The organism is Citrobacter sp. Res13-Sevr-PEB04-36 (assembly GCF_015672735.1).
Classification (GTDB): Bacteria; Pseudomonadota; Gammaproteobacteria; order Enterobacterales; family Enterobacteriaceae; genus Citrobacter.
Genome location: NZ_JADABY010000066.1, coordinates 1 through 55,974 on the forward strand (window position 1 = coordinate 1; position 55,974 = coordinate 55,974).

61 protein-coding genes and 1 riboswitch (1 of these 62 only partly in view) are annotated in these 55,974 nt (G+C 52.5%); of the genes, 32 read left to right on the top strand and 29 right to left on the bottom strand.

All coding sequences use genetic code 11. The annotated features are described in order from the left end of the window. Positions 1 to 50: 50 nt before the first annotated feature. The 7 genes from phsA (at position 51) to IMQ48_RS19325 (ending at position 7,336) form a co-directional block, all read left to right on the top strand. Positions 51 to 2,324: a thiosulfate reductase PhsA gene (gene phsA / locus IMQ48_RS19295; protein WP_196210258.1), complete on the top strand. Its 2,274-nt coding sequence runs from the start codon at positions 51 to 53 to the stop codon at positions 2,322 to 2,324. A 14-nt stretch (positions 2,325 to 2,338) separates the two neighbouring features. Beyond that, positions 2,339 to 2,917 carry a thiosulfate reductase electron transport protein PhsB gene (phsB, locus tag IMQ48_RS19300; RefSeq protein ID WP_196210259.1) on the top strand — a complete coding sequence of 193 codons (579 nt, stop codon included), beginning with the start codon at positions 2,339 to 2,341 and terminating at the stop codon, positions 2,915 to 2,917. Then, a complete protein-coding gene (gene phsC / locus IMQ48_RS19305; RefSeq protein ID WP_196210260.1) occupies positions 2,914 to 3,681 on the top strand; it encodes a thiosulfate reductase cytochrome B subunit in 768 nt (255 codons plus the stop codon). The genes phsB and phsC overlap by 4 nt, the downstream gene beginning before the upstream one ends. Positions 3,682 to 3,831: 150 nt before the next feature. After that, positions 3,832 to 5,004, top strand: a complete 1,173-nt coding sequence (gene dacD, locus IMQ48_RS19310; RefSeq protein WP_196210261.1) for a serine-type D-Ala-D-Ala carboxypeptidase DacD — start codon at positions 3,832 to 3,834, stop codon at positions 5,002 to 5,004. Between the two features lie 124 nt (positions 5,005 to 5,128). Continuing rightward, positions 5,129 to 5,596, top strand: a complete 468-nt coding sequence (gene sbmC / locus IMQ48_RS19315) for a DNA gyrase inhibitor SbmC (RefSeq protein WP_196210262.1) — start codon at positions 5,129 to 5,131, stop codon at positions 5,594 to 5,596. 107 nt (positions 5,597 to 5,703) lie between these two features. Beyond that, positions 5,704 to 6,762 carry an FUSC family protein gene (locus IMQ48_RS19320; protein WP_196210263.1) on the top strand — a complete coding sequence of 353 codons (1,059 nt, stop codon included), beginning with the start codon at positions 5,704 to 5,706 and terminating at the stop codon, positions 6,760 to 6,762. Positions 6,763 to 7,000: 238 nt separating this feature from the next. Next, a complete protein-coding gene (locus IMQ48_RS19325) occupies positions 7,001 to 7,336 on the top strand; it encodes a DUF496 family protein (RefSeq protein WP_003834176.1) in 336 nt (111 codons plus the stop codon). A gap of 42 nt (positions 7,337 to 7,378) precedes the next feature. On the opposite strand, the gene IMQ48_RS19330 is transcribed toward IMQ48_RS19325, so the two are convergent. The 21 genes from IMQ48_RS19330 to pduA all read right to left on the bottom strand — a co-directional run bounded on the left by IMQ48_RS19330 (position 7,379) and on the right by pduA (position 24,138). Then, positions 7,379 to 8,245 (bottom strand): L-threonine kinase, encoded by an 867-nt coding sequence (locus tag IMQ48_RS19330; RefSeq protein ID WP_196210264.1) that lies wholly within the window; start codon positions 8,243 to 8,245, stop codon positions 7,379 to 7,381. Between the two features lie 92 nt (positions 8,246 to 8,337). Further along, the gene (locus tag IMQ48_RS19335) at positions 8,338 to 9,552 is read right to left on the bottom strand and encodes an acetate/propionate family kinase (RefSeq protein ID WP_196210265.1); all 1,215 of its coding nucleotides are present in this window, start codon (positions 9,550 to 9,552) and stop codon (positions 8,338 to 8,340) included. Beyond that, positions 9,537 to 9,989 (bottom strand): propanediol utilization protein PduV, encoded by a 453-nt coding sequence (pduV, locus tag IMQ48_RS19340; RefSeq protein WP_196210266.1) that lies wholly within the window; start codon positions 9,987 to 9,989, stop codon positions 9,537 to 9,539. Before pduV ends, IMQ48_RS19335 begins: the two co-directional genes overlap by 16 nt. Before the next feature lie 4 nt (positions 9,990 to 9,993). Continuing rightward, on the bottom strand, positions 9,994 to 10,344 hold the full coding sequence (gene pduU / locus IMQ48_RS19345; RefSeq protein WP_096756638.1) for a propanediol utilization microcompartment protein PduU: 351 nt from the start codon (positions 10,342 to 10,344) through the stop codon (positions 9,994 to 9,996). Continuing rightward, on the bottom strand, positions 10,344 to 10,898 hold the full coding sequence (gene pduT, locus IMQ48_RS19350; protein WP_196210267.1) for a propanediol utilization microcompartment protein PduT: 555 nt from the start codon (positions 10,896 to 10,898) through the stop codon (positions 10,344 to 10,346). The genes pduU and pduT overlap by 1 nt, the downstream gene beginning before the upstream one ends. Positions 10,899 to 10,900: 2 nt before the next feature. Beyond that, positions 10,901 to 12,256 carry a cobalamin reductase PduS gene (gene pduS, locus IMQ48_RS19355; protein ID WP_196210268.1) on the bottom strand — a complete coding sequence of 452 codons (1,356 nt, stop codon included), beginning with the start codon at positions 12,254 to 12,256 and terminating at the stop codon, positions 10,901 to 10,903. Next, positions 12,253 to 13,365 carry a 1-propanol dehydrogenase PduQ gene (locus IMQ48_RS19360; protein ID WP_196210269.1) on the bottom strand — a complete coding sequence of 371 codons (1,113 nt, stop codon included), beginning with the start codon at positions 13,363 to 13,365 and terminating at the stop codon, positions 12,253 to 12,255. The genes pduS and IMQ48_RS19360 overlap by 4 nt, the downstream gene beginning before the upstream one ends. A gap of 10 nt (positions 13,366 to 13,375) precedes the next feature. Beyond that, positions 13,376 to 14,761 carry a CoA-acylating propionaldehyde dehydrogenase PduP gene (pduP, locus tag IMQ48_RS19365; RefSeq protein ID WP_196210270.1) on the bottom strand — a complete coding sequence of 462 codons (1,386 nt, stop codon included), beginning with the start codon at positions 14,759 to 14,761 and terminating at the stop codon, positions 13,376 to 13,378. Then, positions 14,758 to 15,765 (bottom strand): two-domain cob(I)yrinic acid a,c-diamide adenosyltransferase PduO, encoded by a 1,008-nt coding sequence (gene pduO, locus IMQ48_RS19370; RefSeq protein ID WP_196210271.1) that lies wholly within the window; start codon positions 15,763 to 15,765, stop codon positions 14,758 to 14,760. Before pduO ends, pduP begins: the two co-directional genes overlap by 4 nt. Before the next feature lie 8 nt (positions 15,766 to 15,773). Continuing rightward, positions 15,774 to 16,049, bottom strand: coding sequence for a EutN/CcmL family microcompartment protein (locus IMQ48_RS19375; RefSeq protein ID WP_196210272.1), 276 nt, complete (start codon positions 16,047 to 16,049; stop codon positions 15,774 to 15,776). A 3-nt stretch (positions 16,050 to 16,052) separates the two neighbouring features. Next, complete coding sequence (gene pduM / locus IMQ48_RS19380) at positions 16,053 to 16,544, bottom strand: microcompartment protein PduM (protein ID WP_196210273.1); 492 nt, start codon at positions 16,542 to 16,544, stop codon at positions 16,053 to 16,055. Then, a complete protein-coding gene (locus tag IMQ48_RS19385; protein WP_196210274.1) occupies positions 16,541 to 17,173 on the bottom strand; it encodes a phosphate propanoyltransferase in 633 nt (210 codons plus the stop codon). The genes pduM and IMQ48_RS19385 overlap by 4 nt, the downstream gene beginning before the upstream one ends. Further along, complete coding sequence (locus IMQ48_RS19390) at positions 17,173 to 17,637, bottom strand: BMC domain-containing protein (protein ID WP_196210275.1); 465 nt, start codon at positions 17,635 to 17,637, stop codon at positions 17,173 to 17,175. The genes IMQ48_RS19385 and IMQ48_RS19390 overlap by 1 nt, the downstream gene beginning before the upstream one ends. 23 nt (positions 17,638 to 17,660) lie before the next feature. Beyond that, complete coding sequence (gene pduJ / locus IMQ48_RS19395; protein WP_001057752.1) at positions 17,661 to 17,936, bottom strand: propanediol utilization microcompartment protein PduJ; 276 nt, start codon at positions 17,934 to 17,936, stop codon at positions 17,661 to 17,663. A gap of 19 nt (positions 17,937 to 17,955) precedes the next feature. Further along, entirely contained in the window at positions 17,956 to 18,306 is a 351-nt protein-coding gene (locus tag IMQ48_RS19400) for a glycerol dehydratase reactivase beta/small subunit family protein (protein ID WP_196210276.1), read from the bottom strand. Next, a complete protein-coding gene (locus IMQ48_RS19405) occupies positions 18,296 to 20,128 on the bottom strand; it encodes a diol dehydratase reactivase subunit alpha (RefSeq protein WP_196210310.1) in 1,833 nt (610 codons plus the stop codon). The genes IMQ48_RS19400 and IMQ48_RS19405 overlap by 11 nt, the downstream gene beginning before the upstream one ends. Before the next feature lie 15 nt (positions 20,129 to 20,143). Then, positions 20,144 to 20,662 carry a propanediol dehydratase small subunit PduE gene (gene pduE / locus IMQ48_RS19410; protein WP_196210277.1) on the bottom strand — a complete coding sequence of 173 codons (519 nt, stop codon included), beginning with the start codon at positions 20,660 to 20,662 and terminating at the stop codon, positions 20,144 to 20,146. Positions 20,663 to 20,676: 14 nt separating this feature from the next. After that, positions 20,677 to 21,351 (bottom strand): propanediol dehydratase medium subunit PduD, encoded by a 675-nt coding sequence (pduD, locus tag IMQ48_RS19415; protein ID WP_196210278.1) that lies wholly within the window; start codon positions 21,349 to 21,351, stop codon positions 20,677 to 20,679. Positions 21,352 to 21,361: 10 nt separating this feature from the next. After that, positions 21,362 to 23,026, bottom strand: a complete 1,665-nt coding sequence (gene pduC / locus IMQ48_RS19420; protein WP_096756650.1) for a propanediol dehydratase large subunit PduC — start codon at positions 23,024 to 23,026, stop codon at positions 21,362 to 21,364. Positions 23,027 to 23,044: 18 nt separating this feature from the next. After that, positions 23,045 to 23,857 carry a propanediol utilization microcompartment protein PduB gene (pduB, locus tag IMQ48_RS19425; protein ID WP_196210279.1) on the bottom strand — a complete coding sequence of 271 codons (813 nt, stop codon included), beginning with the start codon at positions 23,855 to 23,857 and terminating at the stop codon, positions 23,045 to 23,047. Then, on the bottom strand, positions 23,857 to 24,138 hold the full coding sequence (gene pduA / locus IMQ48_RS19430) for a propanediol utilization microcompartment protein PduA (RefSeq protein ID WP_003030255.1): 282 nt from the start codon (positions 24,136 to 24,138) through the stop codon (positions 23,857 to 23,859). Before pduA ends, pduB begins: the two co-directional genes overlap by 1 nt. Positions 24,139 to 24,663: 525 nt before the next feature. Between pduA and pduF the strand changes: the two genes are divergently transcribed. The 23 genes from pduF (at position 24,664) to ldtA (ending at position 44,710) form a co-directional block, all read left to right on the top strand. Continuing rightward, entirely contained in the window at positions 24,664 to 25,473 is an 810-nt protein-coding gene (gene pduF, locus IMQ48_RS19435) for a propanediol diffusion facilitator PduF (protein ID WP_117343317.1), read from the top strand. Between the two features lie 204 nt (positions 25,474 to 25,677). Then, positions 25,678 to 26,589: a regulatory protein PocR gene (gene pocR / locus IMQ48_RS19440; RefSeq protein WP_196210280.1), complete on the top strand. Its 912-nt coding sequence runs from the start codon at positions 25,678 to 25,680 to the stop codon at positions 26,587 to 26,589. A 332-nt stretch (positions 26,590 to 26,921) separates the two neighbouring features. Then, positions 26,922 to 27,097, top strand: a riboswitch (cobalamin riboswitch). Positions 27,098 to 27,184: 87 nt separating this feature from the next. After that, positions 27,185 to 28,564, top strand: a complete 1,380-nt coding sequence (locus IMQ48_RS19445; RefSeq protein ID WP_196210281.1) for a cobyrinate a,c-diamide synthase — start codon at positions 27,185 to 27,187, stop codon at positions 28,562 to 28,564. After that, positions 28,561 to 29,520 (top strand): adenosylcobinamide-phosphate synthase CbiB, encoded by a 960-nt coding sequence (cbiB, locus tag IMQ48_RS19450; protein ID WP_196210282.1) that lies wholly within the window; start codon positions 28,561 to 28,563, stop codon positions 29,518 to 29,520. Before IMQ48_RS19445 ends, cbiB begins: the two co-directional genes overlap by 4 nt. Positions 29,521 to 29,530: 10 nt before the next feature. Further along, positions 29,531 to 30,163 carry a cobalt-precorrin-8 methylmutase gene (locus IMQ48_RS19455; protein WP_196210283.1) on the top strand — a complete coding sequence of 211 codons (633 nt, stop codon included), beginning with the start codon at positions 29,531 to 29,533 and terminating at the stop codon, positions 30,161 to 30,163. After that, positions 30,160 to 31,308, top strand: coding sequence for a cobalt-precorrin-5B (C(1))-methyltransferase CbiD (gene cbiD / locus IMQ48_RS19460; RefSeq protein ID WP_196210284.1), 1,149 nt, complete (start codon positions 30,160 to 30,162; stop codon positions 31,306 to 31,308). Before IMQ48_RS19455 ends, cbiD begins: the two co-directional genes overlap by 4 nt. After that, positions 31,293 to 31,898 (top strand): cobalt-precorrin-7 (C(5))-methyltransferase, encoded by a 606-nt coding sequence (locus IMQ48_RS19465; RefSeq protein WP_196210285.1) that lies wholly within the window; start codon positions 31,293 to 31,295, stop codon positions 31,896 to 31,898. Before cbiD ends, IMQ48_RS19465 begins: the two co-directional genes overlap by 16 nt. Further along, positions 31,888 to 32,457, top strand: coding sequence for a decarboxylating cobalt-precorrin-6B (C(15))-methyltransferase (locus IMQ48_RS19470; RefSeq protein WP_196210286.1), 570 nt, complete (start codon positions 31,888 to 31,890; stop codon positions 32,455 to 32,457). Before IMQ48_RS19465 ends, IMQ48_RS19470 begins: the two co-directional genes overlap by 11 nt. Then, positions 32,450 to 33,223: a cobalt-precorrin-4 methyltransferase gene (locus IMQ48_RS19475; protein WP_196210287.1), complete on the top strand. Its 774-nt coding sequence runs from the start codon at positions 32,450 to 32,452 to the stop codon at positions 33,221 to 33,223. The genes IMQ48_RS19470 and IMQ48_RS19475 overlap by 8 nt, the downstream gene beginning before the upstream one ends. Then, the gene (gene cbiG / locus IMQ48_RS19480) at positions 33,204 to 34,259 is read left to right on the top strand and encodes a cobalt-precorrin 5A hydrolase (protein ID WP_196210288.1); all 1,056 of its coding nucleotides are present in this window, start codon (positions 33,204 to 33,206) and stop codon (positions 34,257 to 34,259) included. The genes IMQ48_RS19475 and cbiG overlap by 20 nt, the downstream gene beginning before the upstream one ends. Then, a complete protein-coding gene (locus IMQ48_RS19485) occupies positions 34,259 to 34,984 on the top strand; it encodes a precorrin-3B C(17)-methyltransferase (protein ID WP_196210289.1) in 726 nt (241 codons plus the stop codon). The genes cbiG and IMQ48_RS19485 overlap by 1 nt, the downstream gene beginning before the upstream one ends. Continuing rightward, positions 34,981 to 35,766 (top strand): cobalt-precorrin-6A reductase, encoded by a 786-nt coding sequence (locus IMQ48_RS19490; RefSeq protein WP_196210290.1) that lies wholly within the window; start codon positions 34,981 to 34,983, stop codon positions 35,764 to 35,766. Before IMQ48_RS19485 ends, IMQ48_RS19490 begins: the two co-directional genes overlap by 4 nt. A gap of 10 nt (positions 35,767 to 35,776) precedes the next feature. Beyond that, positions 35,777 to 36,571 (top strand): sirohydrochlorin cobaltochelatase, encoded by a 795-nt coding sequence (locus IMQ48_RS19495; protein WP_196210291.1) that lies wholly within the window; start codon positions 35,777 to 35,779, stop codon positions 36,569 to 36,571. Further along, on the top strand, positions 36,568 to 37,281 hold the full coding sequence (locus IMQ48_RS19500) for a cobalt-factor II C(20)-methyltransferase (protein WP_196210292.1): 714 nt from the start codon (positions 36,568 to 36,570) through the stop codon (positions 37,279 to 37,281). The genes IMQ48_RS19495 and IMQ48_RS19500 overlap by 4 nt, the downstream gene beginning before the upstream one ends. After that, positions 37,278 to 38,015 (top strand): cobalt ECF transporter S component CbiM, encoded by a 738-nt coding sequence (cbiM, locus tag IMQ48_RS19505; RefSeq protein WP_196210293.1) that lies wholly within the window; start codon positions 37,278 to 37,280, stop codon positions 38,013 to 38,015. The genes IMQ48_RS19500 and cbiM overlap by 4 nt, the downstream gene beginning before the upstream one ends. Before the next feature lie 2 nt (positions 38,016 to 38,017). Beyond that, positions 38,018 to 38,299 carry an energy-coupling factor ABC transporter substrate-binding protein gene (locus IMQ48_RS19510; RefSeq protein WP_196210294.1) on the top strand — a complete coding sequence of 94 codons (282 nt, stop codon included), beginning with the start codon at positions 38,018 to 38,020 and terminating at the stop codon, positions 38,297 to 38,299. Continuing rightward, positions 38,286 to 38,963, top strand: coding sequence for an energy-coupling factor ABC transporter transmembrane protein (locus tag IMQ48_RS19515; protein WP_196210311.1), 678 nt, complete (start codon positions 38,286 to 38,288; stop codon positions 38,961 to 38,963). Before IMQ48_RS19510 ends, IMQ48_RS19515 begins: the two co-directional genes overlap by 14 nt. Positions 38,964 to 38,971: 8 nt before the next feature. Further along, a complete protein-coding gene (locus IMQ48_RS19520; protein WP_196210295.1) occupies positions 38,972 to 39,787 on the top strand; it encodes an energy-coupling factor ABC transporter ATP-binding protein in 816 nt (271 codons plus the stop codon). Then, positions 39,784 to 41,304, top strand: a complete 1,521-nt coding sequence (locus tag IMQ48_RS19525; protein WP_196210296.1) for a cobyric acid synthase — start codon at positions 39,784 to 39,786, stop codon at positions 41,302 to 41,304. The genes IMQ48_RS19520 and IMQ48_RS19525 overlap by 4 nt, the downstream gene beginning before the upstream one ends. Beyond that, complete coding sequence (gene cobU / locus IMQ48_RS19530; protein ID WP_196210297.1) at positions 41,301 to 41,846, top strand: bifunctional adenosylcobinamide kinase/adenosylcobinamide-phosphate guanylyltransferase; 546 nt, start codon at positions 41,301 to 41,303, stop codon at positions 41,844 to 41,846. The genes IMQ48_RS19525 and cobU overlap by 4 nt, the downstream gene beginning before the upstream one ends. Continuing rightward, a complete protein-coding gene (cobS, locus tag IMQ48_RS19535; protein WP_196210298.1) occupies positions 41,843 to 42,586 on the top strand; it encodes an adenosylcobinamide-GDP ribazoletransferase in 744 nt (247 codons plus the stop codon). The genes cobU and cobS overlap by 4 nt, the downstream gene beginning before the upstream one ends. Positions 42,587 to 42,611: 25 nt before the next feature. Continuing rightward, on the top strand, positions 42,612 to 43,676 hold the full coding sequence (gene cobT, locus IMQ48_RS19540) for a nicotinate-nucleotide--dimethylbenzimidazole phosphoribosyltransferase (RefSeq protein WP_196210299.1): 1,065 nt from the start codon (positions 42,612 to 42,614) through the stop codon (positions 43,674 to 43,676). Positions 43,677 to 43,783: 107 nt separating this feature from the next. Further along, entirely contained in the window at positions 43,784 to 44,710 is a 927-nt protein-coding gene (gene ldtA, locus IMQ48_RS19545; RefSeq protein ID WP_196210312.1) for a L,D-transpeptidase, read from the top strand. 30 nt (positions 44,711 to 44,740) lie between these two features. Here the strand turns inward: ldtA and IMQ48_RS19550 are convergent, their stop codons facing one another. The 5 genes from IMQ48_RS19550 to IMQ48_RS19570 form a co-directional block, all read right to left on the bottom strand. Continuing rightward, on the bottom strand, positions 44,741 to 45,415 hold the full coding sequence (locus IMQ48_RS19550) for an ABC transporter ATP-binding protein (protein ID WP_196210300.1): 675 nt from the start codon (positions 45,413 to 45,415) through the stop codon (positions 44,741 to 44,743). A gap of 10 nt (positions 45,416 to 45,425) precedes the next feature. Then, on the bottom strand, positions 45,426 to 47,114 hold the full coding sequence (locus IMQ48_RS19555) for an iron ABC transporter permease (RefSeq protein WP_196210301.1): 1,689 nt from the start codon (positions 47,112 to 47,114) through the stop codon (positions 45,426 to 45,428). Continuing rightward, positions 47,098 to 48,135, bottom strand: coding sequence for an extracellular solute-binding protein (locus IMQ48_RS19560; RefSeq protein WP_196210302.1), 1,038 nt, complete (start codon positions 48,133 to 48,135; stop codon positions 47,098 to 47,100). The genes IMQ48_RS19555 and IMQ48_RS19560 overlap by 17 nt, the downstream gene beginning before the upstream one ends. 237 nt (positions 48,136 to 48,372) lie before the next feature. Further along, a complete protein-coding gene (dctP, locus tag IMQ48_RS19565; RefSeq protein ID WP_230326481.1) occupies positions 48,373 to 49,434 on the bottom strand; it encodes a TRAP transporter substrate-binding protein DctP in 1,062 nt (353 codons plus the stop codon). Positions 49,435 to 49,486: 52 nt separating this feature from the next. Next, complete coding sequence (locus tag IMQ48_RS19570) at positions 49,487 to 50,077, bottom strand: nuclear transport factor 2 family protein (protein ID WP_196210303.1); 591 nt, start codon at positions 50,075 to 50,077, stop codon at positions 49,487 to 49,489. Between the two features lie 109 nt (positions 50,078 to 50,186). Here IMQ48_RS19570 and IMQ48_RS19575 point away from each other — a divergent pair, with 109 nt between their 5' ends. Further along, complete coding sequence (locus tag IMQ48_RS19575) at positions 50,187 to 51,074, top strand: LysR substrate-binding domain-containing protein (RefSeq protein WP_196210304.1); 888 nt, start codon at positions 50,187 to 50,189, stop codon at positions 51,072 to 51,074. A gap of 365 nt (positions 51,075 to 51,439) precedes the next feature. Beyond that, positions 51,440 to 52,210, top strand: coding sequence for a lipase family protein (locus IMQ48_RS19580; protein ID WP_196210305.1), 771 nt, complete (start codon positions 51,440 to 51,442; stop codon positions 52,208 to 52,210). 326 nt (positions 52,211 to 52,536) lie between these two features. Here IMQ48_RS19580 and IMQ48_RS19585 read toward each other — a convergent pair whose 3' ends face one another. The 3 genes from IMQ48_RS19585 to IMQ48_RS19595 form a co-directional block, all read right to left on the bottom strand. Then, positions 52,537 to 53,688 carry an SPASM domain-containing protein gene (locus tag IMQ48_RS19585; protein ID WP_230326482.1) on the bottom strand — a complete coding sequence of 384 codons (1,152 nt, stop codon included), beginning with the start codon at positions 53,686 to 53,688 and terminating at the stop codon, positions 52,537 to 52,539. Positions 53,689 to 53,891: 203 nt separating this feature from the next. Next, the gene (locus IMQ48_RS19590) at positions 53,892 to 55,502 is read right to left on the bottom strand and encodes a bifunctional UDP-sugar hydrolase/5'-nucleotidase (protein WP_196210306.1); all 1,611 of its coding nucleotides are present in this window, start codon (positions 55,500 to 55,502) and stop codon (positions 53,892 to 53,894) included. A 22-nt stretch (positions 55,503 to 55,524) separates the two neighbouring features. Then, positions 55,525 to 55,974: the 3' portion of a nucleoside-specific channel-forming protein Tsx gene (locus IMQ48_RS19595; RefSeq protein ID WP_196210307.1), read on the bottom strand. The gene runs 432 nt beyond the window's last position; only the last 450 of its 882 coding nucleotides appear in the window; the start codon falls outside the window, past its right edge; it ends in the stop codon at positions 55,525 to 55,527.

Genomic DNA, 55,974 nt, shown 5'->3' on the forward strand with positions numbered 1-55,974 from the left:
TAATATAAAATTAATATAATAATTGGATATATCTAATAACAGGAGGTTATATGAGCATTAGTCGGCGTAACTTTTTGCGCGGCGTGGGTATTGGCTGCTCCGCTTGCGCAATAGGAACTTTTCCACCGGGGGCTCTGGCGCGCAATGCGCCAGAAGGCATCAAGGGAAAAACTTCACTCACGCCAAGCCTGTGCGAAATGTGTTCTTTTCGCTGTCCCATTCAGGCCCAGGTTATTAATAATAAAACCGTTTTCATCCAGGGGAACCCAAATGCGCCACAGCAAGGTACCCGGGTTTGCGCCCGAGGGGGCAGCGGTGTGAGTCTGGTGAACGATCCGCACCGTATTGTTAAACCAATGAAGCGCACTGGTCCGCGTGGCAGTGGCGAATGGCAGGTCATTAGCTGGCAACAAGCCTATCAAGAAATTGCCGAAAAGATGGGTGCGATAAAGACGCAGTATGGCCCTCAGGGCGTTGTTTTTTCTTCTAAATCAGGCTCGCTTTCCGGCCATTTATTTCACCTAGCGACGGCCTTTGGTTCGCCGAATACTTTTACCCATGCCTCGACATGTCCCGCCGGGAAATCTATCGCCGCCAAAGTGATGATGGGCGGCGATCTGGCCATGGATATTGCCAATACCCGTTACATGGTCTCTTTTGGCCATAATCTCTATGAAGGTATTGAGGTTGCTGACACGCACGAACTAATGACCGCGCAGGAGAGAGGTGCGAAGATGGTGAGCTTCGATCCTCGCTTGTCCGTATTCTCCAGTAAAGCGGATGAATGGCATGCAATCAGACCTGGCGGAGACTTGCCGGTACTGATGGCGATGTGTCACATCATGATTAAAGAAAACCTGTATGACGCGCAGTTCGTTGAACGTTACACCACGGGATTTACACAACTGGCAGAGGCAGTCCAGGAGACAACGCCTGAATGGGCGCAAAAACTGGCTGACGTCCCTGCTGACGTTATTACCCGCGTAACCCGGGAAATGGCGGCCTGTGCGCCTCGTGCCATCGTCAGTCCAGGCCACCGTGCGACGTTTTCTCAGGAAGAGATCGACATGCGGCGGATGATCTTCACCCTCAATGTGCTGCTGGGCAATATTGAACGTGAAGGCGGCATGTACCAGAAAAAAGCGGCGGCAACCTACAACAAACTGGCCGGAGAAACGGTCGCGCCAGTGCTGGCGAAACCGGATGTAAAATTGCCGAAGCCAACCGCACAGCGTATTGATATGGTGGCACCGCAGTTTAAATACATCGCCGCAGGCGGTGGGGTCGTACAAAGCATCATCGATGCCGTGTTAAAGCAGACACCTTACCCGGTGAAGGGATGGATCATGTCCCGGCATAATCCTTTCCAGACCGTGACCTGCCGACCCGATCTGGTCAAAACAGTGGAACAGCTGGATCTGGTGGTCAGCTGCGACGTCTATTTAAGTGAAAGCGCGGCCTATGCCGACTATCTGTTACCGGAATGCACTTATCTTGAGCGTGACGAAGAAGTCTCTGATATGTCGGGGCTAAATCCGGCTTATGCATTGCGCCAACAGGTAGTTGAGCCAATTGGTGAGGCACGCCCAAGCTGGCAAATCTGGAAAGAGCTGGCGCAACAGCTGGGCCTCGGGCAGTTTTACCCGTGGCAAGATATGCAGACGCGCCAGCTGTACCAGCTTAATGGCGATCACGCCTTATCAGCAGAACTGCGTCAGAAGGGATATCGGGAGTGGGGGGTACCGCTGTTATATCGTGAACCTGAGGCCGTGCGCCAGTTTGTCGAGCGCTATCCCGGCGCGGTGGCGGCGGACAGCGACGGTACCTACGGCGAGCAACTGCGATTCAAATCCCCGTCAGGCAAAATCGAGCTTTATTCCGCAGAGCTGGAATCGTTACTCCCCGGCTACGGTATTCCACGCGCCCGCAATTTTGCTCTGAAGGGTGACAATGAACTCTATTTCATCCAGGGCAAGGTGGCGGTTCACACCAACGGTGCGACGCAATATGTACCTTTACTCAGTGAACTGATGTGGGACAACGCGGTGTGGATCCACCCGACAACCGCGCGCGAAAAAGGGATTAAAAGCGGCGACGACATCTGGCTGGAAAACGCCACCGGCAAAGAAAAAGGCAAGGCGCTGGTCACGGCCGGTATTCGACCCGATACGCTGTTTGTTTATATGGGATTTGGCGCCAAGGCTGGAGCTAAAACGGCGGCAACAACGCACGGTATTCACTGCGGTAATTTACTCCCGCACGTGACCAGTCCGGTTTCCGGAACGGTGGTGCACACCGCTGGCGTGACGCTGAGTCGGGCATGAACAAGGAGAACATCATGAATCAATCCACTAATCCCTATGTCATGCTACATGACGAAAAACGCTGCATTGGCTGTCAGGCGTGTACGGTTGCCTGCAAGGTTCTGAACGATGTGCCGGAAGGATACAGCCGCCTGCAAGTGCAGATCCGTACCCCGGAAAAAGAGTCAGACGTCCTGTCTCACTTTCAGTTTGTGCGTGTTTCTTGCCAGCACTGTGAAGATGCGCCCTGCGTGAGCGTTTGCCCGACCGGTGCCTCTTTTCGTGACGAAAATGGCATTGTGCAGGTGGACAAGTCGCGCTGTATTGGCTGCGACTATTGCGTTGCCGCTTGTCCGTTCCATGTGCGTTATCTGAATCCGCAAACGAGTATTGCTGATAAATGCAATTTTTGTGCGGATACCCGCCTCGATGCCGGGCAATCGCCCGCCTGCGTTTCCGTTTGTCCAACCGATGCGCTGAAGTTTGGCCGTCGTGATGACCCGGAGATCCAGCACTGGATAAGCCAAAAAGAGGTGTATCGCCAGCAGGATGCGCATAGTGGTGCGGTGAGTCTTTATCGGCGTAAAGAGTATCATCAGGAGGGGAACGTATGAATTCTATCTGGGGAGCAGAGCTTAACTATGCGCCGGATTACTGGCCGCTGTGGCTCATTTACGCAGGGGTGGTCATCCTGCTGATGATTGTTGGTCTGGTGGCGCACGCGCTGCTGCGCCGGATGCTGGCACCTAAAACGGCAACCGGTGAAGAACATCGTGACTACCTCTACTCGTTAGCGGTCCGCCGCTGGCATTGGGGAAATGCGCTGTTATTCGTTCTGCTGCTGGTGAGCGGCTTGTTTGGTCACTTTTCGATTGGGCCGGTGGCGCTTATGGTGCAGGTTCACACCTGGTGTGGTTTTGCATTACTGGCCTTCTGGGTTGGTTTTGTGCTGATAAACGCCACCACAGGCAACGGCTGCCACTATCGGGTGAAGTGTAGCGGACTGATTTCGCGCTGCCTGCAGCAGACACGTTTTTACCTGTATGGAATTATGAAAGGTGAAGCGCATCCTTTTGCTGCAACGGCAGAAAGTAAATTCAACCCGCTACAACAACTGGCCTATCTGGCCATCATGTATGCGCTGGTACCGCTGTTGATCATCACCGGTTTGCTCTGTCTTTACCCGCAGGTCATCGGCGCAGGTCCAATTATGCTGGTGTTGCATATGGCGTTGGCGATTATTGGCATTCTTTTTATCTGTGCCCATATCTACCTGTGCACGCTGGGCGACACGCCGGGGCAAATCTTTCGTAGCATGATCGACGGATATCACCGACATCGCAGCCATCACGCAGACGTATCACCCCGTAAAGGATAATGTAGCGCGTATTTTTCACTACCCGTTGGTCTGATACCTGCATTCCATTGCAAGAAAATGCGCTTTAAGTCACATTTTCTTGCAATTTATCCCTGTTTGTTCCTCAGAAATTCCGTAAAAAGAACGGCTATTTTTCCTTTTCCTGAGGACATGCTGTTGAAACGCCGTTTGTTTATTGCCGCTTCCCTTTTCGCGATGAGTTTTTCATCCGCCTTTGCTGCGGATGTCGCCAGTTTTGCTCCCCAACCTCCAGCCATAAATGCGGGCGCGTGGGTGCTGATGGATTACACCACGGGCCAAATTCTTACCGCAGGTAATGAGCACCAGCAGCGTAACCCCGCCAGTCTGACCAAACTGATGACCGGCTATGTTGTGGATCGCGCCATCGACAGCCATCGTATTAGCCCGACAGACATAGTCACCGTTGGACGCGACGCCTGGGCGAAAGATAATCCGGTCTTCGTTGGTTCATCGTTAATGTTTTTAAAACAAGGCGATCGCGTCTCGGTGCGTGATTTAAGTCGCGGCTTAATTGTTGATTCCGGTAACGATGCCTGCGTCGCGTTAGCTGATTACATTGCTGGTGGGCAGCCACAGTTTGTCGCCATGATGAACAGCTATGTGCAAAAGCTGAAGTTGCAGGATACCCATTTTGAAACAGTGCACGGACTGGATGCCCCTGGTCAGCACAGCTCGGCCTACGATCTGGCCGTGTTGTCGAGGGCTATCATTCACGGTGAGCCTGATTTTTATCATATGTATAGTGAGAAAAGTCTCACCTGGAACGGGATCACCCAGCAAAACCGTAACGGTTTGTTGTGGGATAAAACCCTGAACGTGGATGGGCTGAAGACGGGCCACACATCTGGCGCTGGATTTAACTTGATTGCATCTGCGGTTGACGGCCAGCGTCGGCTAATTGCCGTTGTTATGGGGGCCGAGAGTGCGAAGGGGCGTGAAGATCAGGCGCGAAAACTGTTGCAATGGGGACAGCAAAACTTCGACACGGTGCAGGTTCTACGCAGTGGTAAGCAGGTCGGCGTTGAGCGGATCTGGTATGGCGATAAAGAAAAAATCAGTCTCGGTACTGAGCAGGATTTCTGGATGGCGCTCCCTAAAGCTGAAGTGGCGAATATTAAAGCAAAGTATGTGCTTGATAAAAAGGAGCTGGTGGCACCCATTGCCGCACATCAGCGTGTGGGCGAAATTGAACTCTACGATCGGGATCAGCTGGTGGCGCATTGGCCGCTGATGACGCTGGAGTCAGTCGGTGAGGGCGGCGTGTTTTCGCGGCTAAGCGATTATTTTCACCATAAGGTGTAGATTTCTGTTTGTGGGCCAAACTGGCAAGACTGCGAATCTGCTCACATAATAATCACTGTTTCCTTGTGGCCACAAAACGCAGAAATTACACTGTATTTTTATACAGTGTAATGCGGGAGGGTATATGGAGTATGAGATAAAGCAGGCAGATAAACGCAGGATTGCCGGTTTTCACATGGTTGGACCGTGGAAACACACGGTAAAGCAGGGATTTGAGCAACTGGTAATGTGGGTCGACGATAAGCAGATTGTGCCGCTGGAATGGATAGCCGTCTATTACGACAATCCAGACGTGGTTCCGGCAGATAAACTGCGCTGCGATACCGTGGTTTCAGTGCCTGAAGATTTTGAGATCCCGGAAAACAGCGAAGGGGTGATCCTGTCGGAACTGGAGGGCGGCGACTATGCCATGGCCGTTGCTCGTGTTGAAAATCATGACTTTGCCGCACCCTGGTATCAATTTTTTGACCGTCTGTTGCAGGATTCATCCTGGCAGTTATCGGCCAAACCGTGTTTTGAAATTTACCGGAACAATGGCATGGAGGACGGATACTGGGACATCGAAATGTACGTGCCGGTGCAAGCGAAGTAACGGTTTTGGGCGTTAATCAGGATAAAAGTCCTGTTGATAACGGTGATGTTTTCACTGAAAAAACAGGTACAATTCTGTTCTTTGCTATTCCCTGACGGAGTGCATGAGTGCGTGCAGATAAGTCACTGAGTCCTTTTGAAATTCGGTTGTATCGTCATTATCGTGTGGTGCATGGTATTCGCATCTCGCTGGCGTTTCTTCTCACTTTTCTGCTGGTTCGCCTGCTGGACATCCCTGAAGGTACCTGGCCTCTGATCACGCTGGTGGTGATCATGGGGCCGATTTCCTTTTGGGGCAATGTCGTTCCCCGGGCTTTTGAGCGTATTGGTGGCACGATTCTGGGTTCGGTTCTTGGACTGGTGGCGCTCCGACTGGAGCTCTTTTCATTGCCGCTGATGCTGATATGGTGTGCGGTGGCGATGTTCCTGTGCGGTTGGCTGGCCTTAGGCAAAAAGCCGTATCAGGCGCTGCTGATCGGCATTACGCTGGCAGTCGTAGTTGGCGCACCTGCGGGCGATATGACCACGGCGCTCTGGCGTGGGGGAGATGTGATTCTCGGCTCGCTGCTGGCGATGCTGTTTACCTGGGTCTGGCCGCAACGCGCATTTATACACTGGCGTATTCAGCTGGCGCACTGCATCACCGGTTATAACCGGGTGTATCAGGCCGCGCTATCACCCAACTTACTTGAACAACCCCGGCTGGATAAGCACTTACAGCAGTTGTTGAGTGATGTCGTTAAAATGCGCGGATTAATCATCCCGGCCAGCAAAGAAACCCGCATTCAAAAGTCAGTTTTTGAGGCCATACAAACGATTAATCGAAATCTGGTGTGCATGCTTGAACTGCAAATTAACGCGCTGTGGGCAACGCGTACCAGCCATTTTGTGATGCTGAATGCGCATACGCTGCGTGAAACTCAGCTCAGAATGCAACAGGCATTGCTGACGATAACGCACGCCTTGTATGAAGGTAATCCGCAGCCGGTGCTTGCCAACACCGAAAAACTCAATGACACGGTGACCGAACTTCGTCAGCTGATTGACGAGCATCGGGGCGACAACGTTGCAGAAACGCCTATCCATGGCTATGTCTGGCTGAATATGGAGATGGCGCGACAGCTGGAACTGCTCTCACATTTAATCTGTCGTGCTTTGCGCAAATAAAGCGCAGATGAGGGGATTGGTTCCACTGCTGCTTCGATTCAGCAACGATTAAGGGTATGATACTGAAAAAGGCTAAAACCATTGGTAACGGCAATGGCTTTACCCTCGATAACTCAGGTTTCAACCGTGCATTGTCGATGCAGATGCAACTTGAAGTATGGCGGGCATGAAAGTAATGTTGACCCACTTTAGCCGTTGTTTAAACGAATCCGAATCTCACATTATCAGGGGTGTAAAAATGGAAACTACCAAGCCTTCTTTCCAGGACGTGCTGGAATTTGTTCGTCTGTTCCGTCGTAAGAACAAACTGCAACGTGAAATCCAGGACGTTGAGAAAAAGATCCGTGACAACCAGAAACGTGTCCTGCTGCTGGACAACCTGAGCGACTACATCAAACCCGGCATGAGCGTCGAAGCGATCCAGGGCATTATTGCCAGCATGAAAAGTGATTACGAAGATCGCGTGGATGATTACATCATCAAAAATGCCGAGATTTCTAAAGAGCGTCGCGACATTTCTAAAAAGCTCAAAGCCATGGGCGAAGTGAAAAACGGCGAAGCGAAAGCAGAGTAATAATGCATCACGGTAAGGGCCGCTATCAGGCCCTTACCGCTCTTATTGTAATACAACCCCACCTGTTACCATCCGCAGCAAATGCTGCTCCGGCCAATGCGTAGTCAGTTTTTTCTGCACCAGCATCCATTTGATGTAGTCAACGTCGTGACGCGTTCTGTCCAGCATCAGGCCAACCACGCTACCGCTGTGGGCAACATTCACACCGTATAAATCGCATTCTTCAACCAGCGACAATAACGAATCGAAATCCGGTTTTGGCAACAATGTCTGACTGGCGATGGCGCTTAATGTGGCCGCTTCGCCCATCCGGTACGGGTTTTGGCTCATGCAGGCTTCCTGTACTTTTTCCCACGCTCGTTTGAGGGCAGGTGCACCAGCCTGTAATCCGGCCTGGCGCGGTATCCGGTGATAATCTGCCGTGCGTAACGTTTCCGGGCTTTCAAGAACCAGCAGGTCGAGTTGGGGCTGTGCTTCACAGGCAATCTGAGTGGATGCGTCGTTATGATCAAAAAGGGTTAACTGGCGAAAAACGGTACTGTCGGTAGGTTCGAGCGAAACACAAAGTTGCGCTAGCGTGGTTTCGTCTAACGGATGCCCCAGATGGTGTGCGGTAGCGATAGCAGTGGCGGCAATATCTGCCGTGCTGCTGGCCATCCCTTTGGCAATGGGGATGGTGGAGTGGATATCTATGCGAATATCCTGACTGATCTGGGCCGGGTATTGCCAGTACTGCAACAACCGCTCAACCATCGCCCGTGAAAGAGGACGTTCATCTCCCCGTGGCGAACCGGAACTGACTTCAACGGTGCTGTACCATTCTACCGGGCAGGAGACCAATTTCTCGCTGCCCAGAATCCAGCCCTGGATAAGTTCTCCGCATGATGCGGGGCATTGCGCAACAGCCACGTCTTCACCTATGTGATTAGCAATCCTCGGCGCATAGTGTCATGGCGATCGCGCTATTACCATGATGTGCCGCAATTTGCGGTGCGGCAATACTATGCGGGAATGTCCAACGTCACAGTTTCCGCTATCGCTATACGCATCACGTCCTGTGCGATCATCAACTCTTCATTGGTATTAATCACAGCTACTTTGACCATCGCATTTTCTGTCTGAATGAAGGTCGCGTTACGCTGGTTTTTATCTTCATCTACGGCCAGCCCTAAGAAATTCAGGTTGCGGCAAATCGTCGACCGGGCGCGGGCAGAGTTTTCGCCGATACCTCCGGTAAACACCAGCGCATCCAGACCACCCATTTGCATAATGTAGCTGCCAATGGTGGCACGAATTCGTTCGGCAAACAGCGTCAGCGCCAGTGCTGCCTGCTGGTTTCCGCTATCTGCCGCCTGTTCCACGTCACGGTAGTCAGGTGAGATGCCGGAAACGCCAAGCAGCCCCGACTCATTGTTGAGTAACTGATTTAGCTGCTGGGGTGTTTTGCCTTCACGTTGGGCAATCCACGGCAAAATGGACGGGTCGATATCACCACTTCGGGTGCCCATCATCACGCCAGACTGTGGGGTAAAGCCCATTGAAGTATTAACGGATTGCCCCCCCTTGATGGCGCAGATGCTGCTGCCGTTGCCTAGATGGCAACACACCACCCGCAGTGCACTTAGCGGCACGCCCAGTTTTTCAGCCAGCGCATGGCTGACATATTTGTGGCTGGTACCGTGGAAACCATAGCGACGAATACCCAGTTCCGAATAATAACGCCAGGGCAGGGGATAGATAAAAGAGGGCTCGTCGAGCGTCTGATGAAAGGCCGTATCAAAAACCGCCACAGCAGGTGTGGCCGGTAACTGCTGGCGAAAAACAGCAATGCCTAATGCATTAACCGGGTTATGCAACGGTGCCAGTTCCGCCAGACGTTCTATTTCTGCCAATGATTCGTCGGTGACTAAGACGGAATCTTTAAAGGATTCGCCTCCGTGTGCCACGCGATGCCCAACGCCGTCGATGTCTTGTAAGCTATTGATGATGTGATGGCTGAGCAGTTTTTCCAGTAACAGCGTTACCGCTTCGCGGTGGTCGGCAACCGGTACGGTTTCTTGCCATTTTTGCGCAGGGGTTTTTATCGTGACCTGCGCGTCAGGCATTCCGATACGTTCGATTAGCCCCTGACAGAGCATCTTACCCTGCGGCATAGCTAATAACTGAAACTTCAGTGAAGAGCTGCCTGCGTTAATGGCCATTATTTTGTGAGACATGACGGTTCCTTTGCGTGCAGAAAATTGAACATCTCATCAACACCGGTATTGTTCACCGCGCTGGTAATAAAGACTTTTTGCGCTCCTGCCTGCACCAACCACCCCTCGACGAGGGCAATGCGCTGCGGGTCCGCTAAATCGGCTTTGGTCACCAGACCGATGACCGGCCGGTTCATGGGGCCGGTAAACCCGGGAGAAAAAGGTGACCATGGGGCGTCAGCGTTAAGCACCAGCGCGATCACGTCTGCTTCGCAGGCGCTGACCAGCAGCGCACTGTACAGGCAGCGGTTCTCAAGATATTCACCGGGTGTGTCTATTGTCGTGGGAGACCAGACAATGGCCTGGGTCTTCTGATAATGAAGCGCTTCACCACGCATACATTGGGTGAGCGATGTTTTCCCGCACTGGCTGGGACCAATGAGCATGATGCGTTTCATCGCGTCACGTCCGGGTAATCGGACAGGCGGTAAAACGCATCATTTCGCCCAGCGTGCGGGTAACCTGTTTTAGCGCGTACTCTACGGCTGAGACATCGCCGGTTAATACGACTGCGCCGGTGAAGCGATCAAGAAAGCCAATCTCCACCGCACCCGATTTAGTAGCGATATCACAGGCGATGATTGAGGCTTCGCTGGGCGTAATGGTTAAAATACCAATCGCCGAGACTGAATCCTGCAGGCCCAGTTTCTTGAACAAATCTTTACCAGGATTAGCAATAAGATGCGCCAGCGTAACCTGCTTGCCGGGCACATATTCCTGAATCATACGATCCGTTGTTGGTTGCATTTCCATCACCCCTCAATCATTTGTCGCCACATGCTTTCATGCGGGCGTGGGATCACAGAGCGATAGACCAGCAGACCTTTCTCACCTGCGCTTTCGCTGGCGACCGTCACGGCGTTGTTCACATCGGAAACATCGCCTGCGACTACCATGTAGCACTTACCGCCAATACCAAATGCCATATGTACCCTTACCAGCGTGACATTAGAGGCCTTAACCGCGCGATCGGCGGCACAAATACAGGCCGCAACGCTCCAGGTTTCGACAATCCCTACCGCCTGACGTTTATCCACGCTGTTAAGACCACTGATCGCCGGTAAAACGCTGGCATGAATGTTGGGTAGCACCAGGCTGTCGACGAGCATATCTCCCGCAAGGGAGGTCCCTGTGGCAATCGCCTGCTGTACAGCGCCAACGTCACCACCGAGCATCAGCAAAAATTTTCCCGGGCAGATGGTTTTACTGACCAGTAAATTCACATTGGCGCTTTTCAGCATTGCATCGCCGGCTTCCATCCCTTTGGCAATGCTGGTGAGTTCTAAAATCCCTATAGCCTGAGACATGGTTAACCTCTAATTACCGTGATGGACTGGTCAGTGATTTCACTGACAATGCCGTCAATACTGGCGTGAATCGGTGCACCTAATGCACCTGCGGGAACATCAGCAACACATTGACCGCGCGTAACGCGTTCACCTTTTTGTACACATGGGATGGTGCTGGCACCGATATGCTGGCGTAACAACAGCGTTGTGGTTTCAGTGGGATGATCGGTCTGGTCTAACGGCGCGTCGTGATACCAGTCACTGAGGCCCAGTTTAGTAATCAGCCGTTTCACCGGAATCAGCCGGTATTTCGCCATTTCATCTTGAGGGTTTAGCGGCCCTTCGTAACGATGGTTGAGCGCACGTAGCTCGCGTTTGAGCATGCGGTTAATACGCATTGGCGAGATCCCCACCGGACAGGCCACGCTTTCACAGACGTTGCATTCTGAGCAGGTCAAGGCGGTGAGCAGCAATTGCGGTGTGGCGGCCTGCTGATAGTTAACGGCGCGAACCAGCAAATGTGGTGATAGCTCATGACCAATCAAATGGCGTGGACACAGATCTGTGCACAAGCGGCACTGCTCGCAGACGGTTTTTGCAACCGAAAGCACGGTCCGTTCATCCTGCATCCGTCGTTGGATCAGCGCATGGGATTTCGGTAGTACCAGCAGACCCCCGGTCGTTTTACTGACTGGCGTATCCAGCGAGGTAATTAGACCGCCCATCATCGGACCGCCGTTAATAAATCCGGGGTCATCGACGGTAGCACCGCCAGCCAGCGCCAGCACTTCGCGTAACGACATACCGATAGGTACGGTCAGGGTAACCGGCCGGGCAACTGCGCCATTGACGGTTAATGTACGACGCGTAACGGGGAACTGCTGTTCAACGGCTCTGGCAATGTTAAGTACGGTCTGAACGTTATTGACCACCACGCCGACGCTAACCGGGAGCGCGGCAGGAGGCACCCGACGTCCGGTTGCCATCCAGATTGTCAGTACTTCATCGCCAGCCGGGTAGACATCAGGCAAAATGTGTAACCTGATGTCGGCGGGTAGGAGAGGTGTTAACGCACTGATGGCTTTCTGATATTTTTCCTTAAGAGCAATAATTCCGGCGATGGATCCTGTCGCCTTCATAGCATATTGTATGCCGCGTATCAGTCGGCCCGCCTGCACGGACATTAACTGCTGATCGACCTTCAGCATCGGCTCGCATTCTGCTGCATTGACCAGAAACGTATCGACCTGCGCTTGCAGTTTGACGTGTGCGGGAAAGCCAGCGCCACCGGCACCCACTACACCCGCAGCCCTCACGCGTTCGCGTATCGTTTGTGCATCATAAAGCGCTGTTTCCGCCGTCATGGCTGTATTCATAGTAATTCCTCAAGCAGTTCCTGAATGGCAGCGGCATCAGCAACGCGTGGATTCGTTTGCAGCGTGGCATCCGCCAGCGCCGCCTGAACCATCGAGGGGATACGCTGTGACCAGGTTTGCTTTCCGTCTTTGAGCGCGTCAGTAAAAGAGGGTAACGCACACTGTTTTTTGAGTTGCTCAATATGATGAATTAGCGCATTGAGTGCCGCCGTATCGTTTGCGGTATCAGGGCATAAATGGCAGGATTTCGCGAAGCGGGCATAGCGTTTCGCAGCCCTGGGATCGCAGGCATTAAAGTGAATCACAGAGGTCAGGAGTAGTGCGTTGGCAAGTCCGTGCGGTAGATGAAACTGGCCTCCAAGTTGATGCGCTATGGCATGGTTAATCCCAAGACCGGCCTGACTAAACGCCATTCCCGCGAGCGTCGAAGCGTTGTGCATTTTTCCCCGGGTAGCCAGACAATCGCCTTTGCTGACGGCGACGGGCAGATACTGGAAAACGATTTGCGCAGCCTTTTCAGCCAACGCATCGGTGAAGTCGCTGGCCTTTGTGGAAACGTATGCTTCAAGTGCATGCGTCAGTACGTCCATTCCGGTATTTGCGGTGATGGCAGGCGGTACGCTGACCACCAACATTGGGTCAAGGATTGCCATATCAGGGTAGAGGGCATTATTAAATAACGGATATTTAATGCCTTTCTCCGGATCGCCGATCACGCAGGCGCTGGTCACTTCAGAACCTGTGCCGCTGGTGGTAGGGATGGCCACGCAGGTTTCGATTTCGATGCCAAACTGACGGCTGAACCAGACAATCGCTTTCGCTGCATCAAGTGCAGATCCACCCCCAAAGCCAATCACCACATCTGGTCGCAGGGACTGCATTTGTGCAATCCCTTGTACTACCGTATTGATGGTGGGGTCGGGGGTGATGTCACTGAATACGCTAATGCGATTGTCGGCAGGCAGTGCATCACGCAACGTTGCAATCAACGGTGAGCTCGCAAGAAAACCGTCGCAAATAATCCAGATATGCTTATTTGTGAAGCGCTTGAGCACGCTCAAACTGCCCTGACCGCTGTACAATCGAGTTTGCAGTGAAAAGCTATTCATTACGGCCTCATTAGCGGATAGAAAAACCGTTGGTCAGCACGCAACGACGAGAACGTGCAAACGTTCGCGCAGACGTTGTCCCTTCACCGGTTGGGGTGGCGATAGTAAAGGTAGTGAAGCCTTCACCGCCGACGCCAATACCGGCGTAAGAGGGGCCATTTTTCACAAAAATCGACGTTTGCAGCGTGCGAGCAGCAAGATTCAAACGTGACACATTTTGCGAGTGCATAATGGCGGTATGGTGCAATCCCTCTTCAACCTTCAGCGCCAACGTTAGCGCACTGTCAAAATCGTTTACTGTCACGACAGGTAGCATGGGCATCAACTGTTCGCTGGTGACCCAAGCATCATCAGCCTTGACGATGCCCATCAACAAGCGGGGTTCTTTTGCCGGAACTGATATACCCGCAGCTTCCAGTAACGTTGCCGGGCTTTTTCCTACAAATTTCTTATTTGCCATTCCCTCTGGCAGACAGGTGGCGCGTAGTTTGTCTACTTCTTCGCTGTTTAGCAGTAACGCTCCAAAAGACTGCATTTGTTGAATCAGTCGTTCGGCAACTGCCTCGACAACAATCAGGCTTTTCTCGGCAATACAGGGCAGATTGTAATCAAACGAGGCGCCGTTGATGATGTCTTCTGCAGCCTTCACCAGATCGGCGGTTTCATCAACGATGCAGGGTGGGTTTCCGGCACCAGCGCCAATGACTTTTTTCCCGCTTTTCATACCCATAGCCACAATTCCCGGGCCACCGGTAATCGCCAGAACTGCGATTTTAGGGTGTGCCATCATCTGCTGGGTAGCTTCAAAAGTGGGTTCTGTGACTGTGACAACAAGATTTCGGATCCCGCAGCAACGGAAGGCAATATCTTCAATCATGGCAATCAGTTTGAGTGAAACAGCTTTAGCACCCGGGTGTGGGCTGAAGTAAACGCTATTCCCCGCAGCCAACATACTGATAGTGTTGTTAATAATAGTTTCCGTTGGGTTGGTACTAGGGGCAACGGAGCCAATTACGCCAAAGGGGGAGTATTCAAATAGCACCATGCCACCATCACCGGTGAGAGCGGTTGTGGTCAGATCTTCGATACCGGGGGTATTATCCAGTGCGGCTTTATTTTTGAGGAGTTTATCCTCTTTGTTGCCCATTCCTGTTTCGCTGGCGCTTTCTGCCGCCAGCGAGGCTAGATGAGGTGTCAGTTCTTCCCGCAGAGCGCTAATAATGGCGCTACGGGTTTTCAGTGGGCATTGCTGATAACGTAAAAAGGCCTGATGCGCGGCATCTATTGCTTCACCGACGGACGGAAAAATACCGCCACTCTTTATCTCTGCTTTTGCCGGTACGAGCTGTTCAGTCAAAATGGTGCGGATAAGGGTTTCAAGTTCTGATGTATTCATTGATGTGTTCTCACGTTAATCGCCGCAATGGCGGTTTCTGCAATATCCATATCCTGCTCAACGCTTCCTCCGCTGATGCCAAGACCCCCAAGGAGTAAACCCTCTCGCCATAGTGCGTACCCGCCGCCAAACGTGACGACTTTTCCCTGCATATGACTTTCCAGACCGTAAAGGGCGGCGCCCGGTTGCACCGCTGAGTTCAGTTCATGCGTGGCGGTTTTCATCGCCACGGCGGTCCACGCTTTTTTCGGCGCAAGCTCACTACTGACGAGCAGGGCATCGGGCATGCGCCAGGTCACCGTTTGTGTACCGTTTGCATCCACAATGCTGATGACGACAGGGACTTTGAGCGCTTCCGCTCGCGCCACCGCCGTACGAGTAAGTTGATGAAGTTCCTGAAAAGACAATGATATAGAAGAAACCTGAATGGCTGATGCTTGAGTAGCCTCCACGTAACGCTCAGCTACCTTCTGGATGATAGTGTTTTGGTGGGCGTCAAAGTCTTCAGCTCGCGCAAGCGCATATAAACAGTCGGACAGGCGATTGATATAACGCATCAGTACATGTCTGATGGAGACATCTGCTGAGAGTTCGACAAGCCGTCTTTCAGCGCGACGGGCAAGCGTGCGGGCAAAGTGCAGGCGGCTGGCAGTCTCACAGCGTCCGGGCAATATAAAGCTGCGAAGGGGAGGAATGCGCCCCATCGCGGTATCGATGGTGGCTTCGAGCGCCGCAATGTCTTCCGAGCTGATGTAGCGCTGAGCAGGCGTTGGTTGCTCACTTTCACTGGCAAGTTCAGCACTGAACCAAAACAGCTGTAACTGAATCTCTTCAAGTAAAGTGCGGTGTTGTGGGTTTTTTGTCGCGCAGACGCACAGACTCAGCGCCGCATTGAGCTCATCCAGCGTGCCGTAAGCCTCAACGCGTGGGTGCGTTTTACTGACGCGCTGTCCGGTAAAGAGTGCTGTTGTACCGGCATCGCCCGTTCGGGTATAAATCGCCATAGTTCCTCCTAGCGAGAAATCGTGTCGACAATGCCGACAATGGCCAGATCGATAGCCTCATTGGGGCCGCTAAAAACGTGTCTGGCGCTGGAGCCGCTGCTGAGTAAAACCAGCTCGCCAGTACCCGCACCTACTGAGTCAACCGCCACCTCGTCACCCGTGGTTGGCTGTTCAGGAAGTTCACCATCGGCGCTTATTCGACGGACCAGCAACAGTTTTTTCCCAACCAGTGACGGTGATTTTTGCGTGGATACCACGACGCCTGTAACGCGTGCCAGATGCATGGTTCACTCCTGCTTAATTAATTGGACATTTCGCATACTGACGGCTTCCTTTGCCAGCGCGGTCACGACACATCGACGGCGCAGCACCAGAAATCCCCCCTGTAATCGGGCTACATCGGCATAACTTAAAAGCGTTTCGGGATGCAGAATGACGATTTGCCCCCGTTCATCACTGAATTCCAGCGGCAGTCGCGCGAGTTTTCGTAAGGGAATTGCTGGCAGCAATTGATGTTGCAGCGATATCTTCACGCGAACGCCGCAGGCCAGGGCTTCGTGGAGCGTGATCGCTGATACATCGGATGAATCGTGATGCGCAATCTGCTCCAGCAGCGGCAGATTAGCCTGCAGGATGCAGAGAGAGGAGTACTGACAAACTAGTACCCGGGGATCGGCTTCCCGTAACTGCGCGACGCTCAGGGAGAGCGAGCTTTCCGCGCGTTTTTTTAATCGGGAGACGACCTCCTCGATGATGCGTTGCAGCAGTTCAGTGCTCATCGTGAGTTCACCAGCGTGGCGAATGCTTGTGGGTTATCCGCCCCAGCAGCATTGGCTTCGTCAGTATCAATATGCATTTCAAGACGCATATCCGGCGAGACGCGAACGGCAACGTTATCGAAGATTAGCCGGCGTTCATCACCATTGATAGCGACGGAAACTTTATCGCCATGCGATACGCGTAGGATCAACGCATCAAGCGGTGACATATGAATATGCCGCTGGGCGACAATCACCCCGGATGTAATGTCCAGTTCAGCAAAAGGACTTACAAGGCGAATGCCAGGCGTTCCCTGAATATTGCCTGACATACGCAACGGCGCAGCGATACCCAGCGTGCGGGCGTCGGTGCGGGAGATTTCTACCTGGCTTGTGCTACGCAGCGGTCCCAGCAAACGCACATTTTTTAGCTGGCCTTTTGGTCCCACCAGCGTAACGGTCTGGTCTGCCGCATATTGTCCGGGCTGCAGCAGACCTTTTTTCTCGCTGATGGGCTGATTTGGAAACAAACGGGCGTAATCTTCAGCACAAAGATGGATATGGCGATTAGAGATCCCTAGTGGAATAGGGCGCTCACGCATTTCATCCAGTACTTTACTGACCGTTGTCTCCAGTTGCTGTTTATCCATTACGCTTCACCTCGTTTGCCAGAATGCAGGCAGAGTGAGCGAGGCTCTCCCTTCTGGCGTGTACAGGCGGGATCGAGACATAAATTGCAGCTAATCAGCTCTGCATCTTGTGGTGCTTCGGGTAGTTCACTTTCCACAACTACCTGGACTTCCACCTCGACAGGTGCTGGTTCAGGGATGGGCTCAGGCATCGAAACAACGCTGTGCGAAAGGATGCCTTCCCCGGGTCTGGAAATGACCTTGTGTGCAACCAGACCTTGCCGCTGGTCTGCAAAGCTGGCCCCGGTGGAAATGGCCGCCTGAACGGAGGCCACATCACCGATGATTTTGATCACCGTCCAGCCTGAACCATTGGTTTTTTCGAGGCCCACCAGCGTGATGGAAGCGGCTTTCGCCATGACATCCGCGCAACTGATGGCTAATGCCAGACCACTAACTTCAAGTAATCCCAGTGATTGCTTCACGCTGTGCTCCTTGTTGCGACGGTTTAAGCGGATTTAGGTAAAATAGCTTCGACGTCGCTGTGCGGACGCGGGATAACGTGGCAAGATTTCACCTCGCCAACGGCGCTGGCAGCAGCGCTCCCCGCATCGACAGCAGCTTTAACTGCGCCGACATCACCACGAACCATGACGGTGATAAGGCCCGAGCCAATTTTTTCGTAGCCAACCAACTGCACGTTAGCGGATTTCACCATGGCATCAGCGGCTTCAATAGCGCCGACAAGCCCTTTTGTTTCAACCAGTCCCAGTGCGTTATTCATACTGCTTTTCTCCTGTGGATTATGAGTGGCCTTCCCGGAAGGGGATGCCTTTAACCAGCCGCGCAGCGTTATTGCCTATGCTCCGACGAACGTGGCTATCTTGTTGATACATCAGCGTAAAAAGTGGCGCTGAGGTTGGTAAGTTCTTGTAGTGCACAACCAGTTGCTCCTGGTTGCATCCGATTCCGACGAGCAGCGGTGACTGACATGCCGCCAGCCATGCGCTGTGGATGATGTCGGTCGAATGATTTTCCTGAACGACAAAGGGGATCCCTTCTTCTTCAATACCCAGCAGAACGTCATTCCAGAGCGACGTGCAGTCTCCCTGAGTGAAGATCACGATAGCCGGCGCGCTGAGGTTACTTTCCATGAGCAAATGCCTTGTACCAGGAGAGGATGAGTCCAGTTGCGACAGCATTTCGTGGGCCTTCGGTACCGCGAATATTGCCGCGACCTGCAACCAGCCGGTAGTGCGCAAGGGCATCGGTCACCAGCTGTGGCACTTCGAAGTCCAGTGAAGATCCGCCGACCAGAACTACAAACGGGATGTCGCGAATATTTCCGGTGGGGCTAACCTGACGAAGTGCTCTCAGCGCATTGGTAACAAAAACGCGCTCCTTGGCGCTGCGACGAATGGCGCGAACTTTCTCCAGCGCCAGGTCCCCAGGTAATGGCACCAGTTCATCGGGTTTCACCACACAGACCCGGGCGAATACCGTCGGTGGCAGGGGAGAAGGAAAGAACTGAACGCTGCCATCTTCGTGGCGAAGGTGGAACAAGCTTTCTACTTTCGCCAACGGGTATTTTTTGATCTCCTCGGCGAGGTAGCGGTCTTCCAGCCCCAGTTCACGGGCAATAATCATCGTGACCATATCGCCCGCACCCGCCAGGTGTGTGGCAATAATTTCGCCTTTTGGATTAATGATAGAGGCGTCAGTGGAGCCTGCGCCGAGATCCAAAATAGCCAGCGGACGTGTCGTGCCCGGCGTGGTGAGGGCACCCAGGATGGCCGCTTCGGCTTCAGCGCCGCCAACCTGCACATCGATGTTGAGCTTTTGCGTGATCTCATGGGCAATCATTGCCATTTGCAGGCGATCTGATTTCACCATTGAGGCAATGCCTACCGCCTGTTCCAGCGAGAACTCTCCGGCAAGTCCCCCCGTTACGCTGACGGGAACGGAAGTATCAACCGCCAACAAATCCTGAATGAAGATTTCATGGCTGGGCTTGTTGGTTAATTCTGCCATGGTCTGGCGAACGTGCTCCAACATACCGCCAATATTGGTTCCCGCTTCTCCAGTGACGTTATCAAGCCTTGGGCATTCGCCTACCGCCTTCATAATGGCTTCCGCGCCTGCGGCTACGTCGACGCGAACAGTACGGCCTTGCGACTGGAGTTCGAGGTTTCCGGCAGGAATCGCTCGCGCCTTCACATCACCCGACGGCGTTTTCACGACGACAGCAGAGCGGTTGCCTATCAGCGCACGCGCCATCGGGACAATATTTTTGGTCTCGTCCGCATTCAGGTTAAATACGGTCGCAATACCGTAAGGGTTCGAGAGCGTTTCAATCACCTTTCCGGGTATGGCGACCTCAATAGCAGCCAGCATCCCTAATGGGATCCGGTCGATATAAAGTACTTCGTCGACGATGGGCAGCGGCGTAGTAAGACGATTGCTGACCAATACGCCATCATCCTGCTGCAAAATGACGCCCGTTAGCTGATATCCGGCTCGAACAGAAGCGTTAATCATTGTGGCGACATCGGCAAAATCGAATGCCGATGACACGACAAGGATGTAAGGGATATCCGCCGGACGGGTTAACAATTCTTCCGGCGTAATTGTGACGCCAACACCTAACCCGACCCCACCTGGCGTTTTAGGGTTGTGGCCGATCATGGTCGATTCGGTGATGATGGTTTCGGTGATTGTCTCCATCGCCACATCACCAATGACCGGCGTGGCTTCGTTAATTCGTATGAGCGAAATATCGCTGACATTGATGCCTGCATTTTTTGCAGCAAGCGTAAGCGCCTCCTGAATACCAAACACATTACGTAATGTGCCCTTAATTCCAGTCGTTTCTGCCAGTGCGCTGGTTGTAATGCTCAGCGTGCCAGCGTCATCCAGGGTCGCGAGGGCGACTTCTGTTGATGAGTTGCCTATGTCAATGCCAGCTATATATCGCATCATTCTTCCCTAAAATTAATCGTCACCTTTGAGTTTCTTACGCTCGACGTACAGCACTGCCGCTTCACGCACGAAAGCTGCGCAAATTTTTGCCTGATAACGATTTTCGAGATCGTCGGCGATGGCCATCAGCTCTTCTTTGGTTGAGCGATACGGACGTAACGCGTTGTAGATCTCAAGGATGCGATCGTCAGGTACCGCGGTCAGTTCTGCGGCACGCTCAAAGTTCATCGCCAGCCTGTCACGTCCTGCATCTTTGGCGATTTCAGCCTGGAGGCGCAGCGTTTCAGGGGTGATGCGCATATCCTGTGCGGTCACTTTGTTGCTCAATACATTTTCGAGCGTGAAGTCATCCAGCGTTTTGTTCGTGGCGGTTTTAACCCACTCAGGATGTTTATTTGCGAGCGGGTAATCCGTCACTTTCGCGGTATGCGCTGATGAACCAGTCGCGGCAGGAGTGACGGTCTCTCCCTGCAGGCTGTTCATACGGCTGAGCACATCCCGAACCATCGATTCAATTGCGTCGGTATTCATGGAGTTATCCTTTATCAAAGCGCCACGCGCAGTTCCTGCGGGTTTTTGCCCGTCACGACGTATTTGGTCTCTTTAATGTGCAGAATGGCCGATTTTGCCTGGTACTTCGGACGCGCCATCTGATCATTCAACGTAGGGACCGGCTGCGGAGATTCACGCTTGGCGTAACGCGCGGCGTTCTTACCGATCTGACGGTAGGTTTCCAGCGTCAGAAGCGGAGCCTGAGGGAATAGCTCCAGGTTAGAAAGTGGCGGTAACCCCTGCTGGTGGATAACCGTGGTGCCTTTAGACTGAATGCCGATGGAAATACCCGAACCACTCAGACGGTTGCCTTCCACGGCAACAAATGCCACATCGGAGGATTTAAAGCAGCGGATTACGCGTGCTTTAATGCCTTCTTCTTCAATACCGGCGATCACTTCGCGCAAGATATTCTTGTGCGGAATACCGACGATATTGACGGTCTGCGAGAGTCCAAATGCCGGGCCAACGGCAATAATCACTTCATCCTGTTGCTGACCCTGTTTGGCTTCGCCAATTTCGGTCAGAAAACTGTCACTTTGCACAGTCGCCATCTGTGGGGCGGTTGCCGCACCAGACGAGCGGAAAGAAACTGGTTTATCGCTGGTCTGCATTTCAGACAGCACATCTTCAATTATCTGGCGCAGCAGCTTTTCATTGATTTCCATAGTTCACCCCTTAGCCAAGCTCGTTGGGATCAAGTGCGCCGGGGATGTTCTTAATTTCTTCCCAGCGTTCGCCTTGCAGGCGATAACCTGTTGCCGGACCGGCATAATCGTTAACGTCATTCACAGCGGAAAGCACTTGTCCGTCGCCGACGATAATGGCGGAGGTATGCAGATAGTCTCCGGTTAACTTGGCTTTCTGGATGTTGAGCATGTCCTGAGCAACATCGGTAAACCCGCCCTGGGCCAGGGCTTTCACCACTTCCAGTCCGTTGCGGTTTTTGCTGATGATCTCTTGCGCAAACTTGATGTCTTCAACGATGTTTCGCTCCGGCATATCTTTCGAACCGTGAGCGTAAGTCGCGGCTTCAACTTCTTCATCGGTGATAGGCGGCAATCCCATTCCGGCAAACACCGCCTGCAGTGCACGGGCAGCTTTGTTACGAATGGCGATAACGTCTTCTTCACGAACCGGACGTAAACCGCCGTCGACTTTCAGGTCTCGCTGGAGAACGTTGTAGTCGTCAAAGTCTTCGGCATCTTCGTTCGAGCCCGCAAACATGTTGTCGTAGTTCGGCACGGCGGAATAACCGGAAGAGATGAAGTCAGTTCCTGGCAGGAACTGCATCAGCAAACGCGCGGTACGGCGCATATCCGAGTGGGTAAAGGTTTGGTCGTTACTGGAGGCGCATTCCAGATCCAGCGACGAGCAGATCAGGTTTTCTGCCAGCACCGCGCGGATACCTGACGGTACGGCGGAAGGTACGCCGATACAGCTAACGGACCCGTTCTGCAAACCCTGCACGCCAGCGGCTTTGGTGATGTAAATGCAGCGGGCTTCCAGATACAACATGGATTTGCCTTCGGCATAACCCATCTGCACTTCTGAGCCTGAGCCGGAGGTAAAGCGCATTTTCAGACCGCGCGAGGCGTAAGAAGAGGCCAGGAAACCTTTTGACCATGGGGTGTCGTCGCCATCGGTAAAGACCGGCTCAGTACCGTACACGGAAATAGTTTCTGCATAGCAGGTGTGGCCTAGCATGCCGAGTTTGAGCTCGGTGGCTTCTTCCAGTGAACACTGGGTTAATACGCCGGGACGCCCAACCTGTGAACCGACCAGCAGAGCAATAGCGTTAAACGGGGCATAGCGTGCAACGGCAACAGTTGTTTCCTGCTCGTCAAACCCACGCCATGCGCCTTCTGCTGCATCGGCAGCAATCTGCACCGGGTTGTCTTTAACGTTGGTGACGTGCGCCTGTTGAGAAGGGGTGCGGCGAGCACGCATTTTCTGCATCGACATCATCATTTCGACGACGTTCATATGCGAAACCACTTCGACAATTTTTGCTGGCGTCATTGCGGTAGTTAGCGGAACGATGTCTTTGCGTTTCACATTAGGATCGCAAAGCATATTGGCCAGCTTGACCGAATCCATCGCCATCACTTCTTCTGCACGCGCCAGATTAATACCGTAGCGGGCAATAAAATGGTCAATCAAATCAAATTCACTGGCGGCTTTACCATCCAGTTCGGTGACCATACCGTTAACGATTTTTATAGACGGTTTTGGGTCGTTCGGGCTTTCCATCGCAATGAAGCCTTCTTCGATCCACTCCTTAACGAAGCCGTCCTGATTCACAGGGCGTTTCGCCAGTGCTTCAAATCTTTTCGATCTCATGAATCAGCCTCACTGATATCAGATGTAGGACGGACGATCGTTTTTCGGCTCTGAGCCGAGAGTCCCGAGTACGGTTTTACCGATTTCGCGGGCAGAGATAACGGCCTGACGAACAGCGCCGGAATCACCGGAAATGACCAGGATGGCTTCGTTACTGAAGCTGGTGCCATGGGCAGGGGAGCTGTAGGCAACAACTTCTACGTTGGCGGATTTCAGCGCGGTATCAGCCATCAGAACACCAACGGACGCTGGTGCGCCGACGATAACGCCACAGGCACGGCCAATCGGTGCGCCAAAGGCTTTTTCCAGCGCATAGCTGGCACGTGCGGTGTATTGCATCTCGATGTGACCGGCTTCGTTGGCATAAACATCGCCAAAAGTGCGATCCAGCTCTTTTAGTGCGACCTCAATTCCGCGTTTCACGTCGGAAACATCGTTACCGCCGAGAATAATCAGCGAGCCGTGACCTGCGCCGCCTTTGGTATCACGGGGAAGCTCAATACTGACGACTTCAGTATTGGTGGCTTTTACCGCTTCATCTGCGGCCATGATGTGTGGGCCTGCGCCAGTACGGGCACCAAGGATGCCAATGGAGCGATAGCGTTTTTCAAGTTTCATCGCGTCCAGTAAGGCGCTGTCGACGTTGGCGATCACCAGACCGACAGTGTCGCCAATTGCGGTACCGACAAATTCCGTTAAACTGCAGCTCTTCTCTGCCATAGCCGTCTCTCGTGTTGGATGATTATTTTCAGGGATAGCCTTGTGTTCCGGCGTTGCCACACGAGCAATCACCTGCGCCATGATCTGTTCAACCAGCTCATTGCTGCTCATCAGCTAATTCCCTTCGGTAAGATTTTTTCGACATCGGTATGAGGGCGTGGGATCACGTGTACGGCTTTCACTTCACCCACGTTACGTGCGGCAGCGGCACCAGCATCTGTTGCTGCTTTTACCGCGCCAACATCACCACGAACAATCACGGTGACCAGTCCTGAACCAATTTTTTCGTAGCCGACCAGCATCACATTGGCTGACTTCACCATTGCATCTGCGGCCTCTATGGCTGCTGTTAAGCCTTTGGTTTCTACCATTCCTAACGCTTCTTGTTGCATAAAGACCTCGCCTGGGTTGTCCCGATTTTCATGACTATAAAAAGAAGCGAGGAAAAAGAATGGCTGACTTGAAATGGAGAACGAAAAAATAGTGAGTGAGTAGTGATATAAAATTGCTTTGTTTTTGTTTATCTATTTGTTTTTGATGATATTTTGTATTTTGTGTGATGTGATTATTTGGCTATGTCAATAGCAGATTTACATTTTTTGTAGTGACAAAATAAATATCATTTGCTACGTGGTGAAAATGAATTTGTGATGTTTGTTTGAAAACAGGAATCTGTTGTTGGCAATATTTTAATATTTTAATTATGCGCATTTAATAGAGCTAAGGCCCGTTTTTGTTAGCTGTTTTAATAATTCCGATAGCAAAAATTTGCTATCACTACACGATTTAAAAAAGGCGGCGGTACTCAGGTTGCCAACAATTTGCCGACGGCGCTTTTTATAGTAAGCCTTGAAGTACTCTACTGCCAGCAGGGAGTCCGCTGGTACAGACACGAACTCTGCTTAGAAGGTGTCACAATGAACGATTCACTAAAAGCGCAATGTATTGCCGAGTTTTTAGGTACCGGGCTGTTTCTGTTTTTTGGCATTGGATGCCTGAGTGCCCTTAAAGTTGCCGGGGCGAGTTTGGGATTATGGGAAATATGCATTATCTGGGGTCTTGGGATCTCGCTGGCGGTCTATCTGACTGCCGGAATCTCTGGGGCACACCTCAATCCTGCCATTACCATCGCACTGTGGCTGTTTGCCTGCTTCCCTGGGCGCAAAGTTTTACCCTATACGGTCGCGCAAGTGGCGGGGGCTTTTGGTGGTGCGTTGTTAGCCTATTTGCTGTATGGCAGTTTATTTATTGAGTATGAGACGGCGCACCATATGGTACGCGGTAGCCTGGAAAGCCTGCAACTGGCCAGTATTTTTAGTACTTATCCGGCCTCAGCGCTGAGCGTATGGCAAGCCGCGCTGGTGGAAGTGGTCATCACGTCCATTCTGATGGGCATGATTATGGCGCTGACGGATGACGGCAATGGCGTGCCTAAAGGACCGCTTGCCCCCTTGCTGATTGGCATTCTGGTTGCCGTCATTGGTGCATCTACAGGCCCGCTCACAGGGTTTGCCATGAATCCAGCGCGTGATTTTGGTCCTAAACTGTTCGCCTGGTTTGCAGGGTGGGGTGATGTTGCGATGACAGGGGGACGCGATATTCCATACTTCATCGTCCCGATTGTGGCACCGATCATCGGTGCTTGCGCCGGGGCAGCAATTTATCGCTATTTTATTGGCAAAAATTTACCGTGTAATACCTGTAAGCTGGAGGAAAACGAGAGCTAGCTTCACGGAAAATGTTTATTTTTGAAATGCAAAAACTGATTTCGTGATCCGGTTTCCTGAACGACTTAAAAAGTCTCCCCACAATGGGAGACTTTTGTTATGGTCCATTCAGCCTTTTATCATTGCTCCAGATAGTGAGATGAAAGACGAATGTAAATAATATGTTTTTTGTTTATAACAATAAATTAACTGAGAGGTTTTATCATGATTTCTGCGAGTGCCCTGAACTCAGAACTCATTAATAAAATCGCACAGGATTTTGCGCAGGCCACCAGTCTGGCCGTTGTGGTGGTCAATATTCACGGTGATGAAATTTCTGAACTCTTTAATTTTACCCCTTTTTGTCAGTTGATGCGCCAACATCCACAGCACAGTACGCGATGCCGTATGAGCGATCGCTGTGGGGGACTGGAGGCATCAAAATCTGACCAGCCGTGTATTTATCGCTGTCATGCGGGTCTTACCGATTTTTCTATCCCTTTAGTGATTGCAGGGCATCTGGTTGGATTTGTCCTATGCGGTCAGGTGCGCTTAAGCAATGATGTAGGACTGGTTGATATTTTGAATGTCGACGACCGCTGGCAAGCCGATCCCGAACTGGTTAATGAGTTTCGCAATGTTCCGGAGATGGATTATTCTCGGGTTATCGCCTCTGCAGAGTTACTGAAGCTCATTGTGGAAAATTGCCTTAAAAAACAATTGAATTTTGTTGTTATTAAAGATAATCCACAACAGTCAGAGTCGGTGCGACCGGCCCGTAGTCCGACCCCTCATGACAGTAAAATGAAAAAAGCACTGCGCTATATCGATGCACATTTATCAGATGAGCTTCGTCTTGAAGATGTCGCTTCGCATGTTTATCTCAGCCCGTACTATTTCAGCAAGCTGTTCAAAAAATATCAGGGGATTGGTTTTAATGCCTGGGTAAACCAACAACGAATGGCGAGTGCTAAAGAGTTGCTCTGTCATAGCGACTGGAGCATTGCCAGCATTGCGCGAAATTTAGGCTTTTCGCAAACCAGCTATTTTTGCAAAGTTTTCCGCCAGACATACCAGGTGACACCGCAGGCTTTTCGCCAACAAATTAGTGTTGTTTCGTCTGAAGGCTCAGCATAAATAGCAATATTTTGCTATTGCCGATTTTTGATATCGTATTGTATGTCCGTCATTATAAAATGAAAAATAAGAATAGCAGACAATAAATTGTCATAGCGCAACAAAGTAATAGGATTGGAAGGATAAACTGCACCAGTTTTTATTTTTGTGATGAGATACAGTGTCTGTGTGAATGACTTTCTTTATTATTAATTGAAGCTTTCATTCGGAATACAGACATAAGAATAAGCTTAGTGACGCCATAACATTGGCTGAATGAACGTAAAAACATATTAAAATGAATTTTTGTCATGAGGTGTGTTAATTCATCTCATGCCTGGAGCTTAATTGAATTTGCTCCTGAGCTGACAGGTTTACCACGTTTGTGGTAGGGAAGGGGGTGAGAATCCCCCGCAGCCCCCGCTGCTGTGATGCTGACGACCCCGTATAGACCACTGATCGCAAGATTGGGAAGGGCGGGCGAGAATGACGCTAAGCCAGAAGACCTGCCTGTCAGTGACTACCAACAACTTCGGTGGGAAGTGGGTTGCTCAGATGCATACAGTCGAAAGACTGGGTATCTTTACACCCCTACCACCCTGAACAGGATCAGGGTATGGCGGCTAATTTTCGCGCGTTTGTTCTTGCAGGTACCGGAAGCGGCTGTGGCAAAACCACGGTGACGCTGGGCTTGTTGAGTCTGCTGCAAAAACGCGGTTTGCGCGTCCAGCCTTGCAAAGTCGGCCCTGATTATCTTGATACTGGCTGGCATACCGCCGTGTGCGGCACGGCCTCCCGCAATCTTGATAGTTTCATGCTCCCCGCTTCCACATTGAATGCCTTATTTTGCGAGCAGATGCAGCACGCAGATGTTGCTGTAATTGAAGGCGTTATGGGGCTGTATGACGGCTATGGTACGGATCCCAACTACTGCAGTTCTGCTGCGATGGCAAAACAGCTTGGCTGTCCGGTTATTTTGCTGGTGGATGGTAAAGCAGTCTCAACGTCAATTGCCGCCTCGGTGATGGGGTTTCAGCATTTTGACCCAACGTTGAATATTGCTGGCGTGATTGTTAACCGGGTAAACAGCGAAACACATTACCAGCTACTCAAAGTCGCGATCGAACGTTACTGTTCGATACCGGTATTGGGCTACGTACCTCGTGTGGATGGCGTGACGCTCCCTGAGCGTCATCTGGGACTGGTGACCGCGCGCGAATCAATCGTCAACCAGTTGCCGTGGCAGGAATTTGCTACAACGCTCGAGCAAACGTTGGATATCGATGCACTGCTGGCATTAAGCCAGTTGGACACACTCCCTGTGGGCGAATGGCCCGTACTTCCTGCCGCCGATGCAGGAGCAGGTCTGACGCTTGCCATTGCCGATGACGAAGCATTCAACTTTTACTATCCGGATAACATTACGCTACTGGCGCGCACGGGCCTCAATATTGTCCGTTTCAGCCCGCTACACGACAGCAGTCTCCCTGACTGCCAGATGATCTGGTTAGGTGGAGGATACCCTGAACTGCATGCAGCCATGCTTGCCAGTAATACCAGCATGCTGGCGCAGCTGCGCATGGCGCATCAGCGCGGCGTGGCGATTTACGCGGAGTGTGGCGGTCTGATGTACCTGGGGAGTACGCTGGAAGACAGCAACGGCGATAGCTGGCCGATGGCGGATATTATTCCCGGCCACAGTAAAATGGGCAAACGCCTCACCCGATTTGGCTACTGTGAAGCGCAGGCCGAACAGCAAACCTTGCTGGCCGCACCTGGCGAAGTGCTGCGCGGACATGAATTCCACTATTCCGATTTTACCCCTCAAACCCAGGCTGTGATGAGTTGTCGCAAAATCCGCGATGGCAAAACGTTACAAACGTGGTCCGGCGGCTGGCAGGTTGGCAATACGTTTGCCAGCTACCTGCACGTTCATTTTGCTCAGCACCCTGAAATGCTTAATCACTGGCTGGTCGCCGCGAGGAGTGTGAAATGACACTGCTCGCGTGGTGTGTCGCCTGGCTGCTTGATTTCATCATTGGCGATCCGCAGAACTGGCCGCATCCGGTGCGCTGGATTGGCAATCTCATTACCACCGTGCAGCGCCTGGTACGCCGCTACTGTCATAGTGACAGCATGCTGCGTTTCGGTGGCGCAGTGATGTGGGTAGTGGTGGTCGGGCTGACCTGGGCAGTGTCCTGGGGCGTGCTGGCGCTGGCGCAATCGCTTCATCCGTGGCTGGGTTGGGGCGTCGAGGTGTGGATGATCTTCACCGTGCTGGCGGGTCGCTGTCTGGCTAACGCCGCCCTTGATGTTGAACGTCCACTGCGCGCCAATAATCTCGCGGAGAGCCGGGAAAAACTATCCTGGATTGTAGGGCGTGATACCTCGCAATTGCAGCCTAAACAGATCAATCGTGCAGTGGTGGAAACCGTTGCTGAAAACACCGTTGACGGCATCATTGCGCCGTTGTTTTTCCTGTTCCTTGGCGGCGCTCCTCTGGCGATGGCCTACAAAGCAGTGAATACGCTGGATTCTATGGTGGGGTACAAACATGAAAAGTACCGCGCTATCGGTATGGTCAGCGCGCGTCTGGATGATGTCGCGAACTTTATTCCTGCCCGCCTGAGCTGGCTGCTGCTCAGCGTGGCTGCATTTTTGTGCCGTAAAGACGGAGCGCGTGCGTTACAGATTGGCTGGCGCGATCGCTACAACCACAGCAGCCCAAACTGTGCATGGTCGGAGGCATCCGTTGCCGGGGCATTAGGCATTCGACTGGGTGGTCCTAACGACTACTTTGGCGAACGCGTTGAGAAACCGTGGATCGGTGATGCACAACGAGATATTTCAGTAGACGACATTTCCCAAACGATACGATTGATGTGGGTAGCATCGACCCTGGCCCTGGCGCTATTTATCGCGCTGCGGTGGCTGTTGGTCGGTGTGGCCTGAGGACAAAACGATGCAATATATTCAGCAACCCCAGGCGATTGAAGCCAAAAGTTTCGACATCATTGGCGAAATTATTCGTAAAACCCGCCCGGACTATCAGTTTGCCAGCCCGTTGCATGAGGCCATTATCAAGCGGGTGATCCACACTACCGCAGATTTCGACTGGCTGGACATTTTGTGGTTTTCCGATGATGTACTGGCGCAGTTTTGCGCTGCGTTAGGCCGCTCAAGCGTGATTTACACCGATACCACGATGGCTCTTTCCGGGATCAACAAAACGTTGCTGGCAAAATTTGGCGGTGAATGCCGCTGCTACATCAGTGACCCGCGCGTGGTGCGTGCGGCAAAAGAACAGGGGATCACCCGTTCGATGGCGGCTGTCGACATTGCGGTGCAGGAAGAAGGTGAAAAGCTGTTTGTCTTTGGCAATGCGCCGACGGCGCTGTTCCGCCTGATGGAACATGATGTTTCCGTGAGCGGCGTGGTCGGGGTGCCGGTAGGGTTTGTTGGTGCGGAGGAGTCAAAAGATGCGCTGACGAAAAGCCATCTGCCTGCCATAGCTGCCCTGGGCCGCAAAGGCGGAAGCAACGTCGCCGCCGCTATCGTCAACGCGATGCTCTACCACATGCAGGGGGCGCGATGAGCGACCAACCCTTTGACGCACCGGTATGGCACAACGGTAAAGCGCTGCGCAAAGGGTACACCACCGGATCGTGTGCGACGGCAGCAGCCAAAGTGGCTGCGCTGATGGTATTGCGTCAGCATTTGATCCATCAGGTTTCCATTGTTACACCGTCCGGTGTCACGCTATGCCTGAACGTGGAGTCACCGCATATTGAAGGACAGCAGGCCATTGCTGCTATTCGCAAAGACGGCGGCGACGATGTGGACGCCACCCATGGGATGCTGATTTTTGCTCGCGTGACGTTAGACGATAGCGGAGAAATCGCATTACTGGGCGGAGAAGGTGTCGGCACAGTCACCCGTAAAGGAATTGGTCTGCCGGTGGGCAGTTCGGCGATCAATCGCACGCCACGTCAGACTATTGAGTCAGCGGTTCGTGAGGCGATCGGCCCGAACCGCGGGGCGCAGATTGAAATTTTTGCCCCGGAAGGCGAAGAGCGAGCGCAGAAAACGTACAACTCGCGTCTGGGTATTCTGGGCGGCATTTCCATTATTGGCACCACCGGCATTGTTACGCCCATGTCGGAAGAAAGCTGGAAGCGCTCACTGTCGCTGGAGCTGGAAATCAAACGTGCGGCGGGACTGGAGCACGTGGTGCTGGTGCCGGGTAACCACGGCGAACGTTTCGTCCGCGAACAGATGGGAATCGACACGCAAGTTGTTGTCACCATGAGCAACTTTGTTGGTTACATGATTGAAGAGGCGGTTCGCCTTGGATTCAAACAAATCGTCCTCGTCGGGCATCCGGGCAAGCTCATCAAAATTGCAGCGGGTATTTTCCATACCCATAGCCATATTGCCGACGCGCGTATGGAAACCCTGGTCGCCCACCTGGCGCTACTCGGTGCGCCACTGGAATTACTGACGCTGGTCAGCGACTGCGATACTACCGAAGCGGCGATGGAGCATATCGACGCCTACGGTTTTCAGCATATTTATAACCATCTGGCCAAACGTATCTGCATGCGTGTCCTGCAGACCTTGCGCTTTACCAAAAACCCGCCGACCTGCGACGCCATCATGTTCTCTTTTGATAACCAGATCCTCGGCAGCAACCGCCCGGTCGCAGAGATTGCACAGGAGATGACATGCTTACCGTTGTAGGAATGGGACCTGCGGGGTTGCATTTGATGACCCCAGCAGCGCGTGATGCGGTTGCCACGGCGGAAGTGCTGGTCGGTGGTAAAAGGCATCTGCAGCAGTTCCCGGATTTTACCGGTGAGCGGTTTGCCCTTGGCGCCAATATCCCTGAGTTATTAACCTGGATTGGCGAGCATCAGGGGAAGCGCGTGGTGGTACTGGCGTCTGGCGATCCGCTGTTCTACGGCATTGGTACCCGGATGGTGGCGCATTTTGGCATTGAGCATGTGCGCATTATTCCTGGCATCAGCGCGGTGCAATATCTGTGTGCGCAGTCCGGGATTGATATGAACGACATGTGGCTCACCAGCAGTCATGGTCGTAGCGTTTGTTTCGATGAACTGGCACGACATAACAAGGTAGCGATGGTCACGGACGGCCTGTGTGGCCCACGTGAAATCGCGCAGCAGCTTATAGCACGAGGCAAGGGACATCGCTGGATGGTGATTGGCGAAAACCTGGCAATGGAAAACGAACGCATCCGCTGCCTGCCGCTCAGTGAAGTAAATGCCGACTATGACATGAATGCAGTGGTGATCCTCGATGAAAGATGAGCTTTTTCTGCGTGGAGAGAAGGTGCCGATGACCAAAGAAGCGGTCCGTGCTCTTGCCCTCTCAAAACTTGAATTACACCGCGCCACGCACCTGATTGATATTGGCGCAGGAACCGGCAGCGTATCGATAGAGGCGGCGTTGCAATATCCGTCGCTGCGCGTGACGGCGATTGAGCGTAACCCGGCGGCACTCAGGCTGCTGGACGAGAATCGCCAGCATTTTGCCTGCGCCAACGTCGATATTTATCCTGGTATTGCGCCGATGACCGTTGCTGAAAAAGCCGATGCCATCTTTATGGGCGGCAGCGGCGGCCATCTGACCGACCTGATCGACTGGTCGATGCGCCAACTGCATCCCGCCGGACGGCTGGTAATGACGTTTATTCTTCAGGAAAACCTGAATACCGCGCTGGCGCATCTGGAACATCTTGGCGTGCAGGGTGTGGATTGCCTGCAAATGCAGGTTTCATCTCTGACCACGCTCGGCAGTGGTCACTATTTCAAACCGAATAATCCCGTTTTTGTTATCGCCTGTCAGAAGGAAGGAAACCATGTCTGAGATATTTGATCCCCGTAGTGTGTGGTTTGTTGGCGCTGGTCCTGGCGATCGCGAGCTGATTACCCTCAAAGGTTACCGGTTGCTGCAGCAGGCGCAGGTGGTTATCTATGCCGGATCGTTGATTAACACTGAGTTACTGGAATATTGCCCCGCCGATGCTGAATGTCACGACAGTGCCGAACTGCATCTGGAGCAAATTCTCGACCTGATGGAAGCCGGTGTGAAAGCGGGCAAAACGGTTGTACGTCTGCAAACTGGCGACGTCTCGTTGTACGGCTCGGTCCGCGAGCAGGGTGAAGAGCTGACCAAGCGCGGGATTGAATGGCAGGTGGTGCCTGGCGTCAGCGCGTTCCTGGGTGCTGCGGCAGAACTCGGCGTTGAGTATACGGTGCCTGAAGTGTCGCAGAGTCTAATCATTACTCGTCTGGAGGGGCGTACGCCGGTGCCGGAGCGTGAGCAGCTGGAGGCGTTTGCCAGCCATCAGACGTCGATGGCGATTTATCTTTCCGTCCAGCGTATTCATCGGGTGGCTGAACGTCTGATTGAGGGCGGCTATCCGGCAACCACGCCAGTGGCAGTCATCTATAAAGCGACCTGGCCTGAAAGCCAGACCGTGCGTGGGACCCTTGAAGATATCGGCGACAAAGTGCGCGATGCGGGGATCCGCAAAACGGCACTTATTCTGGTCGGTAATTTCCTGGGCTCGGAGTATCACTACTCCAAACTCTATGCGGCGGACTTTAGCCATGAATACCGTAAAGCCTGAGTCTATTGCGTTGTTCTGCCTGACGCCCGGCGGTGTATTGCTGGCTAAGCGTCTGGCGGCAATGCTACCGGTGACCTGTTTCACCAGCGAAAAATTGCTGGAGGAGGGGTTTATTCCCTTCGAAAACGGTTTTGCCAATGCGGCCCGCGATGCGTTTGCGAACTATTCGGCGCTGATTTTTATCGGTGCGACCGGTATTGCGGTACGCGTGCTGGCCCCACTGGTCAACGACAAATTTTGTGACCCAGCGGTGGTTGTGATCGATGAGCGTGCGCAGCATGTCATCAGTCTGCTGTCTGGCCACGCAGGTGGCGCTAACACGTTGGCGCGTTACCTGGCGGGCATGCTGGGTGCGGATCCAGTGATTACCACGGCGACGGATGTGAATGATATGGCGGCTCTCGATACGCTGGCATTTCAACTGAATGCGCGAATGACCGATTTTCGTTCGGTGGTAAAAATCGTCAATCAGATGCTGGTCAGCAACAAGCGGGTCGGCCTGTGGTGGGACGACGAATTGACGCAGGACGTCAGTCATTGCGATCGTCGTGGTTTTATCACGGTGACTGACCTGCATCACCTCCCTGAGCTGGATGCGCTGATTTGTATCACCTTGCGTACCGATCTCCCCGAGTTGCCTCTCCCGCACTGGAAACTGGTGCCGCAGCGGGTTGTTGCCGGAATTGGTTGTCGTCGCGATACGCCGTTTCCGTTGTTAGCCGAACTGCTTTCCCGCCAGCTTGAAGCCCAGCGGCTTGATCCGCTGGCGCTAAAAGCCATCGGAAGCATCACGCTTAAGAAAGATGAACAGGGGCTTATCCAACTGGCTTCCTGCTGTCGTGTTCCTTTCGAAACCTTTACTGCTGACGCACTGCGTGAGCATGAACATCGTTTTCCTGCTTCATCGTTTGTGCGTAAAACGGTCGGTACGGGAAGCGTCTCCGGTCCTGCAGCCTGGCTGCTGAGCCATGGTCAACTGTTAGGCGAGACCCTGCGCGAACAGGGCGTCACTATTACTTTGGGAGTTTCACACTGATGTTAACCGTAATTGGAATTGGTCCTGGCTCGCAGGCAATGATGACCATGGAAGCCGTTGAAGCATTGAAGGCGGCAGAGATTATTGTGGGTTACAAGACATATACCCACCTGGTAAAAGCCTTCACCGGCGATAAGCAAGTGATCAAAACCGGGATGTGCAAAGAGATCGAACGCTGCCAGGCGGCGATCGAACTGGCGCAGGCTGGTCATAATGTGGCGCTAATCAGCAGCGGTGACGCCGGGATTTACGGCATGGCCGGGCTGGTGCTTGAGCTGGTTAGCAAGCAAAAGCTGGAGGTTGAGGTCAAGCTGATCCCGGGGATGACCGCCAGTATTGCTGCCGCCTCTTTGCTCGGTGCTCCGCTGATGCACGACTTCTGCCATATCAGCTTAAGCGACCTGTTAACACCGTGGCCGGTGATTGAAAAACGCATTGTGGCCGCAGGCGAAGCTGACTTCGTAATCTGTTTCTATAACCCGCGTAGTCGTGGCCGTGAAGGGCATCTGGCGCGTGCTTTTGAGCTGCTTTCTGCCAGCAAGAGCGCACAAACCCCGGTGGGCATCGTGAAGTCAGCGGGACGTAAAAAACAGGAAAAATGGCTGACTACGCTCGGTGAGATGGACTTTGAACCGGTGGATATGACCAGCCTGGTGATTGTCGGCAACAAAACGACCTATGTTCAGGATGGCCTGATGATCACCCCACGCGGTTACGTACTGTGAATTACGGTGATGTGCTGGTCATGGGCGGTACCAGCGATGCGCGCATGCTGTGCCAGCAACTGGATGCGGCAAACGTGGCCTATACCCTGTCGGTGGCGACCCCAACGGGGAAACAGCTGGCGGGCGATATTAAAGGTCAGGTGCGCTGCGGACGTCTGGAGCGGGAGCACATGATTGCCTGGCTGCAGGAAAACCATACGCGCTGGGTGATTGATGCCTCACACCCGTATGCCGAAGTGGTAAGCCGTAACATCATGAGCGCCTGTGAAACGGCGGGCGTGCTACTAAGCCGCTATCAGCGCCCTGAGCAGCTGAGCGGTCTGACACATCCGCATCTTTATGCCGTGCAGAGTATTCAGCAAGCCTGCGATATGGCGCGCCGCTTCGGGGAGCGCGTGTTGCTGACCACGGGTAGCAAAGATTTGGCTACCTGGCGCGCGGGACTACCGGAAAAAACGCTGCTGGCCCGCGTATTGCCGGTGCCTGACGTTATACAGCAATGCGCCGATTTAGGATTTGGTGTTGGTGAAGTATTCGCCATGTGCGGGCCGTTTAGCGCGGAGTTTAACGCCGCCTTTTACCGTCAGTGTCAGGCTGATGTGGTGATCACCAAAGCGTCAGGTGCGGAAGGTGGTTATCAGGAAAAAGTACAACCCTGTCTGGATGCCGGGATCCCCTGCATCGTGATTACACGTCCGGCACCGTTGGTGGCGGGAGAAGAATTACTGGAAAGTCAGGCCGCATTCGCGGCGCGTTTAACGCGCTGGCTGGCCGCGGCTTAAGGAGTTAGAGATGAAAAAGGCGCTTCTGGTGGTCAGCTTTGGCACCAGCTATCACGACACCTGTGAGAAAAATATTGTGGCCTGCGAACGCGATCTTGCGGCCAGTTGCCCCGATCGTGATCTGTTCCGGGCGTTTACCTCCGGGATGATCATCCGCAAACTCAAACAGCGTGACGGCATTGATATTGACACGCCGCTGCAGGCCCTGCAAAAGCTGGCTGAGCAGGGGTATCAGGATGTGGCCATTCAGTCGCTGCACATCATTAACGGTGACGAGTACGAAAAAATTGTCCGTGAAGTACAAAGCATGCGCCCGCTGTTTGCCCGCCTGACGTTGGGCGTTCCTCTATTGAGCAGTCATGATGATTACGCGCAGTTGATGCAGGCGCTGCAACAGCAGATGCCGTCACTTGGTGAGCGTGAAAAAGTGGTGTTTATGGGACACGGGGCCAGTCATCACGCTTTTGCTGCTTATGCTTGCCTCGATCACATGATGACCGTGCAGGGCTTCCCGGCGCGGGTCGGCGCGGTGGAGAGCTACCCGGAAGTGGATATTCTAATCGACAGTTTAGGTCGCGAAGGGATAACGGCGGTACATCTCATGCCGTTAATGCTGGTTGCGGGTGACCATGCCATCAACGACATGGCCTCCGACGAAGATGATTCGTGGAAAACGTTATTCAACGCCGCGGGCATTCCTGCCACGCCGTGGCTGAGCGGTCTGGGTGAGAACCCGGCGGTACGCGCCATGTTCGTGGCACATTTACAGCAGGCGCTGAGCATGGCGCTGGAGGAAGCAGCATGAGCGGCAAACTGTACGCATTGAGCACTGGGCCAGGTGCCTCCGATCTGATAACCGTGCGTGCGGCGCGTACGCTCGGTTCGCTGGATATTCTCTATGCACCCGCGGGGCGTAAAGGTGGCGACAGCCTGGCGCTGTCCATCGTCCGGGAGTATGTCGGCGAGCAGACCGAAATCCGCTGCTGTCATTTCCCGATGAGTGCCGATAGCACCGAAAAAGAAGCCGTCTGGGACGAGGTTGCCGCCGCGCTGGTTGCGGAAGTGGAGGCCGGCAAGCAGGTCGGTTTCATCACCCTCGGTGATGCCATGCTGTTCAGTACCTGGGTCTTTTTGCTCCAGCGAATTGGTAATCCTGACTGGTTAGAAATCGTCCCCGGTGTGACCTCATTTGCTGCTATTGCCGCACGCTCAAAAACGCCGCTCGCCATGGAACAGCAGTCGCTGGCGGTCGTCTCGTGCACTGCGTCGGAGGCGGAAATCCGGCAGGCGTTAAAGCAGCATGAGAGCCTGGTGTTGATGAAAGTATACGGTCGTTTTGCGCGCATCAAGGCGCTGCTGCAAGAAGAAGGCATTCTGGACTGTGCGTTAATGATGTCCGAAGCCACGCTACCGGGTGAGCAATGCTGGCGCCAGCTCAGTGACGTGAGTGACGATCAGCCGCTACCGTATTTCTCGACCATTCTGGTCAATAAACAGTGGGAGTATGAAAGATGAAGCTTGAACACCAGCTAAAACAGCTGTCTTTCAGCGGGTTGGCTGCGGCACTATTACTGATGATTGTGCCTGAACAGGCGTTTGCCATGCACATTATGGAGGGTTTTTTACCGCCGATGTGGGCACTGGCCTGGTGGCTGCTGTTTTTACCTTGCCTGTGGTATGGGCTGGTGCGCCTGCGCCAAATTGTGCAGGAAGATAACCACCAGAAAGTGTTACTGGCCCTGTGCGGCGCGTTTATTTTCGTGCTGTCTGCGCTAAAAATTCCCTCAGTCACCGGGAGTTGCTCGCATCCGACCGGGGTGGGTCTGGCTGTGATTCTGTTCGGGCCTGGCGTTGTTGCCATTCTCGGGGCCATCGTTTTGTTATTCCAGGCATTATTGCTGGCACATGGCGGTTTAACCACGCTGGGCGCTAACGGTATGTCAATGGCGGTCATTGGTCCGGTTGTCGGCTATATGGTGTGGAAGATGGCTTGTCGCGCGGGGTTCCGTCGTGATGTCTGCGTCTTCTTGTGCGCGATGCTGGCGGATCTCGTAACCTATTTTGTCACGTCGGTACAACTGGGTGTTGCTTTCCCGGACCCGTCCACAGGTGCTACGGGCTCCATCATCAAGTTCATGGGGATTTTCTGCCTGACGCAGATCCCAATCGCTATCGCAGAAGGTTTGCTCACGGTGATGATTTATGACCAGCTCACCAAACGGCAGCTCATCACCGCACAAGGACATTAACCATGAAAAAGACGCTGATTCTGTTAGCAATGGTGGTGGCGCTGGTGATCCTACCTTTCTTCATCAACCACGGTGGAGAATACGGGGGGTCAGATGGCGAAGCGGAAAGCCAGATTCAGGCTATTGCCCCGCATTATGAACCGTGGTTCCAGCCGTTGTATGAGCCTGCCAGCGGCGAGATTGAAAGCCTGCTGTTTACGCTTCAGGGATCGCTGGGTGCAGCGGTGATTTTTTACATTCTGGGTTACACCAAGGGCAGACAACGCCGTGATGACCGGTCTTGACAGGCTGAGCTACCAGAGCCGCTGGTTTCATGTCTCACCGCAGCGCAAGTTTCTGCTGTGGTTAGTGATGATGATTCTGGCGTTTACCCTGCCCCCGTTGGGGCAGGGTATTGAGCTGTTACTTATTGCCGCACTGAGCTGCTGGCTGTTGCGCATCTCTTTCTGGCGCTGGTGTCGCTGGATGGCGTTGCCGTTTGGCTTTTTGCTGGTCGGTGTGGTGACGATCCTATTCAGTGTGAGTCGCGATCCTCATAGCTTACTGGTTAGTCTGCCGGTGGGTAGCTACTGGTTAGGCGTCACCGAGGCGGGGGTACATACCGCCAATGAAACATTCTGGCGAAGCCTGGCGGCGTTGGCATCCACCTTTTGGTTGGTACTTAATCTGCCGTTTCCACAGTTAATTATTCTGCTGAAACGGGCGCATGTCCCGCGCCTGCTGACTGAACAGATCCTGCTGACCTGGCGATTTATTTTTATTCTTTTAGACGAAGCGCTCGCCATTCATCGCGCACAAACGCTGCGTTTTGGTTATCGTAGCTTGCCGCTGGGCTATCGCTCGCTGGCAATGCTGGTGGGACTGTTGTTTACGCGTGTGTTAATCCGCTATCAGCAAATGACCACCACACTGGATATCAAACTGTATCAGGGTGATTTTCACCTGTAAGGAAAAGTATGCTTGCCACCTCAGCGCTTTGGTTTCGCTATCAGGATGACCCGATCCTCAAAGGGCTAACGCTGGATTTTTCTGCACATGCCGTCACCGGGCTGGTGGGGGCCAATGGGTGCGGAAAATCCACGCTGTTTATGAACCTGAGTGGGTTACTTCGTCCACAGCAGGGGGCGGTGATGTGGCAAGGAAAACCGCTGGATTACAGCAAGCGTGGCCTACTGGCATTGCGTCAGCAGGTGGCAACTGTATTTCAGGACCCCGATCAGCAAATCTTTTATACCGACATCGACAGCGACATCGCCTTTAGCCTGCGCAATATCGGCGTGGATGAAACAGAAATTGCTCGCCGGGTAGAAGATGCCCTGACGCTGGTGGATGCACAACATTTTCGTCATCAACCTATTCAATGCCTAAGCCACGGACAAAAAAAACGCGTGGCAATAGCAGGCGCACTGGTGCTGCAGGCGCAGTATCTTCTGCTGGATGAACCGACTGCGGGCCTTGACCCCTCGGGCCGTACGCAGATGATTGAGATTATTAAACGGATTGTGGCGCAGGGAAACCATGTGGTTATTTCCAGCCATGATATCGATCTTATCTATGAAGTGAGCGACGCGGTTTATGTTTTGCGCCGGGGAGAAGTGCTGACGCACGGCACACCCGGCGAGGTATTCGCGCGCACGGATCTCATTGAACAAGCAGGATTAACTCAGCCCTGGCTGGTGAAGTTGCATACGGAGTTAGGCTTCCCACTGTGTAAAACAGAGGCTGAATTTTATCGTTGTATGCGAGAGAACGCACTGAAGGAGGCGTCATGACGCAGGCAATAATGTTGCAGGGAACGGCATCTGATGTAGGCAAAAGCGTATTAGTCGCCGGGCTGTGTCGTATTTTTTATCAGGATGGACGACGTACCGCGCCGTTCAAATCGCAGAACATGGCGCTGAACTCGGGAATTACACCTGAGGGAAAAGAGATGGGGCGCGCGCAAATTTTCCAGGCTGAAGCAGCAGGCATCATCCCGGATGTGCGTATGAATCCGGTGCTATTGAAACCGACCAGCGACCGCAAAGCGCAGGTAGTGCTGATGGGTAAGGTGGCGACCGATATGGATGCGGTAAGCTACCACGAGTACAAACCGCGTCTGCGTGAGCAGATTATTTCGGTTTATAACAGCCTGGCGCAGGAATTTGACGTCATTGTGCTGGAAGGGGCGGGAAGCCCGGCTGAAATTAACCTGCGCGATCGCGATATCGTCAACATGGGGATGGCGGAGATGGCGCAGTGCCCGGTTGTGCTGGTGGCAGATATCGATCGCGGTGGCGTGTTTGCCTCGATTTACGGCACGCTGGCGCTGCTGCATGACCATGAACGCGCGCGCGTAAAAGGCGTGATTATCAATAAATTTCGTGGTGATGTGGCGCTGCTCTATTCCGGAATTGAACAAATTGAAGCGCTGACCGGCGTTCCCGTACTCGGCGTGATGCCGTGGCTGGATGTCGATCTCGAAGATGAAGACGGCGTCGCGCTGCAAAAAGGGAAGTATTTACGCACTGACAAACGCGATATCGACATTGCTGTGGTGCAACTGCCGCATATTTCCAACTTTACGGATTTCAATGCGCTGGCCGCACAGCCGGATGTTCGGGTGCGCTATGTTCGCCATCCGGAAGAGCTGGCGGGCGTCGACCTGGTGATTCTGCCGGGCAGCAAAAATACGCTCGGTGATTTGGTCTGGCTTCGCGAAAGCGGCATGGCGCACAGCGTGTTGCAGTTACACCGTCAGAACGTGCCGGTAGTAGGAATTTGCGGTGGCTATCAGATGCTCGGCGAGACCATTATTGATGACGTGGAGTCGGGGCTGGGTACGCTGCCAGGTCTGGGCCTGCTTGATACCGTGACCCATTTTGCCCAGCACAAAACCACGACCCAGGTTGAAGGGCAAATGTCGGCCACGCTGCCGGACTGGCTGGCCGACGCTGCCGGGTTATCCGTTCGTGGTTATGAAATTCACATGGGCGAAACGGCGTTATCCGGCGAGTGTCGGTCGGTGATGACACTGCAAAAAGACGGCGGTAACGTCGCGGACGGCGCGGTGACTCACGACGGTTTGGTGTTCGGCACTTATCTCCACGGTCTGTTTGATAGCGATGATTTCACCCGTGCGCTGGTGAATGGCCTGCGGGTACGTAAAGGGTTGGCACCACTGGATTCAACCTTCCATTACGCGCAATATAAATCACAGCAGTTTGATCTGCTGGCGGATGCGATGCGGCAACACATCGATATTGAGAAAATTTATACCATCATGCAGCAACACCGGGAGCCAGTATGATGATTCTGGTTACCGGCGGCGCCCGTAGCGGCAAGAGCCGTCACGCTGAGGCGCTGATCGCGGATTCCCCGAACGTGCTGTATATCGCGACGTCGCAAATTTTCGATGAGGAGATGGCGGCGCGAATTCAGCACCATCGCGATGGGCGTCCCGCGCACTGGCGTACAGCCGAGCGCTGGCAACATCTTGATGAGCTGATTACAGCCGAGAACGATCCGCACGAGGCGATTTTACTGGAATGCATCACCACGATGGTGACCAACCAGCTGTTTGCGCTAGGCGGCGACAGCTCACCGGATGGCTGGGACTACGCCGCAATGGAGCAATCCATTGAGGATGAGATCCGAGTGCTGATTGACGCTTGTCAGCGTTGCCCGGCAACAGTCGTGCTGGTCACTAACGAAGTGGGGATGGGGATTGTTCCGGAAAATCGTCTGGCGCGGCATTTTCGCGATATTGCCGGACGGGTAAACCAGCGTCTGGCGGCTGTGGCAGATGAGGTCTGGCTGGTGGTATCTGGAATTGGAGTCAAAATTAAATGAGTAAGTTGTTTTGGGCAATGCTCTCTTTTATCAGCCGCTTGCCCGTTCCGGCGCGCTGGTCGCAAGGACTGGATTTCGAACAGTTTTCCCGCGGCATTGTCATGTTCCCGCTGATTGGCGTGGTGTTAGGAGGGCTGACAGGACTGGTCTTCATGGCCTTGCAAGCCTGGTGTGGTATTCCACTGGCGGCACTCTTTAGCGTGTTGGCATTGGCACTGTTAACCGGTGGTTTTCATCTTGACGGTCTGGCGGATACCTGTGACGGCGTGTTTTCTGCACGTCGGCGCGAACGGATGCTGGAAATAATGCGCGACAGCCGCCTGGGGACCCACGGCGGACTGGCACTGATCTTTGTTCTGTTGGCTAAAGTGCTGGTGGTGAGTGAACTGGCTCTACGCGGAACGCCAATGCTGGCTGCGCTGGCAGCAGCCTGCGTGGCGGGGCGTGGAACTGCGGTTTTGCTGATGTACCGGCATCGTTATGCCCGCGAAGAAGGGCTGGGAAATGTCTTTATAGGCAAAGTAACCGGACGACAAACCTGCGTCACGTTGGGGTTCGCGGCAATACTCGCCGCCGTGCTGCTTCCCGGCATGCGTGGAGTGGCGGCTCTGGTCGTCACGATAGTGGCAATTTTCATTCTTGGGCAATTACTAAAACGCACATTGGGCGGACAAACCGGCGATACGCTTGGGGCGGCCATCGAACTTGGCGAGTTGATCTTCTTACTGGCTCTGCTTTGATCCAGTCAACACATTGAGAACCCTTATGCAGACTTTATCCGCTTTACTCCACGCGATCCCTACACCCGATAGTGCTGCGATGTTGCGTGCACAGCAGCATATTGATGGCTTACTTAAACCACCGGGCAGCCTTGGACGTCTTGAGTCCCTGGCCGTGCAACTCGCCGGTATGCCAGGCCTGAAGGGCGTGCCGCGCGTGGGGAGAAAAGCGATGCTGGTGATGTGCGCCGATCACGGCGTCTGGGATGAAGGTGTGGCCGTTTCGCCGAAAGTGGTTACGGCGATTCAGGCGGCAAATATGACGCGTGGCACGACCGGTGTCTGCGTGCTGGCGGCCCAGGCTGGCGCGAAGGTTCATGTGATTGATGTGGGGATTGATGCTGATCTAATCCCCGGCGTGGTGAATATGCGCGTTGCGCGCGGCTGCGGCAATATTGCTGAAGGCCCTGCAATGAGTCGTTCTCAGGCCGAGGAGTTGCTTCTGGAAGTGATGCGCTACACCCGAGAGCTGGCGGAAGAGGGCGTCACGCTGTTTGGCGTGGGTGAACTGGGGATGGCTAATACCACGCCTGCGGCGGCGATTGTCAGCGTACTGACCGGCAGTGATGCTGAAGATGTGGTGGGTATTGGCGCTAACCTGCCACTTTCTCGTGTGGCTAACAAGGTAGACGTTGTTCGTCGGGCAATTGCCGTCAATCAGCCGGATCGTAATGACGGTATTGATGTGCTGGCTAAGGTAGGCGGGTTTGATCTTGTCGGTATGGCAGGTGTGATGTTAGGTGCGGCCTCCTGCGGTCTACCAGTGTTGCTGGATGGGTTCCTCTCGTACTCCGCTGCGCTGGCAGCCTGCCAGATTGCACCGCAGATTAAGCCGTATCTGATCCCATCGCACTTCTCCGCTGAGAAGGGTGCCTGCACCGCGCTGGCGCATCTGGAACTGGACCCGTATCTCAATATGGGCATGCGCTTAGGTGAGGGCAGCGGCGCTGCACTGGCGATGCCGATTGTCGAGGCCGCCTGCGCTATGTACAACAATATGGGACATTTAGCCGCCAGCAATATTGTACTTCCGGACGGTAAGGAAGCCTAGTCAAGCCGTACCCCGCTCAACGGCGGGGCTCTCGTCGTAACCCCCCGTTAAACAGATAAAAAAGCTATAATTAACGGATAGCTGCTGCGGCGAAGGAAAGGACAATGATGCGTCGTGTAAAACTGTTGTGTTCACTTATCATGTTGCTGGCCTGTCAGGGAGCGCAGGCGGTGAGTTATCCGTTGCCGCCAGAGGGCAGTCGTCTGGTCGGTAGTCCGCTGACTATTACGGTTCCGCCAGCTAATACGCAACCGCTGGAGGCATTTGCTGCGCAGTATGGGCAAGGGCTGAGCAATATGCTGGAAGCTAATCCGGGCGTGGATGTCTATTTGCCGAAATCGGGTTCTACGCTGGTGGTGCCACAGCAGGTTATTTTGCCGGATACCGTGCGTGAGGGCATCGTTATTAACGTTGCAGAAATGCGACTTTACTATTACCCCAAAGACAGCAGTACGGTTGAAATTTTACCTATTGGGATTGGTCAGGCGGGGAGAGAAACGCCGCGCAACTGGGTGACGACGGTAGAGCGCAAGCAGGAGGCACCCAGCTGGACGCCAACTGCGAATACTCGCCGGGAATACGCCGCACGTGGGGAGAGCTTGCCTGCGTTTGTTCCGGCCGGGCCGGAAAATCCGATGGGGTTGTACGCCATTTATATCGGTAAGCTGTACGCTATTCACGGCACTAATGCCAATTTCGGAATTGGGCTGCGGGTAAGTCAGGGCTGTATTCGCCTGCGCAATGACGATATTAAATACCTGTTTGATACCGTGCCGGTGGGAACTCGGGTTCAACTTATCGACCGACCGGTGAAATACAGTACCGAGCCAGACGGTAGTCGCTGGGTTGAAGTTCATGAACCGCTGTCACGCAACCGCAGCGAATATGAGTCGGATAAAAAAATCCCGCTGCCGGTCACGCCAGCGTTACGCAGTTTTGTGACCGGAGAGGGGGTGGACGTCAGTCGCGCCAATGCGACGCTGGAACGCCGCTCCGGGATGCCGGTGAATATCAGCCAGGTGCAGAAATTCTAATCATCACCTCACGCGGCCTTTACGTTATCGTCAGGCCGCGTGCTTCGTTTGAAACTGCCCCTTTTTCACAAAGCCAATATGGTCTGCCATCAACTGCGCTTCATGTTCACTGTGGGTGACCAGCAGTGCCGTTTGTCCGGCTGCGCGCAAAATATCGCGCACCTCGCTACCCAGGCGCTCGCGGGTGCTCTTATCCAGGCTGGAAAACGGTTCATCCAGCAGTAAGATGTCTGGATGCGGAGCCAGGGCGCGGGCCAGGGCGATACGCTGCTGCTGCCCGCCGGAAAGCTCATGAGGGTAATGGCTGGCGTGGCTGTGCAATTCCACCATTTTTAACAGCTCGGCGACTCTGGCCTGTTGTGCGTCTCGCGGCAGGCGGCGCAAACCAAAGGCCACGTTTTGTTGGGCCGTCAGATGTGGGAATAACGCATATTCCTGAAACACCATGCCGACATGACGTTTTTCCGGCGGCAGATGCACGCCAGGGCCAGCAACCCGCCGCTGTGAAACATAAATCTCTCCGCGCTGCAGCCGTTCAAATCCGGCGACTGCGCGCAGAACTGTGGTCTTGCCACAGCCGGACGCTCCCAGCAGGCAGGCGATTTCGCCTTTGCGCACCGACATTGAAAAGCCAGTCAGCACCGATTGCTGACTGTTGCCGTAGGCAACATGTACATCCTGGAGTCGTAACGCGATTTCTGACATTGTTGCTCTCTTAACCACGGCGCGTCATCTGCTGACGTACCAACAAAATAACCGGTAATGTGCCCGCCAAAACAATCATTAGCGCGGCAATGGCCCCTTCTTCGTAGGTTCCTCGCGCCGCTTCGGCATACAGCAGCGTGGCCAGCGTTTCAAAGTCTACCGGGCGTAGCAGCAGGGTGGTGGGCAACTCTTTCATCGCATCGGCAAACACCAGCAATGCACTGCTTACTAACGCCGGGCGCAGCAGAGGGAAATGCACGCGGGCAAAGGTCCCGGCACCATTCTCTCCCAGCAAACGTGAGGCTTGTTCAAGGGACGGGGGAATGCGGCCCAGGCCGGAATCCAGCGCGCCGATGGCGATGGCCTGAAAACGCATCGCACAGCAAATAATCAGCAAGATACCGGCAGACATCAGCGGTAAGCTGCGCATATCGAGCAGATCGGCCAGCCAGCGGTCAACTGCCATCGCCGGGGGAAGAAAACCAATTGCCAGAATAGTGCCAGGCACCGCGTAACCTAACGACGCCAGACGCATTACGCCGCGACGAAAGCCGGGCATAGCGTTGTCTGCCGCGCTGTGGCGTGCGCTCCACGCCACCAGCATGCTGACGCATATCACCACCAGCGTGGTGCCGGCTGCCAGCGATAGTGTGTTTTGCAACGCAGAAAGTAACGACGCAGACAGCGGGTTCTCATCACCTAACCGTTTGGCGCTCTCCCACATTAAAAACAATACCGGGGCCAGGAATCCCAGTACGACCGGGAGCGAAATGATGGCGCCGAGCAGCCAACCGCGCCAGCCATGCACGCGCGTGGGCTGAATTTCTCGCAGGCTACGGCTGCTGAATCCTTGTTTTCTGCGACCGTAAAATTCCAGCGTCAGAATAAAGAAGATAAACATCAGCATCATGCAGGCGATTTGTGCCGCAGCGGATAGATCAGAGCGCGAGATCCACGTGGTATATACGGTAACGGTTAAGGTCTGTACCCCAAGGAATTCCGACGCGCCAATATCATTTAGCGTTTCCAGCAGCGCCAGGCTGATCCCAACCGCCAGCGCCGGGCGGGCCATTGGCAGGGCGACGCGAAAAAAGGTTCCGCTGGCGCTGCAACCCAGCGTACGTGCGGCTTCCAGCAGATGCGCCGGCTGGCTGATAAACATCGCGCGGGTGGTCAGATAAACATATGGATACAGCACTAAACCGAGCAGCAGGATCGCGCCGGAAAGGGAGCGTAAATCCGGCAAGCGGAACTGTCGTGGGCTGTCAAAACCGAGTAAAAAACGGATGAAGGTTTGCAGTGGGCCAATGGGGTGCAGTAAATCGAGCCAGGCAAAGGCCACGATATAGGTCGGCATCGCCAGTGGCAACAGTAGTGCCCAGCTTAGTATTTTGCGCCCGGGGAAGTCCCATGCAGTGACCGCCCACGCGCTGCCAACGCCAATCACGCCAACCATGACCGCGACGCCCGCCAGCAACAGTACGGTGTTTTTTAACGCGGAGGGCAGCACCCAGGTGATGAGATTATCCCAGTGGGATAAATCAGCCTGCGTGGCCTGCCAGATGAGCGCCACAATCGGGGTCAGGACGCCGAGTGCAACACACAGGGCGCCAAGATGTAATGGCGTTAATAATGACTGCGGCCCGGAAACCAGGCCGCGTAACATCGGAAGCAACAGCGGTTTATTGATCGAATCCAACTTTATCTACCAGCAGACTAGCTTGTTTACGGTACTTCACGATTTCGGTTAACGGGATCTTGTCGACGTCGATTTCACCGATAGTAGCGCTGATAACCGGGTCGAGCGTTACCCCCTTCAGTACCGGGTATTCAAAGTTCGCTTTCGCGTACTGCTGCTGGGCAGGTGCGGAAACCAGATATTCCATCAGCTTAACGGCATCAGCTTTATTGGGCGCATAACGAGCCACGGCAGCCCCGCTGATATTGACGTGGGTACCGCCTTTCTCAAAGGTCGGTTTCACTACTTTAATAGCATCGCCCCACTGACGCGCATCGCTGCCTTCTTTGGCATTTTTCATATGACCGACGTAATAGGAGTTGGCGAGGCCAATATCACAAATTCCGCCGAGGATATCACGGGCAACATCACGGTCGCCGCCGGTCGCTTTACGCGCCAGGTTTGCCTTCACGCCGCGCAGCCACTCTTCCGTTTTGGCTTCTCCGTGGTGGGCAATCATGGCGGCAATTAGTGCAGTATTATACGGATGCTGTCCGGAACGAATACAGACTTTGCCTTTGTATTCCGGGCTTGCGAGCTGCTCATAATGCCAGTTGTCAATAGGCATTGATTTCTTGGCGTAGAGCACGCGTGCGCGCATGGAAAGCGCAAACCACTGGTTATCTGCACCGCGAAGATTAGCTGGAATGGCGGCTTTCAACGCATCAGATTCTACCGGTTGCGTTACGCCCGCTTCGACTAAATCGATGAGGTTACCGGCATCAACGGTCATTAGCAGGTCGGCAGGGGAGTTTTTCCCTTCCGCTTTGACGCGTTCAAGCATGCCATCCTTGATATACACCGTGCTCACTTTTATGCCGCTGGTTTTTGTCCAGCTATCGAGCAGGGGTTGGATCAGGCCCGGTTCTCGGGTGGTGTACAGCGTTAACGTATCCTGCGCGAAAGCCGGCAGGCTGACGGAGAGGACCAGGGCAGATGCAAGCGTAATACGGCGCAGTCCGGTGCGAGGCAGAGCATTCATCGTTTATATCCCAGAGTAATTGGAACGGACAGTGACCCGAGCTGGCGCTCGTTCTTTTAGCTTGCGTACAATAAATGATAATCACTAGCACTTACAACAATGGCAAAGTTTAAACGATTTACATTTACATAACTTTAAGCAATGGTGTGATGTGGTGATTAACAGGGGAGATTGGGTAAGCGGAGAGGTGGTGAAACTCCCCGCTTCTGGGATAGTAACTGTAAAAGGAGCGAATATTTATCGGTGCGATTTTTGTGACAGGGTTTCATCCATAATCGCATTAACCTGCGCCATTACTGCACCTGCATTTTTGACACCCCTCTCTTCCTGCTCTTTGACCCACCTTTCTTGCGCCGCCCGGTAACGGGTAGAGTCTTCCCATTGCGTGACCTCTTGGGGTTGCATAACACGCACTGTGGCTCCGGCCTGGCGTAAATCATCTATCTGGATGTTAAAGCTGTTGTTCATCACCGAGCCCAGGGCGTGATACGCCGTTTCAGCCGCACGTTGAATGGCGGCCCGATCCTCATCAGAAAGCGCGTCCCAGGTCTGTTTATTCATTGCCAGAATGTAAAGATGTCCCAGCCATAGCTCTTTGGCGAGAAGCACATTGGGTGCAAACTGATACGCCTTCAGATCGTAGCCGCTGTCCACGTTCAGCATCATGCCATCGATTGCACCGGTTTTTAGCGCGTTATAGGTCTCTTCTCCCCAGGGCATAGTCACCGGTTTAGCCCCGGCGTTTTGCAGAAAATCACGGTGCCAGAAGCTGGCGGAGCGCCATGTCCCACCCTTGATATTACTCAGGGTAGTCATGGGCCTGGCGCTAAAAAAGGCCAGTGGATAGCCGGTGGCAAGAAAAATACTCACCACATTATTTTTCTCAAGTTCTGCCTGGAATGCCGGAATGTCAGCGTAGACGTGGCGGAAGAAGGCCACCTGCTGCTCACCGGCAGGGCCGACGGGAAAGCTTTTAAAGATCTGATTCAGGGGCAGCGCGTCGGCGGTGTATTCAGGCACGACAATCGCCATATCTACCTTTCGTTCACTACCGACGTTGCGTAACGCATTGTAGCTGTTACTGAGCTCTCCGCCCCAGTGCGCCTCTATTTTCAGGTGTCCGTTTGACTCTTTCTCAATGGCTGGGAAGAGTACATCGTTGAGGAAGTGAGTGCGCATCCCACCCAGCGGTTCATGATCACTGTAGGTCAAGGTTTGCGTAGCCGAAACCGTGGTCGGTAGCAGCAGGGCGACGAACAGCATTGCCAGATATTTTCCCGATGTTTTTTGGGTGCACATACATTTCCTTTGTGTTGCGGAGGTGATGAAGAGCCAACGGCGGACTAAGTTGTCAGGCCGTCTGGCTAGCTAACCAGCGTGTACCGCTCGTTTTCATTTGTTGTTCGAGAATACTGCCACGGGTGGCAAAGACGCGCTGCACCGGAAAGCCGCTTTTTTCCAGCAGGTAAGCCAGCGCGGCGTATTCACGTGGATATTTCTCCACCACATTTTGGTCAATCGCGACCACACCGAGCGGAAAGGTAAAGCTGGCCATATCGTAAATGCTTTGGCGATGGAACAGTTTCCATACGCCATTGCGTTTTTCTGCCATATCATAGAAACGGTTATGACCAATGCAGCCCAGATTCAGCTTAACGTTCTCGCCGATAATCATTGCGTTGGTTTCAACAATTGCCCTCGTTGCGTTGGCATTGAAAGTCACCACTGGCGTGCCAATCAGATGTTTGGTGCACACATCTGACGCTCCCATTCGTATTGAGCCATCAACGAAATCGCTGGCGAGGCCTTCAAACCAGGTGATCTCGATGGTGCCGTCCGGGTGAAAAAGATTACGCAGTTGCTCCCATTCTCCCAGATCGCGGTGCATCCAGCCGGTGAGAAGATCGGTGATTTGTAGGCGGTCGTCCAAATAATTTTGCATAACATGTACTCCGGTATGGGATTGGATTTCAGTTTCACCGCCAATGGAGATAAACTCAAATAGATAGATGTGACTGATCAATCATTTTATTTGATGACGGAGTAACGATATGGATCTGCGCCACCTGCGCTATTTTCTGGCCGTTGCCGAAGAAGGCCATTTTGGTCGCGCGGCTAAACGTCTGAATATCGTTCAACCTGCGCTGAGTATGCAAATCAAGGCGCTGGAAGAGGAGCTCGGTGGTCCGCTGTTTGTGCGTACCAGCCGTAAAGTGGAATTAACCGAAGCCGGGCGGCTATTACAGACCGAGGCACAGCGCACGCTGGAGCAGGCGGATCACGCCCGGCTGACTGTTCAGCGCTCACTACGCGGCGAAACGGGTCATGTACGCGTAGGGTTTGCCGGTAATGCCGTCTTTAGCGGCAAGCTGACCAACGATCTGCGTGCTTTTCGCCGAACCTACCCTGATGCCGAACTGGTTGTCAGTGAGGTGGCACCTCTGTTGCAAGCTGATGCTATTCTGGCGGGTCAGCTCGACGTGGGTTATACCCCCGATCACCACAAAATCCATGACGCCGCGTTAATGGCTGAACAGATCGGTGTCTGGCACCGGCAGGTGGCGATGGCTGACGACCATCCGTTAGCCGCTCAGGTGTCGCTGACAATTGATATGCTTGCCGAGCAGCCACTCATTTTTTATGACGCGCATGGGGCTGATGAGTCGCTTTACACCGCACTTACCACAATTATGGGTCATGCTCCGCGTATCGCCCATTGCACCGCAAGCACCCTAAGCGTGCTTACGCTCGCCGCCGCCGGGCAGGGGCTGGCGCTGGTGCCGGATCCTCTGCAGCATGTGAATATTCCTGGACTGGTATACCGCCCACTGGATGCGCCAGAACTGTCGGCGAATCTGATGCTCATTAGCAGACAACAGGAGAATAAGGGGGCCGTACAGGCTTTTCTGCAGATAGCGCGTGAAAATGCAGGGGTATAATATGGAAGCTTGAAACGGTTAGCATCTGGATGCGTATATCTAATGCCATCGTGAATAAAGTGCGTTCACGGTGAGTGGTGCGGTTGTCAAAATAACAGCCTCAAACTACACTCTGAAATAGCCTTTAGCTGTGAACTTATTTTTAATTCATATTTAGGCTGCGATTTCTTATTTTAAATTAAAAACATCGTTCATTCTTTTTTGTAATGAGATGACTTATTTCTATTGTTACTCATATATCTTCCTGATTGCTGATGTCGTTTTATATTAATTTTTTGTTTTTAATGAGTTTACTGACTATTGGTGAGATATCAAAAAAGGGCGTATGTCCATAACTTATTGAAACAAATAGAGAGGGCAGAGTTATGCCTGCTGCTTATAGTGCAGACAATCACTCGCTTTTTTACCCTGAGCGAGACTTAACTTTGTTGAGTAATGCTGGCTGGCCGAATGAAATTGCGCTGGCGGCAGAATTATCACGACTCGCTTATCTGAGGGCGGAAACGAATACGGGCGAAAAAGAAAAATTAGCGAGAATATTAAAAGTGGCAGGTTTTGGCACCCCGGAGCTACTGAACAATGTTGCTCATGATGCTTACGGTTTTGCCAGCTGTAATGACAGTGGTCTATGTGTGCTTGCTTTTCGGGGGACGCAGATAGATCGCTATCAGGATTTTATGACCAATATCCAGGTTTCGCTCACTCCAATACCTAAAGCAATGTCTCGCGGCCAGGCGCACGCAGGCTTTCTGAAAAGCGCACAGGCGATGTTACCTCCGGTGAGATACTGGCTAAATAAAATGACAGCAAAGCGAACCCGCTTGGTGGTTTGTGGCCACAGTTTAGGCGGGGCGATAGCCAATTTGCTGGGGGCCTATATTCGCCCGGATAGCCTGATCACTTTTGGCTGTCCTCGAGTTGGAGACGATGAGTTTGGCGACTTCCTTTTGAACCAGGCGCATTTGCAGATCACCCGGGTGGTTAATTGTTGCGATGGCGTTCCCACGGTTCCTCAGACCTTTATGGGCTGGTATGAACATTATGTCAGGAATCAGCTACCGCCGCCTAAAGGGTGCTACTACACGCCTCATACTTACCAGATCAAAACGGAGTTCAAGGGAGACCCGGAAGACTAAGTCCTAAAAAGCAAGAAGCCTGCTTAGTTTCCTAAGCAGGCTTCTTAAATTTGGCTCATCTGACTGGGATCGCCTTTGCCACTAACTGGCTAATAAATAAGCTAAACCTGAATTTTCCCCTGTCAAGACCACCAGAATGCCCACAAAATGTTCAGGGGAAATGCCGTGTTTTGAACGGATGAATTACATTGAGCTATATCGGCTATTATATAATCACAGAAACTCCTGGCTCCGGGCTTAATCCAATCTCAGACACTAAAATAACCCGGTTTTACAGATACTGTCGGTGCGACTGTTTCATCCATCAGCCTGTAGGGAGAGCTATACTAGACCAAATACTGACGAATATCGGAAGGCGTATAGTTTTGTTCCCACAGCGCTCTCATCATTAACATATAGGGGTCAACATAAGTGAAAAAAGCCTGATAGCTCTCGCAAAAATAATTGAGCTCAGGGGCTCCGCGTTGGGAAAACGCTATGCGATCTTTTGGGCAACCGTCATTGCAGACTAATTTCACTTTGCAACTCGCACATTCTTTTACCAGTGGCGGTTTACGCTGCTCAACTATTTTATTTATTGTGCTTTCCCGCATTGTAGTTGTGGAATATTGATGGGGGGGACTAAGCAAAAATTTAGAATTGATAAAGCGATCACACTGGCATAAATCATCGCTTATTTTCGATGCGAACACGCTATAGTTATTATTAAATGGCGTAAAAGCACAGGCCGGTGCAGGCACCCCACACCACGTAACGAAAGCACGCTCAAAAAAGGGGATTTTAATCGTTCCAATATCAAGGCGTACCCAAGTATAAAAAATCGTTTTCAAAAAAGTCCCCAATGCGGCGGGCGCAAGGCTTTTTGCATCCACACCACCTTGTGCAAGCGGTTCAAATAAGGGGATAAACAGCATATGTCGACTACCAATGCTCTTCAAATAATGGTAGACCCGCAGCGGTTGCTGGCAATTTAAAGCGTTAATGACCGTCAGTGTAGTAAATTCAATATCATGTTTTTGCAGCAAATTTATCGATTTCTCAACCATCGGAGTCGTAGATTTGCTAGAAATCGATTTGGGGTTATTGTTGCGCAGGGGAATATCGCTATCTACTGAAATGCTAATCAGAAAATTATTTGTCTTGAAAAATATACACCAGTCATCATCCAACAGCATGCCGCTGGTTAGCAATGTGTTGATAATATTTTTACCTTGTGCAAATTGCTGTTGCAGTTCGATAACGCGTTTAAAAAAATTTAGCCTGTCAGATGTTAATTCATCGTCCTTCCAGGAAAATAAAATATCTTTAGTTTCCCGAGTATCAATTTTCTGACGAATAAATAGTTGAAGCGTTGTATCGTCAGTACAGTACGTTTGGCACTCTGGGTAGAGTTGTGTCTTATTGAGGGAAAGGCAACACGTACAATACAAATTACATAATTCAGTTGAGTGTTTTGCTATCATATGGCAATGTTCCATTATCATTTTTCCTTTGGTCAACGGTTCCATTAGGAAAGAGAATTATTTTATGTTAGTTGGTGAGCTAAACAGACTGGATGATAAGACGAGTATCTGAATTTATAATTAATAAAATTCAACGATTCTTATGTTCACAAAATTATTTCTTAATCTGTTTTGCAATATTTGATGCCATCCGTAGAATGGATGGCATCATCATTTTATTATTTACTCACTTCAACCCGCATTTCATTAACTTGCGCAGGAACGATTTTGTGCCCCGACTTCAGATAATCAATCACGACATCTGACATATTATGTCCGGCTCGGACTTGTACATTTTTCCCTTCTTTAAATGCCAGAAAACCATCTCCCCCTAAAGCAAGGAATGTCGTGGTCGCAACATGGTAAGTCTGCGTATCTTCAATCGCTTTGCCGTTGATTGTGAAAGACACCATACGCTGTCCTACTGGTTTTTGCGGCGTATAAAGCATTTCAGCACCCTTTGACATTTGCAATATGCCATTTGTGAGCGATGCCCCATGTTCCATTAGATTACGCAGATCCTTACCACTGAGATCCATCTCCGTAAGCTCATTCTTAAATGGAAATGTACTGGTAATGTCACCAAAAGTAATGGGACCCGCGTTGAGATCAGCACGTAAACTACCGGAATTAATCAGTGCAATCTGTGCATCCGGTGCAGCGACGAGCATTGCATCTGTAAACAAGTTGCCTAGTTGTGATGATTCGCCATAGGCGCGGGTTAACATGATCGGTGATTCACCGACTGGCTGACGCACAATATCCGCAAGTTTTTTATTCCAGCCATCGATAACTTTTTGCGTTGTTGGATCAGGTTTCCACTCATCAGCATAAAGTGTTTTCAGTTCGAAGCTTTTTACTTTTTTGGTATTAGCCCCAGGTTCAACATCAAGTATCAACTTACCTACATCGATACCACCACTGTCGGTAGAAAGGATTAACGTATTCCCTACTTTGATAGGTTCCGGTGTTCCAACATGGGCGTGTCCGGTGATGAGAATATCAAGCCCTTTGACCTGACTAGCGGTCTGAATATCTTTATCCAGAGCACGCCTGACATCGGTATTACCAATACTGGACTGACGAGCTGGAACGCCTTCGTGAACAAGCGCAACGGTGATGTCAACTTTACCCCGCAACTCATCCAGATAATGCTGCAGATATTTCACTTCATTGCGAGCTTCAATCCCTTGGTTCTTGAGGGCTGCGGCTGATTTATCAAAGCGGTTATTTTTATCATTATCAAGCCCCTGGATTGAGAGTTCTGAAATGGTGTCATTAAACGCATACACACCGTGTAGCCCAATAACGCCAATTTTCACGCCATCCTTTTCCAGGATGGTATACGGTTTGTTCCAGAACGGTATCTCACTGTCCTTATGGAACACATTCCCCAATAGAACAGGGAAGTTCGCCTTGCTCAACTGCCGCAAGAGATTATCCCAGCCATGGTCAAACTCATGATTACCAATTGATACTGCATCGAAGGGCATGGTATTCATAATGTCAATAATTGCCTGACCCTTAGTCAGGCTGCTAATATATGGCCCGGTAAAATAGTCACCTGCATCAAAATAAAATGTGGCTTTATTTTTTAATTTTTCCTGCTTGACTAAAGTGGTTATATTAGCGAATCCACCAATTGCACGTTTACCTTCTGCGACATATGGGAGTTTATAAGTATCAACATGAGCATGGAGATCGTTAGTATAAATAATGGTGACATCTTTGGCGCAAGCCCAGAACGGTAGCGTCAACAGAATACCTGCTGCAATCAATTTTATCTTCATAGCCAATTCCTTTTAGTAGTATTTAAAAAGTATAACCGACTGTTAAATAGTATGCCCACCCCGTTGAGTCTATAGAGGTGATATCCCCTTTGCTGTTAAATGCTTTACTACCCTCTTCAAATTGTCCACCATGATAGAAATAACGAAGGGTCGCGCCATAACTCCAGTGAGGATAAACCAAGCTGAGTATATGGGTGGAAACTATCGAATCATTTGTACGGGAGTAAAATGGTTGCTCACCACCTGATTTTTCTTTTAAATCTGAACCAAAATCAAAATTGGTAAAACCGACGTAATTTAGTTTTCCGCCGAGTATTGTAGTAATAGGAATAGCATATTTTACTTTGAAACGATATCCATCCCATTCATTTTCGTTGGCAGCATTATAATTATTCCCCTGGTATTTAGCATAGATGTTTGCGGATAAAGTCATCGGTAGCCCGGTATCAATATCCGTCCCCAGTCCCATATA

Bases quoted from the DNA above. Each gene is read 5' to 3' on its own strand.
- phsA (WP_196210258.1), top strand. From the start codon at position 51: ATGAGCATTAGTCGGCGTAACTTTTTGCGCGGCGTGGGTATTGGCTGC.
- phsB (WP_196210259.1), top strand. From the start codon at position 2,339: ATGAATCAATCCACTAATCCCTATGTCATGCTACATGACGAAAAACGC.
- phsC (WP_196210260.1), top strand. From the start codon at position 2,914: ATGAATTCTATCTGGGGAGCAGAGCTTAACTATGCGCCGGATTACTGG.
- dacD (WP_196210261.1), top strand. From the start codon at position 3,832: ATGCTGTTGAAACGCCGTTTGTTTATTGCCGCTTCCCTTTTCGCGATG.
- sbmC (WP_196210262.1), top strand. From the start codon at position 5,129: ATGGAGTATGAGATAAAGCAGGCAGATAAACGCAGGATTGCCGGTTTT.
- IMQ48_RS19325 (WP_003834176.1), top strand. From the start codon at position 7,001: ATGGAAACTACCAAGCCTTCTTTCCAGGACGTGCTGGAATTTGTTCGT.
- IMQ48_RS19335 (WP_196210265.1), bottom strand. From the start codon at position 9,552: ATGTCTCACAAAATAATGGCCATTAACGCAGGCAGCTCTTCACTGAAG.
- pduV (WP_196210266.1), bottom strand. From the start codon at position 9,989: ATGAAACGCATCATGCTCATTGGTCCCAGCCAGTGCGGGAAAACATCG.
- pduU (WP_096756638.1), bottom strand. From the start codon at position 10,344: ATGGAAATGCAACCAACAACGGATCGTATGATTCAGGAATATGTGCCC.
- pduT (WP_196210267.1), bottom strand. From the start codon at position 10,898: ATGTCTCAGGCTATAGGGATTTTAGAACTCACCAGCATTGCCAAAGGG.
- pduS (WP_196210268.1), bottom strand. From the start codon at position 12,256: ATGAATACAGCCATGACGGCGGAAACAGCGCTTTATGATGCACAAACG.
- IMQ48_RS19360 (WP_196210269.1), bottom strand. From the start codon at position 13,365: ATGAATAGCTTTTCACTGCAAACTCGATTGTACAGCGGTCAGGGCAGT.
- pduP (WP_196210270.1), bottom strand. From the start codon at position 14,761: ATGAATACATCAGAACTTGAAACCCTTATCCGCACCATTTTGACTGAA.
- pduO (WP_196210271.1), bottom strand. From the start codon at position 15,765: ATGGCGATTTATACCCGAACGGGCGATGCCGGTACAACAGCACTCTTT.
- IMQ48_RS19375 (WP_196210272.1), bottom strand. From the start codon at position 16,049: ATGCATCTGGCACGCGTTACAGGCGTCGTGGTATCCACGCAAAAATCA.
- pduM (WP_196210273.1), bottom strand. From the start codon at position 16,544: ATGAGCACTGAACTGCTGCAACGCATCATCGAGGAGGTCGTCTCCCGA.
- IMQ48_RS19385 (WP_196210274.1), bottom strand. From the start codon at position 17,173: ATGGATAAACAGCAACTGGAGACAACGGTCAGTAAAGTACTGGATGAA.
- pduJ (WP_001057752.1), bottom strand. From the start codon at position 17,936: ATGAATAACGCACTGGGACTGGTTGAAACAAAAGGGCTTGTCGGCGCT.
- IMQ48_RS19400 (WP_196210276.1), bottom strand. From the start codon at position 18,306: ATGGAAAGTAACCTCAGCGCGCCGGCTATCGTGATCTTCACTCAGGGA.
- IMQ48_RS19405 (WP_196210310.1), bottom strand. From the start codon at position 20,128: ATGCGATATATAGCTGGCATTGACATAGGCAACTCATCAACAGAAGTC.
- pduE (WP_196210277.1), bottom strand. From the start codon at position 20,662: ATGAATACCGACGCAATTGAATCGATGGTTCGGGATGTGCTCAGCCGT.
- pduD (WP_196210278.1), bottom strand. From the start codon at position 21,351: ATGGAAATCAATGAAAAGCTGCTGCGCCAGATAATTGAAGATGTGCTG.
- pduC (WP_096756650.1), bottom strand. From the start codon at position 23,026: ATGAGATCGAAAAGATTTGAAGCACTGGCGAAACGCCCTGTGAATCAG.
- pduB (WP_196210279.1), bottom strand. From the start codon at position 23,857: ATGAGCAGCAATGAGCTGGTTGAACAGATCATGGCGCAGGTGATTGCT.
- pduA (WP_003030255.1), bottom strand. From the start codon at position 24,138: ATGCAACAAGAAGCGTTAGGAATGGTAGAAACCAAAGGCTTAACAGCA.
- pduF (WP_117343317.1), top strand. From the start codon at position 24,664: ATGAACGATTCACTAAAAGCGCAATGTATTGCCGAGTTTTTAGGTACC.
- pocR (WP_196210280.1), top strand. From the start codon at position 25,678: ATGATTTCTGCGAGTGCCCTGAACTCAGAACTCATTAATAAAATCGCA.
- IMQ48_RS19445 (WP_196210281.1), top strand. From the start codon at position 27,185: ATGGCGGCTAATTTTCGCGCGTTTGTTCTTGCAGGTACCGGAAGCGGC.
- cbiB (WP_196210282.1), top strand. From the start codon at position 28,561: ATGACACTGCTCGCGTGGTGTGTCGCCTGGCTGCTTGATTTCATCATT.
- IMQ48_RS19455 (WP_196210283.1), top strand. From the start codon at position 29,531: ATGCAATATATTCAGCAACCCCAGGCGATTGAAGCCAAAAGTTTCGAC.
- cbiD (WP_196210284.1), top strand. From the start codon at position 30,160: ATGAGCGACCAACCCTTTGACGCACCGGTATGGCACAACGGTAAAGCG.
- IMQ48_RS19465 (WP_196210285.1), top strand. From the start codon at position 31,293: ATGCTTACCGTTGTAGGAATGGGACCTGCGGGGTTGCATTTGATGACC.
- IMQ48_RS19470 (WP_196210286.1), top strand. From the start codon at position 31,888: ATGAAAGATGAGCTTTTTCTGCGTGGAGAGAAGGTGCCGATGACCAAA.
- IMQ48_RS19475 (WP_196210287.1), top strand. From the start codon at position 32,450: ATGTCTGAGATATTTGATCCCCGTAGTGTGTGGTTTGTTGGCGCTGGT.
- cbiG (WP_196210288.1), top strand. From the start codon at position 33,204: ATGAATACCGTAAAGCCTGAGTCTATTGCGTTGTTCTGCCTGACGCCC.
- IMQ48_RS19485 (WP_196210289.1), top strand. From the start codon at position 34,259: ATGTTAACCGTAATTGGAATTGGTCCTGGCTCGCAGGCAATGATGACC.
- IMQ48_RS19495 (WP_196210291.1), top strand. From the start codon at position 35,777: ATGAAAAAGGCGCTTCTGGTGGTCAGCTTTGGCACCAGCTATCACGAC.
- IMQ48_RS19500 (WP_196210292.1), top strand. From the start codon at position 36,568: ATGAGCGGCAAACTGTACGCATTGAGCACTGGGCCAGGTGCCTCCGAT.
- cbiM (WP_196210293.1), top strand. From the start codon at position 37,278: ATGAAGCTTGAACACCAGCTAAAACAGCTGTCTTTCAGCGGGTTGGCT.
- IMQ48_RS19510 (WP_196210294.1), top strand. From the start codon at position 38,018: ATGAAAAAGACGCTGATTCTGTTAGCAATGGTGGTGGCGCTGGTGATC.
- IMQ48_RS19515 (WP_196210311.1), top strand. From the start codon at position 38,286: ATGACCGGTCTTGACAGGCTGAGCTACCAGAGCCGCTGGTTTCATGTC.
- IMQ48_RS19520 (WP_196210295.1), top strand. From the start codon at position 38,972: ATGCTTGCCACCTCAGCGCTTTGGTTTCGCTATCAGGATGACCCGATC.
- IMQ48_RS19525 (WP_196210296.1), top strand. From the start codon at position 39,784: ATGACGCAGGCAATAATGTTGCAGGGAACGGCATCTGATGTAGGCAAA.
- cobU (WP_196210297.1), top strand. From the start codon at position 41,301: ATGATGATTCTGGTTACCGGCGGCGCCCGTAGCGGCAAGAGCCGTCAC.
- cobS (WP_196210298.1), top strand. From the start codon at position 41,843: ATGAGTAAGTTGTTTTGGGCAATGCTCTCTTTTATCAGCCGCTTGCCC.
- cobT (WP_196210299.1), top strand. From the start codon at position 42,612: ATGCAGACTTTATCCGCTTTACTCCACGCGATCCCTACACCCGATAGT.
- ldtA (WP_196210312.1), top strand. From the start codon at position 43,784: ATGCGTCGTGTAAAACTGTTGTGTTCACTTATCATGTTGCTGGCCTGT.
- IMQ48_RS19550 (WP_196210300.1), bottom strand. From the start codon at position 45,415: ATGTCAGAAATCGCGTTACGACTCCAGGATGTACATGTTGCCTACGGC.
- IMQ48_RS19560 (WP_196210302.1), bottom strand. From the start codon at position 48,135: ATGAATGCTCTGCCTCGCACCGGACTGCGCCGTATTACGCTTGCATCT.
- dctP (WP_230326481.1), bottom strand. From the start codon at position 49,434: ATGTGCACCCAAAAAACATCGGGAAAATATCTGGCAATGCTGTTCGTC.
- IMQ48_RS19570 (WP_196210303.1), bottom strand. From the start codon at position 50,077: ATGCAAAATTATTTGGACGACCGCCTACAAATCACCGATCTTCTCACC.
- IMQ48_RS19575 (WP_196210304.1), top strand. From the start codon at position 50,187: ATGGATCTGCGCCACCTGCGCTATTTTCTGGCCGTTGCCGAAGAAGGC.
- IMQ48_RS19580 (WP_196210305.1), top strand. From the start codon at position 51,440: ATGCCTGCTGCTTATAGTGCAGACAATCACTCGCTTTTTTACCCTGAG.
- IMQ48_RS19585 (WP_230326482.1), bottom strand. From the start codon at position 53,688: ATGGAACATTGCCATATGATAGCAAAACACTCAACTGAATTATGTAAT.
- IMQ48_RS19590 (WP_196210306.1), bottom strand. From the start codon at position 55,502: ATGAAGATAAAATTGATTGCAGCAGGTATTCTGTTGACGCTACCGTTC.